Annotated in this window: 50 protein-coding genes (1 of these 50 running past the window's edge); 33 read left to right on the top strand and 17 right to left on the bottom strand. The window is 69.0% G+C overall.

Annotated elements, in window-relative coordinates:
• Positions 1–360 precede the first annotated feature (360 nt).
• On the bottom strand, positions 361–1131 hold the full coding sequence (locus NVU01S_RS22020) for a deoxyribonuclease IV (protein WP_043665767.1): 771 nt from the start codon (positions 1129–1131) through the stop codon (positions 361–363).
• 130 nt (positions 1132–1261) lie between these two features.
• Here NVU01S_RS22020 and NVU01S_RS45260 point away from each other — a divergent pair, with 130 nt between their 5' ends.
• The 3 genes from NVU01S_RS45260 to NVU01S_RS22035 are packed head-to-tail and all read left to right on the top strand — an operon-like array spanning position 1262 to position 6816.
• Positions 1262–3220: a serine/threonine-protein kinase gene (locus NVU01S_RS45260; RefSeq protein ID WP_052280273.1), complete on the top strand. Its 1959-nt coding sequence runs from the start codon at positions 1262–1264 to the stop codon at positions 3218–3220.
• Positions 3204–5027 carry a serine/threonine-protein kinase gene (locus tag NVU01S_RS22030; protein WP_043665769.1) on the top strand — a complete coding sequence of 608 codons (1824 nt, stop codon included), beginning with the start codon at positions 3204–3206 and terminating at the stop codon, positions 5025–5027. The genes NVU01S_RS45260 and NVU01S_RS22030 overlap by 17 nt, the downstream gene beginning before the upstream one ends.
• 58 nt (positions 5028–5085) lie before the next feature.
• A complete protein-coding gene (locus NVU01S_RS22035) occupies positions 5086–6816 on the top strand; it encodes a serine/threonine-protein kinase (protein ID WP_043665771.1) in 1731 nt (576 codons plus the stop codon).
• Positions 6817–6823: 7 nt separating this feature from the next.
• On the opposite strand, the gene NVU01S_RS22040 is transcribed toward NVU01S_RS22035, so the two are convergent.
• On the bottom strand, positions 6824–7657 hold the full coding sequence (locus NVU01S_RS22040; RefSeq protein ID WP_052280274.1) for a GNAT family N-acetyltransferase: 834 nt from the start codon (positions 7655–7657) through the stop codon (positions 6824–6826).
• 118 nt (positions 7658–7775) lie between these two features.
• Positions 7776–8096, bottom strand: coding sequence for a hypothetical protein (locus tag NVU01S_RS44950; RefSeq protein ID WP_244467136.1), 321 nt, complete (start codon positions 8094–8096; stop codon positions 7776–7778).
• Between the two features lie 290 nt (positions 8097–8386).
• Between NVU01S_RS44950 and NVU01S_RS22050 the strand changes: the two genes are divergently transcribed.
• The gene (locus tag NVU01S_RS22050) at positions 8387–8911 is read left to right on the top strand and encodes a hypothetical protein (RefSeq protein ID WP_052280275.1); all 525 of its coding nucleotides are present in this window, start codon (positions 8387–8389) and stop codon (positions 8909–8911) included.
• Between the two features lie 45 nt (positions 8912–8956).
• Here NVU01S_RS22050 and NVU01S_RS22055 read toward each other — a convergent pair whose 3' ends face one another.
• Both NVU01S_RS22055 and NVU01S_RS22060 read right to left on the bottom strand, forming a co-directional pair.
• Positions 8957–10081: an acyl-CoA dehydrogenase family protein gene (locus NVU01S_RS22055; protein WP_043665775.1), complete on the bottom strand. Its 1125-nt coding sequence runs from the start codon at positions 10079–10081 to the stop codon at positions 8957–8959.
• 9 nt (positions 10082–10090) lie between these two features.
• Positions 10091–11263 carry an acyl-CoA dehydrogenase family protein gene (locus NVU01S_RS22060; RefSeq protein ID WP_043665777.1) on the bottom strand — a complete coding sequence of 391 codons (1173 nt, stop codon included), beginning with the start codon at positions 11261–11263 and terminating at the stop codon, positions 10091–10093.
• Between the two features lie 241 nt (positions 11264–11504).
• Here NVU01S_RS22060 and NVU01S_RS43500 point away from each other — a divergent pair, with 241 nt between their 5' ends.
• Entirely contained in the window at positions 11505–12395 is an 891-nt protein-coding gene (locus NVU01S_RS43500) for a hypothetical protein (RefSeq protein WP_043665780.1), read from the top strand.
• A 10-nt stretch (positions 12396–12405) separates the two neighbouring features.
• On the opposite strand, the gene NVU01S_RS22070 is transcribed toward NVU01S_RS43500, so the two are convergent.
• Positions 12406–13548, bottom strand: coding sequence for an epoxide hydrolase family protein (locus NVU01S_RS22070; protein ID WP_043665782.1), 1143 nt, complete (start codon positions 13546–13548; stop codon positions 12406–12408).
• 63 nt (positions 13549–13611) lie between these two features.
• Between NVU01S_RS22070 and NVU01S_RS22075 the strand changes: the two genes are divergently transcribed.
• Entirely contained in the window at positions 13612–14580 is a 969-nt protein-coding gene (locus NVU01S_RS22075) for a helix-turn-helix transcriptional regulator (protein WP_043665785.1), read from the top strand.
• 64 nt (positions 14581–14644) lie between these two features.
• Here the strand turns inward: NVU01S_RS22075 and NVU01S_RS22080 are convergent, their stop codons facing one another.
• Positions 14645–15574, bottom strand: coding sequence for an SMP-30/gluconolactonase/LRE family protein (locus tag NVU01S_RS22080; protein WP_043665787.1), 930 nt, complete (start codon positions 15572–15574; stop codon positions 14645–14647).
• 115 nt (positions 15575–15689) lie between these two features.
• Here NVU01S_RS22080 and NVU01S_RS22085 point away from each other — a divergent pair, with 115 nt between their 5' ends.
• The 4 genes from NVU01S_RS22085 to NVU01S_RS22100 are packed head-to-tail and all read left to right on the top strand — an operon-like array spanning position 15690 to position 18980.
• Positions 15690–16415, top strand: coding sequence for an alpha/beta hydrolase (locus tag NVU01S_RS22085; protein WP_043666209.1), 726 nt, complete (start codon positions 15690–15692; stop codon positions 16413–16415).
• Positions 16416–16454: 39 nt separating this feature from the next.
• On the top strand, positions 16455–16892 hold the full coding sequence (locus NVU01S_RS22090) for a hypothetical protein (RefSeq protein ID WP_043665790.1): 438 nt from the start codon (positions 16455–16457) through the stop codon (positions 16890–16892).
• Positions 16885–18207 carry a PPE domain-containing protein gene (locus tag NVU01S_RS22095; protein ID WP_156161450.1) on the top strand — a complete coding sequence of 441 codons (1323 nt, stop codon included), beginning with the start codon at positions 16885–16887 and terminating at the stop codon, positions 18205–18207. The genes NVU01S_RS22090 and NVU01S_RS22095 overlap by 8 nt, the downstream gene beginning before the upstream one ends.
• A complete protein-coding gene (locus NVU01S_RS22100) occupies positions 18204–18980 on the top strand; it encodes an ESX secretion-associated protein EspG (protein ID WP_043665794.1) in 777 nt (258 codons plus the stop codon). Before NVU01S_RS22095 ends, NVU01S_RS22100 begins: the two co-directional genes overlap by 4 nt.
• 128 nt (positions 18981–19108) lie before the next feature.
• On the opposite strand, the gene NVU01S_RS22105 is transcribed toward NVU01S_RS22100, so the two are convergent.
• Both NVU01S_RS22105 and NVU01S_RS22110 read right to left on the bottom strand, forming a co-directional pair.
• On the bottom strand, positions 19109–19744 hold the full coding sequence (locus NVU01S_RS22105; protein ID WP_043665797.1) for a phosphoribosyltransferase: 636 nt from the start codon (positions 19742–19744) through the stop codon (positions 19109–19111).
• Between the two features lie 116 nt (positions 19745–19860).
• Positions 19861–20709, bottom strand: a complete 849-nt coding sequence (locus tag NVU01S_RS22110) for a carbon-nitrogen hydrolase family protein (RefSeq protein ID WP_082031887.1) — start codon at positions 20707–20709, stop codon at positions 19861–19863.
• Between the two features lie 62 nt (positions 20710–20771).
• On the opposite strand from NVU01S_RS22110, the gene NVU01S_RS22115 reads away from it, so the two are divergent.
• Positions 20772–22553 (top strand): DEAD/DEAH box helicase, encoded by a 1782-nt coding sequence (locus NVU01S_RS22115; protein ID WP_043665798.1) that lies wholly within the window; start codon positions 20772–20774, stop codon positions 22551–22553.
• Positions 22554–22741: 188 nt separating this feature from the next.
• The gene (locus NVU01S_RS22120) at positions 22742–26110 is read left to right on the top strand and encodes an AAA domain-containing protein (protein ID WP_244467138.1); all 3369 of its coding nucleotides are present in this window, start codon (positions 22742–22744) and stop codon (positions 26108–26110) included.
• Between the two features lie 13 nt (positions 26111–26123).
• Here NVU01S_RS22120 and NVU01S_RS22125 read toward each other — a convergent pair whose 3' ends face one another.
• Positions 26124–27302: an amino acid deaminase/aldolase gene (locus tag NVU01S_RS22125; protein ID WP_043666215.1), complete on the bottom strand. Its 1179-nt coding sequence runs from the start codon at positions 27300–27302 to the stop codon at positions 26124–26126.
• Between the two features lie 40 nt (positions 27303–27342).
• Positions 27343–27822, bottom strand: a complete 480-nt coding sequence (locus NVU01S_RS22130) for a hypothetical protein (protein WP_042256226.1) — start codon at positions 27820–27822, stop codon at positions 27343–27345.
• Between the two features lie 416 nt (positions 27823–28238).
• On the opposite strand from NVU01S_RS22130, the gene NVU01S_RS22135 reads away from it, so the two are divergent.
• Positions 28239–28985 (top strand): tyrosine-protein phosphatase, encoded by a 747-nt coding sequence (locus NVU01S_RS22135; protein ID WP_043665805.1) that lies wholly within the window; start codon positions 28239–28241, stop codon positions 28983–28985.
• Positions 28986–28992: 7 nt separating this feature from the next.
• Here the strand turns inward: NVU01S_RS22135 and NVU01S_RS22140 are convergent, their stop codons facing one another.
• Complete coding sequence (locus NVU01S_RS22140) at positions 28993–30258, bottom strand: class I adenylate-forming enzyme family protein (protein ID WP_043665808.1); 1266 nt, start codon at positions 30256–30258, stop codon at positions 28993–28995.
• 106 nt (positions 30259–30364) lie between these two features.
• The gene (locus NVU01S_RS22145) at positions 30365–31159 is read right to left on the bottom strand and encodes an enoyl-CoA hydratase/isomerase family protein (protein ID WP_042256223.1); all 795 of its coding nucleotides are present in this window, start codon (positions 31157–31159) and stop codon (positions 30365–30367) included.
• 38 nt (positions 31160–31197) lie between these two features.
• Between NVU01S_RS22145 and NVU01S_RS22150 the strand changes: the two genes are divergently transcribed.
• The 13 genes from NVU01S_RS22150 to NVU01S_RS22215 all read left to right on the top strand — a co-directional run bounded on the left by NVU01S_RS22150 (position 31198) and on the right by NVU01S_RS22215 (position 46450).
• A complete protein-coding gene (locus NVU01S_RS22150) occupies positions 31198–32220 on the top strand; it encodes a glutathione S-transferase family protein (RefSeq protein WP_043665811.1) in 1023 nt (340 codons plus the stop codon).
• 146 nt (positions 32221–32366) lie between these two features.
• Positions 32367–33098 (top strand): hypothetical protein, encoded by a 732-nt coding sequence (locus NVU01S_RS22155; RefSeq protein WP_043665814.1) that lies wholly within the window; start codon positions 32367–32369, stop codon positions 33096–33098.
• Positions 33095–34087 carry an ATP-binding cassette domain-containing protein gene (locus NVU01S_RS22160; RefSeq protein WP_043665817.1) on the top strand — a complete coding sequence of 331 codons (993 nt, stop codon included), beginning with the start codon at positions 33095–33097 and terminating at the stop codon, positions 34085–34087. Before NVU01S_RS22155 ends, NVU01S_RS22160 begins: the two co-directional genes overlap by 4 nt.
• The gene (locus NVU01S_RS22165) at positions 34084–34866 is read left to right on the top strand and encodes an ABC transporter permease (protein WP_043665820.1); all 783 of its coding nucleotides are present in this window, start codon (positions 34084–34086) and stop codon (positions 34864–34866) included. The genes NVU01S_RS22160 and NVU01S_RS22165 overlap by 4 nt, the downstream gene beginning before the upstream one ends.
• A gap of 51 nt (positions 34867–34917) precedes the next feature.
• Positions 34918–38601 carry an ABC transporter ATP-binding protein gene (locus NVU01S_RS22170; protein ID WP_052280277.1) on the top strand — a complete coding sequence of 1228 codons (3684 nt, stop codon included), beginning with the start codon at positions 34918–34920 and terminating at the stop codon, positions 38599–38601.
• Between the two features lie 228 nt (positions 38602–38829).
• Complete coding sequence (locus NVU01S_RS22175) at positions 38830–42543, top strand: multifunctional oxoglutarate decarboxylase/oxoglutarate dehydrogenase thiamine pyrophosphate-binding subunit/dihydrolipoyllysine-residue succinyltransferase subunit (RefSeq protein ID WP_043665823.1); 3714 nt, start codon at positions 38830–38832, stop codon at positions 42541–42543.
• Between the two features lie 104 nt (positions 42544–42647).
• A complete protein-coding gene (locus NVU01S_RS22180; protein WP_043665826.1) occupies positions 42648–42980 on the top strand; it encodes a WXG100 family type VII secretion target in 333 nt (110 codons plus the stop codon).
• On the top strand, positions 42977–43276 hold the full coding sequence (locus NVU01S_RS22185) for a WXG100 family type VII secretion target (RefSeq protein WP_043665829.1): 300 nt from the start codon (positions 42977–42979) through the stop codon (positions 43274–43276). Before NVU01S_RS22180 ends, NVU01S_RS22185 begins: the two co-directional genes overlap by 4 nt.
• Positions 43277–43279: 3 nt before the next feature.
• Positions 43280–44647: a hypothetical protein gene (locus NVU01S_RS44620; RefSeq protein ID WP_082031889.1), complete on the top strand. Its 1368-nt coding sequence runs from the start codon at positions 43280–43282 to the stop codon at positions 44645–44647.
• Positions 44644–45024: an SCO4402 family protein gene (locus NVU01S_RS43510; protein ID WP_156161451.1), complete on the top strand. Its 381-nt coding sequence runs from the start codon at positions 44644–44646 to the stop codon at positions 45022–45024. Before NVU01S_RS44620 ends, NVU01S_RS43510 begins: the two co-directional genes overlap by 4 nt.
• A 30-nt stretch (positions 45025–45054) precedes the next feature.
• Complete coding sequence (locus tag NVU01S_RS22205; protein WP_043666228.1) at positions 45055–45477, top strand: contact-dependent growth inhibition system immunity protein; 423 nt, start codon at positions 45055–45057, stop codon at positions 45475–45477.
• A gap of 83 nt (positions 45478–45560) precedes the next feature.
• A complete protein-coding gene (locus NVU01S_RS22210; RefSeq protein ID WP_043665832.1) occupies positions 45561–45896 on the top strand; it encodes a hypothetical protein in 336 nt (111 codons plus the stop codon).
• Positions 45897–45937: 41 nt separating this feature from the next.
• Entirely contained in the window at positions 45938–46450 is a 513-nt protein-coding gene (locus NVU01S_RS22215) for a hypothetical protein (protein WP_156161452.1), read from the top strand.
• A gap of 3 nt (positions 46451–46453) precedes the next feature.
• Here NVU01S_RS22215 and NVU01S_RS22220 read toward each other — a convergent pair whose 3' ends face one another.
• Both NVU01S_RS22220 and NVU01S_RS22225 read right to left on the bottom strand, forming a co-directional pair.
• Entirely contained in the window at positions 46454–47083 is a 630-nt protein-coding gene (locus NVU01S_RS22220) for a histidine phosphatase family protein (RefSeq protein WP_043665835.1), read from the bottom strand.
• Between the two features lie 112 nt (positions 47084–47195).
• Entirely contained in the window at positions 47196–47603 is a 408-nt protein-coding gene (locus tag NVU01S_RS22225) for a RidA family protein (protein ID WP_043665838.1), read from the bottom strand.
• A 97-nt stretch (positions 47604–47700) separates the two neighbouring features.
• On the opposite strand from NVU01S_RS22225, the gene NVU01S_RS22230 reads away from it, so the two are divergent.
• Complete coding sequence (locus tag NVU01S_RS22230) at positions 47701–48078, top strand: winged helix-turn-helix transcriptional regulator (protein ID WP_043665840.1); 378 nt, start codon at positions 47701–47703, stop codon at positions 48076–48078.
• A gap of 459 nt (positions 48079–48537) precedes the next feature.
• On the opposite strand, the gene NVU01S_RS22235 is transcribed toward NVU01S_RS22230, so the two are convergent.
• Positions 48538–49185, bottom strand: coding sequence for a TetR/AcrR family transcriptional regulator (locus NVU01S_RS22235; protein WP_043665843.1), 648 nt, complete (start codon positions 49183–49185; stop codon positions 48538–48540).
• A 68-nt stretch (positions 49186–49253) separates the two neighbouring features.
• Between NVU01S_RS22235 and NVU01S_RS22240 the strand changes: the two genes are divergently transcribed.
• From NVU01S_RS22240 to NVU01S_RS22265, 6 genes are all read left to right on the top strand, one after another.
• Complete coding sequence (locus NVU01S_RS22240) at positions 49254–50786, top strand: flavin-containing monooxygenase (protein ID WP_043665846.1); 1533 nt, start codon at positions 49254–49256, stop codon at positions 50784–50786.
• Positions 50783–51613: an SDR family NAD(P)-dependent oxidoreductase gene (locus tag NVU01S_RS22245; protein ID WP_042256815.1), complete on the top strand. Its 831-nt coding sequence runs from the start codon at positions 50783–50785 to the stop codon at positions 51611–51613. The genes NVU01S_RS22240 and NVU01S_RS22245 overlap by 4 nt, the downstream gene beginning before the upstream one ends.
• Before the next feature lie 14 nt (positions 51614–51627).
• A complete protein-coding gene (locus tag NVU01S_RS22250; protein WP_043665850.1) occupies positions 51628–52542 on the top strand; it encodes an alpha/beta hydrolase in 915 nt (304 codons plus the stop codon).
• Between the two features lie 118 nt (positions 52543–52660).
• Positions 52661–54454, top strand: coding sequence for an AMP-dependent synthetase/ligase (locus NVU01S_RS22255; protein WP_043665853.1), 1794 nt, complete (start codon positions 52661–52663; stop codon positions 54452–54454).
• Positions 54455–54541: 87 nt separating this feature from the next.
• The gene (locus NVU01S_RS22260) at positions 54542–55063 is read left to right on the top strand and encodes a hypothetical protein (protein ID WP_043665856.1); all 522 of its coding nucleotides are present in this window, start codon (positions 54542–54544) and stop codon (positions 55061–55063) included.
• A gap of 75 nt (positions 55064–55138) precedes the next feature.
• Positions 55139–56728, top strand: a complete 1590-nt coding sequence (locus tag NVU01S_RS22265; protein ID WP_043666231.1) for a sulfite oxidase — start codon at positions 55139–55141, stop codon at positions 56726–56728.
• A 51-nt stretch (positions 56729–56779) separates the two neighbouring features.
• Here NVU01S_RS22265 and NVU01S_RS22270 read toward each other — a convergent pair whose 3' ends face one another.
• Positions 56780–57671: the 3' portion of a DHA2 family efflux MFS transporter permease subunit gene (locus NVU01S_RS22270; protein ID WP_043665859.1), read on the bottom strand. 587 nt of this gene lie beyond the right edge of the window; the window shows 892 of its 1479 coding nt (coding positions 588–1479); its start codon lies beyond the right edge, outside the window; its stop codon occupies positions 56780–56782.

Consider the following 57671-nt stretch of genomic DNA (forward strand, 5'->3'; position numbering starts at 1 on the left):
ACAACCGAAGCCACGCGAGCACTCGCCTCCCCACGCCACGCCACCCCACGCCCAAGAGCAACACACCCGCCCCCGACTCCCGCACCTCTTCCACACCCCCGCACCCCCTACGCCACTCCACAGCGAGTGCGAGAACCCAAAACCGGTGCGAGAGATCGGAGCGAGTGCGCGAGCCGGGCACCCGCGCGACGCGGAACTCATGGAGCGCAAGGGGCACATCCGACGCACCACTTCTCGGCGGCGGACTCGGGCACCACGACGGCGCTTGCCACGAAACCTGTTGAGGCGCAAGTTTCAGCGCGCCCCGCGTGTCGGGCACACTCACCGGAGCCGCGAGTCGCGAGCAGCGGGAAGCTGGAACTACCCCACGTGTTCGCGCAGGTAGGCCAAATCTTCGGCTACGCCGTCGCCCGGGGTTTCCAGGATGACCGGGGCGTCCGCCGTTTTGCAGACTTCGGCGAGGAGTTGCGGGTCGATGGTGCCGTCGGCGAAGTTGGCGTGCCGGTCGGCGCCGGAATTGAATTCGTCGCGGGAGGAGTTGAGGTGCACCAGGTCGATGCGGCCGGTGATCGCCTTGATCCGTTCGACGATGCCGACGAGGTCTTCGCCCCCGGCCCAGGCGTGACAGGTGTCCAGGCAGAACCCGGCGCCGTAATCGCCTACGGCGTCCCACAATCGGGCGATCGAATCGAAATGCCGGGCCATGGCGTGATTGCCGCCCGCGGTGTTCTCGATCAGGATCGGCACGGCGAAGCCGCCTTTGTCCTGCTGGCGTTCGAACAGCTTGCGCCAGTTGTCGATACCGGTGTCGAGTTCGGCGTCGGAGCGCACATGCCCACCGTGCACGACGAGACCGAGGGCACCGAGCTCGGCGGCGGCTTTGGCCTGCTGGGCGACGGCGTTGCGCGACGGCATGCGCAGCCGGTTGTTCAGGCTCGCCACATTGATCTGATAGGACGAGTGCACCACCACGTCGATCGGGCTGGCCAGGATCTCTTCGGTGCGTGGATGGGGTGTGGGCTTATCCCAGCTCTGCGGATCGACGACGAACAGCTGGATGACATCGGCGCCGAGTTTCTCACCGAAGCCGATCGGGTCGCTGTCGAGCCGGACGTGTGCTCCAATGCGCATAGGGGCCAGCTTAACGACCACCCCCGACAGCAATCCGAGGATGCGCAGACCCGGTCTGTTGCATCACAGAGCCCCCGCGAGATACATCGGTAGTATCCGCGCGCTCGACCCGACCAGGGGGTGCACACCCGTGTTGCAGACTGGCGAAGTCTTCGCCGGCTATGTCATCAGACGCGTCCTCGGCCAAGGCGGTATGGGCACCGTCTACCTGGCACAGCATCCGCGGCTACCTCGGCTGACCGCCCTCAAACTGTTGAAACGCGAGCTGTACACCGAGCTGGAGATCCGGCGGCGGTTCGAGCGCGAAGCCGATCTCGCGGCCGGACTCGATCATCCGAACATCGTCACGGTCTTCGACCGCGGGGCGCAGGACCAGCAGCTGTGGATCTCCATGCAATACGTGCCGGGCGCGGACGCCTCCTGCGCCGACGTGAACGTGCTCGAGCCGGAACGCGCCGTGCAGATCGTCGGCGCCACCGCGAACGCCCTGGATTTCGCGCACGCGAATCGGGTGCTGCACCGCGACGTGAAACCGGCCAACATCCTGCTGACCAAGGCGCCGATCGGACAGCACGAACGGGTGCTGCTCACCGATTTCGGAATCGCGAGCGTGCGCGGCAGCGACACGACGCTGGGCTCGTCGGGTTCGATCACCGCGACGCTGGCGTTCGGTGCGCCGGAACAGCTGATGGGCCGGCCGCTCGACGACCGCGCCGATCAGTATTCGCTCGCGTGCACGCTGTTCTGGATGCTCACCGGCGCGCCGCCCTATCCCGGCACCAACCCGGCGGCGGTCGTGCACAGCCACCTGCACGCCCCGGTGCCCATGCTGAGTCGCATTCGCCCCGGCCTGCCGCCCGCCCTCGACCGGGTTCTCGCCCGCGCCCTCGCCAAAAGCCCCGCCGCCCGCTACCCCAGCTGCGCCGAGTTCGCCGCCGCGGCCGGGCACGCCCTCGCCGCCGCACCGCACCCACCGCCCTACCCGCACAACGCACCCCCGCCCGCCGCGACGCGCCCGCTGCCCTCGCACGCCGCAGCGTGGTCGACGCCCTCACACCCACCGCAGCACACCGCGCCCAGCCGGCAGCCGATGCACTCGGACCGGACCGCCGACGTCCCCTCGAACGGGACGACGACGCCCGCGACCGTCCCGCCGCACGCTCCGGATCGAAGCCCACGCTCCCTGCCGCACTCCGGTGTCTCGTCCCCGGGTCGGCCGGACGCGACAGCGATGCCTTCGCCACACGCCCACGCCGTGCCGCCTCCCGTGCCGCCGCGAAGCGCCCCCGCCGTGCCGAACCAGCCGCATGCCACATGGCACAGTCGACCGACGCCACCGCAACCGCCACACGCGCCGCCGTCTCAAGGCGCGCCGTCACAACCCGCCCCGCAACCGCAACCCACACCGCCTCCGCCGCCGCCGCCGCACCCCGCACCGCAAAACCCACAGTCACCGCTGCAACCCGCACCGCCACCGCGATCCGTCCCGCAAAACCCACAGTCACCGCCGCAACCCGCACTGCCACCGCGATCCGCCCCGCAAAACCCACAGTCACCGCCGCAACCCGCACTGCCACCGCGATCCGCCCCGCAAAACCCACAGTCACCGCCGCAGAGCCCACCGCCCAGCCCTCCGGCGACGACCCCGCCTGCGGAGACTTCCGGGGAACGATCCGATCGCACACCGAGCGAGCAGCCGCCGGGTGGGCCATCCGGGAACGGCGGATCGGCGGCGCGCGCGCCGCGGATACCGAGATCGGTTCCCCCGCAGCCGTTTCCGGCGCCGCGACGGCCGATGCGGCGCGGGACGATCGAGCTGCCCGACTTGCCGCGGCGGCCCGGTTCGGCGGGCCGCACCCAGGCTCCGCCACCGGAGTCACGGCCACCGCCGATAGCGATCAGCTATCGAATATCGCTGGTGCCGACCGGCTTTCGCCGCACAGCCGACGGTCCTGCGACAACTGCTATGGTTTCGATGTTTTCCGTGGTCCGGCCCGTGCCTGATCGCGCGTACTTATGCTGTACGCCTGTTCGCCGGTGGGTCCCGGCGCGCGGCGGGAAGTGGAGCAGACATGCTGGCCAGCGGTGACGTCTTCGCCGGCTATGTCATCGATCGGCAACTGGGTCGCGGTGGCATGGGTTCGGTCTACCTGGCGAAACACCCTCGGCTACCGCGGATGACCGCGTTGAAGTTGCTGAACCGGGAGATGTTCTTCGACAAGGAGGTGCGGGCGCGGTTCGAACGGGAGGCGGATCTGGTCGCCCAGCTCGATCACCCGAACATCGTCACGGTGTACGACCGCGGCCTCGAGGACGAGCAGCTGTGGATCTCGATGCAGTTCATCGACGGTATCGACGCCGCGTCGGTGCAACCGCAGGCCCTGCCGCCGCAGCGCGCCGTGCAGATCATCAAGGAAACCGCCGACGCGCTGGATTACGCGCACGGCATCGGCGTCCTGCACCGCGATGTGAAACCCGCGAACATCCTGCTGGCCCGCTCCGGCGGCGGCCGCGGCGAACGCGTCTATCTCACCGATTTCGGCATCGCCCGGTTCCGTGACGACACCGGCCACCTGACCCAGACCGGCACCTTCACCGCCACGCTGGCCTATGCCTCGCCCGAACAGCTCACCGGGGCGTCGCTGGATCACCGCTCCGATCAGTATTCGCTGGCGTGCTCGCTGTTCTGGCTGTTCACCGGGTCGGGCCCGTTCGCCGCGACCAATCCGGCGGCCGTCATCCAGGGGCATCTGCAAGGCACCGCACCCGCTTTGAGCACCCATCGGCAGGGGCTGCCGTATGCCCTGGACAGCGTGCTGGCCAAGGCGATGGCGAAGCGCCCGGACGACCGGTTCCCCACCTGCGCCGATTTCGCCGCCGCCGCCAAACAGGCACTCGACGCGCCCAGCGCGCCGTCCATGCCGCTGGCCGGCGGACCGCGCCCGTACACCGCCCCGCCGATCCCGGTGACCGGCCCGCGCCCGACGACCGCGCCGCCGATCCCGGTGACCGGCCGGCCCTACCAGCACGCGTCCGCCCCGCCGACCAGCGGCCCGAATCATCTTGCGGGCCAGGCCTTCCCCACACCGCCGCCGCACACGCTGGCGGACCGGCCACAGGGCACCGGGCCCAATCCGCAACCCACCGCGCCATATCAGGGCACGGGGCCCAATCCGCAACCGACCACGCCGTATCAGGGTCCGCCGCATCAGGGCCCGCAGCCGGGATACAACTTCGCCCCGCCGCCCGGACCGCCGATGGGGATCGCCGCGCGCCCGCCCGCGGGCCCACCGGGCAAGAAGTCCAACGCCGGTCTGATCATCGGTATCAGTGTGGGCGTGGTGGTGCTGATCCTGGTGGTCCTCGGCATTATCGGCGCGGTCACCGACGACGGTTCGACCGCGGGCACCACGACGACCAGTGCGACGAAGCCCGGCACCGTCGTCGACGCGACGGCGGAGTCGATCAGCGCCGAGTTCCCGCGCATGGTGCCCGCGTCCAAGACCGAAGAGGTCGGCTACAACGGCGCGAAATGCTGGGAGACCGACACCAGCTACACCCCGTCGCCGGGCGCGGGCGATCCGGACTTCGGCGCGTGGGCCTGGCAGTGGCGTTGCTACGGCGGCGGCACCAACTCCGATCCGCTCTACCGGATCTATGTCTACAAGTCCGCGGCCGACGCGCAGGCGGTGATCTCGAAGCTGCCCTCGAACACCAAGGCGATGGACTCCAACGGTGGACAGTCCTACACCAATTACAAATTCGACGAGAGCGGCCCCAAGATCGTCACGGCCTTCACCGGCGACCCTGATCGCGCGCAGTATCTGATGTTCACCGACGGCTCGGGAAGCATCGACGAGGTCTTGCGCTGGTGGCGCTCGGCACCGCTGAACTGAACCATGCTGCGCATCGGGCCTACCCGTCGCCCGACCACCCTGATCGGATCGCTACGCGATGCTAGAAACCTTCGCCGGGTACACCATCGAACGCCTGCTCGGCCGGGGCGGCATGGGATCGGTGTACCTGGCCCGCCATCCCCGCCTGCCGCGTTTGATCGCGATGAAGCTGTTGAACCCGGAGGTGTTCCACGACAAGGAGATCCGTACTCGTTTCGAGCGGGAGGCGGATCTGGTCGCCCGGCTGGACCACCCCAATATCGTGACCGTCTTCGATCGCGGCGTCGAGGACGAGCAGCTGTGGATCTCGATGCAGTACATCGACGGCACCGACGCCGCCGCCGTGGACGCCGCCATGTTGGCGCCGGAACGCGCGGTGCAGATCATCGCCGAGACGGCGAAGGCGCTCGACTTCGCGCACAGCCGCGGGGTGCTGCACCGAGATGTGAAGCCCGCCAACATCTTGCTGGAGGGCACCGGCGGCGCACCGGACCGGGTATTCCTCACCGATTTCGGCATCGCGCGGTTCCGCGACGACACCGGGCGGCTCACCCAGACCGGAACCTTCACCGCCACACTGGCTTACGCATCGCCGGAGCAGCTGTCCGGCGCGCTGCTCGATCATCGCTCGGACCAGTATTCACTGGCCTGCACGCTGTTTCGGCTGCTGACCGGCACCGTGCCGTTCGATGCCACCAATCCGGTCGCGGTGATCCAGGGGCACTTGCAGGCGCCACCGCCGCCGGTCAGCCGGTTCCGCCCCGGTCTGCCACCAGCGTTGGACGCGGTGCTGGCGCAGGCGATGGCCAAGCGCGCCGAGGATCGGTTCGGCTCGTGCACCGAATTCGCCACGGCCGCTCGGCACGCATTGCTCCAGGCCGCACCGAACCGCCCACAGCCACAACCGTTCTCGCATCCGCATCCGCAACCGCAGGCCCCGGCGCAGCACCAACAGCCGCACCCACAGCACCAGCCGCAGCCACATCCCCAGCACCAGCCGCAGCCACATCCACAGCACCAGCCGCAGCAGCAAGCGCAGGCGCACCCGCAGCCGCCTCACGCACAGCCCCATCAGCCGAGGGGCAACCACGCCGCAATCCCGCACCGTCGCTCGCGTTCGCTCGGGATGGGCCTGGGCCTGCTCTTGGCGCTCGGCTTGATCGCCACGATCACCGTGGTTGCGCTGCGCGACAACGGATCATCCAGCACCGCGGCCCCCACCACGGTCTCCCCGGTGAGCAGCCCGTCGACGCCCGAACCAGCTGCGCCCCCGGCCCGGCCGAGCACCGCCCCGCCCACCACTGCCGACAGAGCAGCGATCGGCGCATACGCCGCCACGCTCAGCGACGCCTTCCCCGGCATGCTCCCCAAGACCACCGCCACGCAACTGGTGCATTCCGGCACCGGCTACAACAAGGCGGGCTGCTTCGCCTCGGATCCCACCGCGGAGCCCGCGGACGACGAAGATCCGCCGCTGGGCAACTGGTTGGTGAAGTGGCGCTGCTTCGGCGGGCCGAACAAAGCCATCTTCTCCTTCTTTCTGTATGCCTCGCCGGCCGAGGCGCGCGCCGTGCTCGACGGTTTGCCCGCGAACGAGCGCAGCACGGGCGTCAATCACGGTCGCGAGTTCACCAATTACACGTTGCCGCACAGCAGCAGCCGCCGCCCGCGCATGGTCACGGATTTCACCGCGGATCCGCAGCGCGCCTCGATGCTGATGTACTGCGCCGGTTTCCTCGCCACCGACGCCGAGTTCATGGACTGGTGGACCCGCGCGCCGTTGACCTGAGCCTGCTTCAGTCGAAGCTGTGATGCACGAATTCGTGGGTGGGATGGAAGCCGATCGCCTGGTAGATCTTGCCCGCGGTGCGGTTGGCGACGTCGGCGAACAGGCATACGTCGAGTCCGTCCGCGCGCAGGTCTTGCGCGAGGCCCGCAGTGACGGCGCTCGCGTAGCCGCGACCGCGTAGCGCGGACGGCGTGTAGACCAGGCCGATCCGCGACCACTTGTACACCGGAATCTGGTGGGCGGCAAGGCTTACCGGTTGTCCGTCGTGCTCCCAGAACCAGAGCTGTCCCGCCCCGACGCGACGGCGGATGGTGTCGGATTCGGTAGGCAGCCAGGTCATCCCACCGTCGGCGTACATCGCCTCGGACCATTCCAGGCACAACTCGGTGTCGGATTCGGTGGCCCGGCGCAGCGCCCCCGGCACGTCGGGCACACGCAACACCCCGAGCCGATAGAGCCGGGCACGATAGGACTCGTGGAAGCCGACGTCGAAGCGGGCGCTCCAGCGCTCGGCGAACTCGGTCGCGTCGCCGACGAGTCCTTCCACGCCTGCGGCTTCCGGCTCGACCTCGGCCAGCGCGTCGGCCACCTCGCCCGCGCCCTTGTGCGGCAGTTCGCCCAGATAGACGTCGCGGTCCTGGACGCGCATGGCCACCCCGGCCACGGCGCCGTCGTCGGCGTGTAAGGAAAGAAATCTCGGTGTGCGCGTGCCGGACGCGAGACCGGCGATATGGCCGGCGACGCTCGACGTGACCACGGTGTGCCGCAGCGGATCACGGAGCAGGAACGATTCGGTGCGCGCGCGGAACTCGGCCGCGTCCGTGGTGATCTCGATCCGCATAGCTCACCACGGTAGGCGCCTAAAGCGTTGGGTGCCCGTATTTTTCGGTGACCAGCAGGTTACCGCTCGGCGACCGGCCGTCCGGTCGCCCGGCGGCGCGGCCGCGTCGGCACGGATGTCAGTCGTCTTCGGCGGCAACCGGTTCCGCGACCACCGGTTCGGAGTCGCCGCCACCGGCACGGAGTTTGAGCAGGACCAGCCCTGCGGTGCACGCGAGAATCAATCCGGCGACGGTGATTTCGACGTGTAGGCCGGCGATGCCGAGGACTGCCCCGACGAGTCCGCCGACGAAGATGAACCAGGCGACCGCCCGCGAAACAATCGTGGACAGCGAGCGCGCTGGCTTGTCCGACACGAGATGCTGCGGAGTAGCCGACACCGCATCCTTGGCGGCTGCGGACGACTCCCGCTGCGACGTTGTCGAGTAAGCTCCCATCATCTACTCCTCGATGACGCCGATCAGAGAACCAATGCCGCGTTCATCAACACAACGCTTCTCTCATCTGGGTACAGGCGTCTCACGCGTAACTTTGCTCACACGCTACGACCACAGCGGGCCACAGGACAGCGACACGTGCCCACGACACGCCGAAGTGACCATTTCGATATCTGAATGAGGACCGTTTACACGCGCCCCGCCGGCGCATCGTCAGCGACCACTTCGCCTGGCCGGGCCGTTCCCGCTCGAGTAAGGTGATGCCCACTCGAACCGCATCAGGAGTGTCACCGATGGAGCGCAGCAGGACCAAGATCGCAGGTCCGGCGATTGCCGTAGGAGCGGTTTCTCTCGGACTCGTCCTCATCGGCGCCTGCGGAGTCGGCAAGCAGGACACCTACGTCGCGCCGCCGCCGTTGCAGTCGGATCCCAACGTGGTCGCGGCCGCCGCGCAGCACGAAGGCCCGAGCGTGACCGCGCCGAAGATCTCGATCCCGCCCTCGCCGACCTGGCAGATCGCGCCGTATCAGGCCCCGCACGCGACGCCGTTCACCGGATTCGCCACCACGACCACCGGCGAACCCACCCCGGAGGATCCGAGCCACCCCGCCCGCGAAGGCGCGTCGAGCACCAGCTCGGCCGAGGAACCGTCCGAAACCCCCACCACCCGCCCGACCAGGCCGGCCACCACGACCAGCCCCCGGCCGACCACGACGACGGAAGAGCCGGAGCCGACGACCACCCGGCCGCGCCCGACCGGCAACCCGTCGTCCGAGCATTCGCACGACGAATCGACCGGCCTGCCCGACGGCGAGTGAGCCACGCCGTGCGGTGGTGCGTGGATCACGCACCACCGCACGGGTTCACAGCTCGGGCTGGGAGTACTCGCCGACCTTGTCGCTCAGCACCCGCAGGTGCTCCAGCGCGCCGCCGAGCGTGCGTTCGATCGCGGTCAGCCGGGCGACGTAGTGGCCCACCGGGTATTCGGCGGTGACGCCGATGCCACCGTGCATCTGGATCGCTTCCTGACCGATGTGCCGCGCCGAGCGGCTCACCTGCAGCCGCGCCCGCGACGCCACGTGCGGATCGCTCTGCCCGTCGGCGAGCGCGGCGGTGGCGTAGAGGCTGATGCTGCGGGCCAGCTCCAGCGAGACGTACATGTTCGCCGCGCGCTGGGTGAGCGTCTGGAACTTCGACAGCGTGACCCCGAACTGCTTGCGCTGCTTGAGGTAATCGGTGGTGAGCCGTAAAGCCTCTGCCATCGCGCCCACCGATTCCGCGCACAGGCTCGCCTGCGCCTGCACGGTCACGGTGCGGATCGCCGCGGCCGCGTCACCCGTGCCGAGCAGTTCGGCGGGCGTCTCGGCGAACTCGAGCTGCGCGGCCCGCTGGCCGTCCACCGTGCGGTAGGACTTGCGGGTCACCCCGGACGCACCGGCGTCGACCAGGAACAACCCGGTCTCGCCGCCGGGCAGCAGCGCGCTGACCACGAATTCGTCCGCGCTGTCACCGTGCGCGACCGGATTCTTGATACCGGTGAGCGTGTACGAATCCCCCTGTGCCGCAGCGGAGGTGGTGAGCTCGGTGGCGGGCCAGCGGACGCCGGGCTCGGCATGGGCGAAGGCGAGCAGCTTGTTGCCCGCCGCGACCTCCGGCAGTACCCGCTGCCGCTGTTCGGCGCTGCCCGCCAAGGTGATCAAGCCGCCCGGCACCAGCACGGCGTCCAGGATCGGCTCCGGTGCGAGCCTGCGGCCCACCTCCTCGAGCACCACCATGGTCTCCACCGGGCCGGCCCCGACGCCGCCGTCCTCCTCGCTGAAACTCAGTCCGAGCACGCCGAGTTCGGCCAGCTGACGCCATACCTCGCGACTCCAGCCGAGCTCGGTGTCGGTGACCTTGAGCCTGGTCTCCGGATCGTAGTTGCGGGCGAGCAGGTCGCGGACCGTGTCCCGCAGCATGCCCTGTTCATCGGTGAGATCGAAATCCATGGCGGCGCCTCACAATCCGAGGATCGTGGAGGCGATGATGGTGCGCTGCACCTCGCTGGAGCCTCCGTAGATGGTTGTCTTGCGGTAGTTCAGGTAGCCGGGGCCGCTGCGCTGCGCCCAACCGGGCGAAGCGATCTCGTCCGCGTCGACCGGCAGCGCGTCCGGGCCCGCGATGTCGAGCAGCAGTTCGGTGGCGGCCTGCTGCAACTCCGAGCCACGCAGTTTCAGCACCGACGAGGCCGGATTCGGCTTGCCCTCCGACGAATTCGAGACCACGCGCAGCTGGGTGAGCTCCAGGGCGAGCAGTTCGTTCTCCAGTTCGGCGACCCGGGCCGCGAACAGCGGATCTTCCAGCAGCGTGCCGCCGCCCGACTTGGTCTGCGCCGCATATTCTTTCGCGACGCCGATCTTCACCTTGGTGCGGCCGACCCCGGTGATGCCGGTGCGCTCGTTGCCGAGCAGGAACTTGGCGTAGGTCCAGCCCATGTTCTCCTCGCCGACCAGCTGATCGGCCGGCACCCGGACGTTCTCGAAGAACACCTCGTTCACCTCGTAGCCGCCGTCGATCAGCTTGATCGGGCGGATCGTGACCCCGGGCGACTTCACGTCGAAGAGCAGGAACGAGATGCCCGCCTGCTTCTTCGGGGCGTTCGGGTCGGTGCGCACCAGGCAGAAGATCCAGTCCGCGTACTGCGCGAGCGTGGTCCAGATCTTCTGGCCGTTCACGATGTAGGAGTCGCCGTCGCGCACCGCGGTGGTGCGCAGCGAGGCCAGGTCGGAGCCCGCGTCGGGTTCGGAGAAGCCTTGGCACCACCAGATGTCCAGGGCCGCGGTGGCGGGCAGGAAGCGCTGCTTGAGCTCCTGCGAACCGAAGTGCGCGATCACCGGGCCGACCATCTGCGCGTTGAAGGTCAGCGGGTCCGGCACCGAGGCGAGCTGCATCTCGTCCTGCCAGATATGCCGCTGCATCGGGGTCCAGTCCTTGCCACCCCATTCGACCGGCCAGTTCGGCACCGCGAGACCGTGCTCGTTGAGGATCTTGTGCGAGCGGACGATGTCGTCGCGGGACAGCTCGCGCCCGTACTTGAACCGTTCGCGGATTTCGGCGGGGATCTCGGTGCGGTAGAAGTTTCGCAGTTCGTCGCGGAAGGCGACCTCGTCTGGGGACAGGCTTATTTTCATACGCAGCTCCGTCTGTGTCTCGTACGTCCGAGTCCAAACTACCCCTCGGTAATACTCGACTGTCGAGTGGATCACAGCGCCGGGACACGCGCGGCCACCTCCGGCTTTGCCGCCAACCCGTTACGCCGGACGCCGCACGAGCAGGTGAACAGCGGTGCTACCCGGGCGATATTTCCGACGAACTGGTACGTTGCTGCACGTGGGTTGGGGACCCCTGAGCCTTGGGTATCGAGGAGTACGAGTGAACGGCAGGACCATCACACGCGCCGCCGCGGCCGTGACCACTCTCGGCATCGGCGCCGCGCTCACCCTCGGCGGCCCGGCCGCCGCCGAACCCGAACCGACGCCACTCGACGCCGGACTCACCCACCTCACCGAGACCGCGGGTCCCGATCCGGCCGTGCAGGCCGGGGTCGGCGCGCTCACCCAGTACACCAAGCTCGTCGACGTGGCCGCACTGCGCCACATCACCAGCGCGTTCACCCCGTTCGCCTATGCCGCACCGACTTTCGGTTGCGGCAGCCTCGGCCCGATCACCACGATCATCGCGGCCGCGAGCACCGACGGCGTCGGCAACAGCCAGGACCTCAATGTCGCGCCCGGCACGCTGCGCTTCAGCGCCACCCCCGCGCATTCGGGCATCCCGCTGGCCTCCGGGCTCGTCGTGGCCTGGGTGAACATCAACAACGGCGCCAGCGGCATCGATCCCCTCGACGACCTGACCGAGTACGGGCTGCCCTCGCTGTCCAAGACCGTGCGCAGCGGCCCCGGCACCGTCATCGCCTCGATGTGGGGCATCATCGACTACCCGGGCGCGCACTGCGTGATGACGCCGACCGTGGGCACGTTCATGGTGCCGGATCAGCCGGCGAGCCATCCGGCCAACCCGGCCGACACGAACGCACCCGGCGTGGTCGCCCCCGGCCCGAACGGCACCGTGATGGGCCCGGCGCCCGAGCCCGCACCGACCACCGCGCAGCAGCCCGCACCCGCGCCGCTGCCCGCCGCGCCGGCGCCGGAACCCGCGCCCGCCCCGGCCCCGGCCCCCGCACCCGTCGCGCCGACCACCCCGGCCCCGCCCGCGGGCACCTCGGTGCACGGGGAGTTCAGCAAGCCGGCCACGGGCAACTGATCCACCCGGCCTACCGCAGCTTCGCGAAGAAGGCGCGGATGTCGGCCGTGTGCATCTCCGGAAGTTCCATCGCCACAAAGTGATTGCCGGTGTTGCCGGTCGGCCAGTGCGCGATGTCGTTGTCCCGCTCGGCAAGTCGCCGCATCAACGCCGACCCGCCGCCGTACACGCCGGTCGGCACCGCCTTCTGCCCCTTGGGCCAAGCGAATCCGTCCTCGCCGAGGCCGTTGTACATGGGCCAGGACGACGTGGCCGCGGTGTTGGTGAACCAGTAGATACTGACGTTGGTCAGCAGGTGATCGCGCTCCATGACGTCCTCCGCGAGGTCGGCGAGCGGAGTGAACTCAGTGAACTTGTGCATCAGCCAGGACAGTAGACCGACCGGAGAATCGGTCCACGCGTGCGCGAAGGTCTGCGGCGCCGCGTGCAGCAGCTCGTGGTGATTCACCCCGGTCATCCACTGCTGCATCTGCTCCCACTCGGCACGTTCGTCGGGCGTCATGGTCGGCACGTCGGCCACGGTCGGGATGCCGATGCCGCCGTCGAGGTGCACGCCGATCACCCGGTCCGGCGCCGCGATGGCCAGTTCGGGCGCGACATACGCGCCGAGATCACCGCCCTGTGCGCCGAACCGGTGATAGCCGAGCCGGTCCATCAGCACGAGCCACATCTCGGCTACCCGCTGTGGCGTCATGCCGAGTTCCACCGGTGCATCCGAGAAGGCGAAGCCCGGCACCGACGGGACCACGACGTGGAACGCCTGCGCCGGATCGAGGCCGTGCTTGCGCGGATCGGCGAGCAGATCGATGGTCTTGCTGAACTCGACGAACGAATTCGGCCAGCCGTGCGTCAGGATCAGCGGCACCGCGTCCGGCTCGGGCGAGCGCACATGCACGAAATGCACGTCGAGACCATCGATCTCGGTGACGAACTGCGGGAATTCGTTCAGCGCCGCTTCCTGTGCGCGCCAGTCGAATTCGGTACGCCAGTATTCGGCGAGCTCCCGCAGGTACGCGACGGGCACGCCGCGCTGCCAGCCCGCGCCGGGCAGCTGGGCCGACCAGCGGGCCCGGCTCAGCCGGTCGCACAGGTCGTCGAGTTCGGCCTGCGGGATCTCGATGCGGAACGGGCGGATGGCGGTGTTTTCGGTCATGGGGGCAACAGTAAGAGCTATCTAGGACCATTCATGTCCTAGTTATCTGGAATTCTGGAATTCATGAACGACACCCCCGCCCGGCTGTTGCGTTTGCTGTCACTGCTGCAAACCCCGCGCGACTGGCCGGGCAGCGAACTCGCCGAACGCTTGGGCGTCACCGATCGCACGGTGCGCCGCGATATCGACCGGCTCCGTGAACTCGGCTATCCGGTCGAGGCGACGATGGGCGCGTCCGGTGGCTACCGCCTGGTCGCGGGATCGGCTTTGCCGCCCTTGCTGATCGAAGACGATGAAGCGGTCGCCATCGCGGTGGGCCTGCGGGCGGCGGCCGGTTACGCGGTCGCGGGCATCGAGGAGGCTTCGGTGCGCGCGCTGACCAAGTTGGAGCAGGTGTTGCCCGCGAAGCTACGTCGTCGCGTCCGAGTGCTCGGCACGGCGCTGGCCGCACCGGCCGACTCCGGCCCGGCCGTCGATCCCGAGGTGCTGACCGCGTTGGCGGCCGCCGTGACCAACCGGGAGCGCGTGCGTTTCACCTATCGCGATGCCGCGGGCCGGGAGACCCGCAGGCATGCCGAGCCGGCCGGGTTGGCGCCGGCCCGGCACCGCTGGTACCTCGTCGGCTACGACCTCGACCGGGACGACTGGCGGGTCTACCGGGTGGACCGCATCGAGCATCCGCTGCCCACCGCGGCCCGCTGCGTCCCGCGTGAGCTGCCCGCCGCCGATCCCGCCGCCTACGTCGCAGGCCGCCGAACCGATTGGGGCACACCGACTTATCGATTGTCGGTGACAATTCGCGCGCCGCTGCACCGGATCGCGGGGCGGCTCGGCGACGACCCCGGTGCACTGATCGCCCTGGACGAGCACAGCTGCCGCCTCGACGGCGTGCGCGACGATGCCCCGGAATGGTTGGCGCACCGCCTGATCGGACTCGACGTCGACTTCGAGGTGCACGAGTCACCCGAGCTGATCCGTGCACTGCACGCCGCCGCGCGGCGTATTCACCGCGCGGTCGGCGCACCCGACTGACCCTGCGAATCCTGCTCGCACACAAACACTTCGCACAGGTCGAGGGTTGGCCGTCCGGCGTGGATCAGCCCGGCAGCTGGATGCGCAGCACCGCGCCGCGCTCGGTGCCCGCGATCAGTTCGTCCGGCGCGCCGGGGATGGCGGTCACCGAGGTGAGGGGTTCGCCGCTGAGCACGGCGCAGGTGGCGCCGGTGCTGGGCACGACCCGGACCAACTGGCCACCGAGGGTGGTCACCAGCAGGTTGCCATCCCGATCGATCAGGAGATCGTCCACGAAATCCGGGATGGCGGGCAGCGGCGAGGACAGGTCGGCCACCACGGCCGCCTCGCCGGGGGCGTCGATCGGAACCCGCTGAATCCGGCCCAGCGGCCCGCCGTTCGACGTCACGTACAGCGTGCGGTCGTGCACGACGACGCCGTTGGCACTTGTCTTGGGCGCCTGCTCGGTCCACGCGGTGTCGATGCTGCCGTCCGGGCGGATGCGGATCACGCCGGACATCGACGCACCTACATACAGATAGCCGTCGGCGTCGAAGGCCGCGCCGTTCGGCATCGTGGTCAGACCCGAGACGAACACCTCCGGCTTCGGCGCGGCGGCCGTGGGATCGAAGCGGACGAGACCGCCGGGCCGGACCAGGCTGGTCGGGCTGTCGCCGTAGACGACGTAGAGCAGTCCGTCGGGTCCGCTGCGCACGGCGCCCGGGAATTCCACCGGGACGGTCGCGGTCAACGCGCCGGTGTGGTCATAACGCTGCACCACATTGCGGTACGGCCGGGACACCCACAGGTTGCCCGCCGTGTCGTACCCGACGTTCTCCGACCAATCGAGCATCGGCAGCCCGGCGGGCACCGCGGTCACGGCGGCCGCGGACGCGCACGCGGCGATCGGGGTCGCCGTGGCATCGGGTTCGGCGGCCGCGACCGGCATGCCACAGGCCAGCGCGACCAGCACCGCGGGCCACGACAGCGCACCTGAACGACGTAGTTTTCGCAACGAGCACCTCGGGTTCTGTCCGCACCGACACGACAATCGGCAGGCAGTCTAGCCCGCCCTCCGCCGATACCCCATGAACTCCGCTGAGCAGCACGATCTTTGGCAAGATCTGGATATGCCATATTTCGACGGCGCGCGTGGGCGGCTGCACTATCGGCGCTGGCCGGTCGATCGGAGCGTCGCCACGGTGCTGTTACTACCCGGCATGGGCCAGCACAGCGGTCATTACCACCGCTTCGCCCGCACCCTGACCGCCGCCGAGATCGACCTGTGGGCGCTCGACACCGCCGGGCACGGGCTCAGCGAGGGCGATCCGCACGCGCCGGGCACCTTGACGGAACTGGTCGCGGACGCGGTGCGGCTGTGCGATCTCGTCCGTGCGACGGCACCGGCCGCGCCACTGCTGCTACTGGGACATTCGCTCGGCGCGGTGACCGCGCTCGGCCTGCTCGGCGCGGCGGTGCCGGACGCGGCCGGCGAGCCGGCGGGCCGGACCGCACTCGAGCGCGACTTGCCGCTGCGACCCGCCGTGCCGTTGGACGCGCTGGCCGGTCTGGTGCTGTCCGGCACCCCGAAACGCGCACTCGGCGGCGGCCGCCCCGGCGCGCCGGGAACCCCACTGCCGCGCACACTTCCGATCCTCGCGGTGCACGGCGAGGAGGATCGGCGGGCGCCGATTGATGCCGTAAGGGTATGGACTGGACGCCACGAGTCGGTAGATTTACGGGCGTACGCCGACGCTGGGCACGATCTCCTGCACGAACCGGTGCACGCGCGGGTCGCTGCCGACATCGCGGACTGGATGCGGGGTGTTGTCGCGGGGTTGGCGCGACGCCCGTGAACCGAGCACGCTTCATGAGATGAGGAAGGGGGACGCGAGGTGCCATCGAACGAGAACGCCAACGGCGTCGCACGCCCGGAACTGTCGGGATACACCGCGCCGGGCGTCACCGCCGCCGCACTGCATCGCGCGGTCGACGAGGGGGAACTGTGGATCGACGGCGTGCTCGTCGCCGAGGGGGTGCACGAACGCTGCGCCCGCCGCTACGAGCAACTCGCCAACGAGATCGAAGATCAGATGCGGGTGCTCGGCGCGGCGTCGTCGTTGCCGGGGTTCGGCGGCTTCGCCTCCGGTGACGCGTTGCGCGGCGGCTTCGAGAACAAGGCGCACGGGGCGCTCACCCGGATGTGGGAATACGCCGAGGCCGCCAGAGAACTCGCGCTGACCTTCCGGGCGGCCGCGACCAAGTACCAGGGCGCCGACCACGCGCTCGCGGTGGCCGTCGACCGGATCGACGCGGGAGCAGCCCATGCGTAAATTGCCACGCACCCCGGATCATCCCGCCGTGCGGCGCACCGATCCCGCGTACGCGCCGACCGTCGAGATGTTCGACGCGATGACCCATCGCGAGATCCACGACAAGGTCGCGCTGCTCAAACCCGCGGTGCTCACCGGCGGGCAGCAGTCGTGGGGCCAGGCCGCCGCCGGATTGGCCGACGCGGTCGCCCAGGCGCACACCGAGATTCGCGCGGCCATCGCCGACGGCTGGCGCGGCAGCGGCGCACAGAACGCGGCCGACGCGGTGTACGCGTTCGAGCAGACCGGCCAGGACCTGGCCGACGTACTCGCGGTCGTCTCGCAGCGGCTGGGCCAGGCCGGCGACGCGGCCGAGGCGTTACGCAAGGCCGTCGTCGCCCCCACCGCGAGCGCACCCGATCTCGGTGCCGCGCTGCTGGATCCGACGCAGGCCACCACCAACGCCGCCGACCAGAAGGCGGCCGAGCACAGCCGCCAGGACACCGTGCGCGCGATGAACGACATCTACGCCGGAGTGCTGATCCCCACCGGCAACGACGTACCCGCCTTCCTCGACCAGCAGTCCAACGGCGCGGCGGACGCACCGGGCAGCTGGCCGTCGAGCAAGTTGACCGGGGCCGGCGTCAGCGTGGATACCCCGGCGGTGCAGCAGGTTCCGGCCGACCCGGCCGAGGCGCGCCTCAGCACCGGGGTAGCGACGGTGGCCCCCGCGTCGGCGGCACCGGAGACCGTCACCGACCCGGTCGAGGAGCGCGAAACGACCACCACGGCGGGTGCCGCCGCCGCACCGGCGAACCCGGACGCACCGGCTGCCGCGCCGACCCGGGGCGGCACCGTCCCCGCCGGGGTCGATGCCCCGCTGTCGACCGCACCGGCCGCGACCCGCGTGCCGGTCACGCCGGTCGTCGCGCCGAGCGCGGCGACCACGGTGACGGCATCGGCGCAGCCGGTCTCCGTTCCGTCCGTGCCGGGCAGCGCCGCAGCGACCCCCGCAGACGATCAACGCAAGCGCGAGGAACGCCGCAAGGACAGCAGCAGCGACGCCGTCACCGGTTTGGGTGCGGGCGCGATGGGCGGGCTGATGGGCGGCGCGCTCGCCATGGGCGACACCCCGCGGCCAGGTGCCAGCGTGGCCGCGAACGCCGCGTCCACGGCCCGCGCCGCGCGGTTCGACGACGAAGACGAATACGAGGACGACTTCCACTTCGACGACATGCCCACCTATCTCGAACCCTCCGACGAGGGCGGTGAACTGATCGGCTCGATCGATCCGACCACACCGCCCGTGCTCGGGGAGTGGACCGAACTGGAGTGAACTGGACGCTGACCCCGGACCAGTTCGCGCTGGCCTGGGCGCGCACCGACGGCGATCGGATGCCCTACCCGCTGGCCGTCCGGCTGTCCGCGCGCGACACCGCCGAGCGCGCGGCGCAGCTACCCGAGCTGAACCGCTGGTGCGATCAGACGCTCGACGCCGACCTCGAAGCCGCGCTGCGGGTGCTCGGCGCGCCGGAGCTGCGGATCGAAGTGTTCGGCGAACGCGACAGTGCCGCAGCCGATCCGGACGCACCCGAGCACCGGCCGGTGCGGGTACTCGGCGCGGCGGCGGGCAACGTCGCGGTGGTCGCCGCGCAGCGGCCCGGGCCGAACCCGGACCACGGCGGTGAGCTACGGCTGTTCGTCGGCACCGTGAAAAGCCTTACCGCCCGGGTCGTTTCGATGCTGCCGGAAAACGCCCCCGGCGGCACGCCCCGGCTGACCGCGCCGCTGGCCCGGGTCGGCGAGGACAGCCGAGACCTGGTCACCGTGCCGGTCGCCGGGCCGTCGGTGCCCACCCGCATCCGGCGCCTGCTGCGGCAACCCCGCGACGGCATCGGCCAGATCGTGGTGTCCGCCCGCCACGAGGACGGCGAACTGCGCCCCTTCGGCGTGCTCTGCTGGATCGACGTCCGCGACGACGGCCGCTACTCCGTCCGCACCGGCACCGACGTGGACATCGTCCCGGTAACCGCCCACGCCTTCATCGCCCAACTACGCCCCATGGTCGAAGCGGCAGCCCGCACCGCCACCTACGCCCAACGCTGGTAAACCCGGCCGACGCCCCGCACGTTTCGGTGCCCGCCGCGCACCTTTCGTCACCCCGCGCGCGTGTCAGCCGAACGACACGCGCGCGGCGCGCGAAAAAGTGCGCGGGGCGTGCGGGTGCTGTGGTGCGGTCACATGTCTGGGTGGGCCAGTAGGGCGGTGACTTCTGTGTCGTCCAGTTGGTGGAAGTCGTCGTAGGCGGTGCCTACGCCGCCCAGGGTGTGCGGGACCAGGGGGCAGAAGACCTGGTCGGCTTCGGCGGCCACCCGGCGTAGCGCCTCGGCGGAGGAGACCGGTACGGCGACGACGAGTTGGGCCGGGCGATGCAGGCGCGCGACGCGGCAGGCGACGACCACGGTCGCGCCGGTGGCCATGCCGTCGTCGACGATGATCACGCAGCGCCCTTCCAGGGGAAGCGGTTTCGCGTCACCGCGCCAGACGGTGCGGCGGCGGATCAGTTCCGCGCGTTCGAGGTCTTCGATCTCGGCGAACTCCTGCGGCGATATCTCGAGGTGCGCCAGCACGTCTCCGTTGAGCACCCGCACGCCGTCCTCGCCGATCGCGCCCATCGCCAGTTCCGGCTGCCACGGCACCCCGAGCTTGCGGACCAGCAGGATATCGAGATCGCCGCCGATGACATCGCGGACCGCGGCGGCCACCGGAACCCCGCCGCGGGGCAGACCGAGCAGCAGCGGGTCGGCCGCGCGCAGCTGCTCCAGACGAGTACCGAGCGCACGACCGGCCGATGTCCGATCCGCGTAGATCATCCACCAAAACGCTACGCCCACCCCGCCCCCGACCACCACCGTTCACCGAATCCCCGCGACCCGCTGCCTCCGAACCGACCGCCCGCAGCGCATCGCTCAGGGAAGACGCGCTCCGCTCAGCTGGGATCGGCGATGGTGAAGCGGCGCAGGTCGAGGCTGGGGTTGGTCTTGCGGATTTCGGCGAGGCGCGCAAGGTCGATGCTCGCGGTGCGCACGCCGGTCTCCTCGCCGAGTTCGGTGAGTACCGCGCCGGTGGGGTCGATGATCATCGAGGCGCCCGCGCCGCGCGGGGCGGCCTGGTCGGCGGCGGCCACGTAGACGGTGTTCTCGATGGCGCGGGCGCGCAGCAGCGTCGTCCACTGGTCCACCTTGGCGGGGCCCGGGATCCATTGCGCGGGCAGCAGCAGGACCTGTGCGCCCGCGGTGGCCACCCGGCGGATGCCTTCCGGGAAACGCAGATCGAAACAGGTCTGCATGCCGAATGTCACATCCGCCACAGTGAAGGTGGCCGGCGCGGTGATCGCGCCGGGCTCCACCACCTCCGATTCGAGGAAGCCGAAGGCGTCGTAGAGATGCACCTTCCGGTACTGCGTGACGAGCGTTCCATCGGGTCCGAGAACGACGAGTGTGTTGCGGATCCGGTCCCCGCCGGGCGCCACCTGCTCCACCGTTCCGGCGACCAGATGCACCTCGAATTCGCGGGCGATGGCACCGAGTCCGGTGACGAACGGGCCGGTCAGGGGTTCGGCGACGGCGATGACGCGCTCATCGAGGCGGCTGACGGCAAACATCGAGTATTCCGGCGCGACGACCACCCGCGCACCCCGATCGCGGGCGGTGCGCACGTGCTCGCGCAGCGCCGAGAGGTTGGCCGCCGGGTCGGTGCCGGGGGCGAACTGGACGACCGCAACGTCCAGCAGGTTCGGCCGTGTCGCTTGATTCGTATCGGCGCTGTCCAGTTGCATACGTCTCACCGTATTGGGCCGGTGGCCGAGCAGACCAGCACCAGGCAGTAAACTCCTGGTCAATGAGTACCAATCAGGTCGACAGCGTTCCTGGCGACAACGACAGGGACAACGACGGCCCGACTTTCGCCGATCTCGGCATCGATGACCGCATCCTCGCGGCCATCGCCGATGTGGGCTACGAGTCGCCGTCGCCGATTCAGGCTGCGACGATTCCGCCGCTGCTGTCGGGCGCCGATGTGGTCGGCCTGGCGCAGACCGGCACCGGTAAGACCGCGGCGTTCGCGATCCCGATCCTGATGGGTCTGGACACTTCCGGCAAACTTCCGCAGTCGCTGGTGCTGGCGCCGACCCGGGAGCTCGCGATCCAGGTGGCCGAGGCGTTCGGCCGCTACGCCACGCATATCCCCGGGCTGCACGTGCTGCCGATCTACGGCGGCCAGGCCTACGGGGTCCAGCTGTCCGGCCTGCGCCGTGGCGCGCACGTGGTGGTCGGCACGCCGGGCCGGGTGATCGATCACCTGGAGAAGGGCACGCTCGACCTGTCGCAGCTGAAGTACCTGGTGCTCGACGAGGCCGACGAGATGCTGAAGATGGGCTTCCAGGAGGACGTCGAACGCATCCTCAAGGACACGCCCGCGGGCAAGCAGGTCGCGCTGTTCTCCGCCACCATGCCCGCGGCGATCCGCAAGATCTCCAAGCAGTACCTCAACGATCCGGTCGAGATCACCGTCAAGTCGAAGACCTCGACCGCCACCAACATCACCCAGCGCTGGGTGCAGGTCTCGCATCAGCGCAAGCTGGACGCGCTCACCCGGATCCTCGAGGTCGAGTCGTTCGAGGCGATGATCATCTTCGTGCGCACCAAGCAGGCCACCGAGGAGCTCGCCGAAAAGCTGCGCGCCCGGGGCTTTTCCGCGGCCGCGATCAACGGTGACATCGCGCAGAACCAGCGCGAACGCACCATCGGTCATCTGAAGTCGGGCACGCTGGACATCCTCGTCGCCACCGACGTCGCCGCGCGCGGCCTCGACGTGGACCGCATCTCGCACGTGGTCAACTACGACATCCCGCACGACACCGAGTCCTACGTGCACCGCATCGGCCGCACCGGCCGGGCCGGACGCAGCGGCGAGGCCTTGCTGTTCGTCGCCCCGCGCGAGCGGCACCTGCTCAAGTCGATCGAGCGGGCCACCCGCCATCCGCTCGAAGAGATGCAGCTGCCCAGCGTCGACGACGTCAACGCCCAGCGCGTCGCCAAGTTCGGCGACGACATCACCGAGAGCCTGACCTCGGCGAACCTCGCGCTGTTCCGCAGGCTCATCGAGGATTACGAGCGCGAGCACGATATTCCGCTGGTCGATATCGCGGCGGCGCTGGCCGTGCTCTCCCGCGACGGCGACAACTTCCTGATGCAGCCCGAACCGCCGGAGCCGGTGCGCGAGCGCCGGGAACGCCCGCGCCGGTTCGAAGGGGACGACGACCGTTCCGGTTTCGGCACGCATCAGCGGCAGACCGGTGCCGAACTCGCGACCTATCGGATCAGCGTCGGCAAGCGGCACCGCGTGGTGCCCGGCGCGATCGTCGGCGCCATCGCCAACGAGGGTGGGCTGCGGCGCAGCGACTTCGGGCACATCAGCATCCGCCCGGACCACAGCCTGGTCGAGCTACCCGCGAACCTGCCGCCGGAAACGCTGGAAGCGTTGCGGCGCACCAGGATCAGCGGCGTGCTCATTCAGCTCACGCCCGATCAGGGCCCGCCGGGACAGCGCTCGTTCGCCCGGGGGCCGCGCCGGGAAGGCGGCAACGGCAAGCGCCCGGAGCGGCGTAAGCCACGCTCCTGAACCGGGGAGGGTAAGCCGAGGTCAGACCGGCTAGCTACAGTGTTGCCGTCCGGTGCGTAATGAAGCGCTAACGGCAGCGGGTGTCCCGCGATAACTCGACGTGTGATGAGCGACAATGGCGCGAGCCGCTCATCGGCGCCGACCGGGTGGGGGTGTCCCGCAGAGACACAGGAGGGCCGCGTTTGTTCGTGTTCGGTGATCGTGTCGTCTGCTCCGCCGTCGATCTCGTGCGCGCGGCGCGCTGTGAATTCGCGCTGCTGCGTGCCCTCGACACCGAACTCGGTACGGTCGCGGCCGATTCCGCGACCACCGACCCGGCGACCGCGCCGCCCCGACAACCCGATCCGGCCAGGGACCGCAGGCTCAGCGACTTTCGCGCCCGTTTCGGCAGCGCGATGGTGCAGATCCCGGTGCCGCAGCACGAATCCGGCAGTCCCGAAACGACCCTCACCGCCCTGCGCACCGCCGCCGAGGAAACCACCGCGGCCCTGCGCGCCGGCGCGCCGGTGATCGCCGGCGCCACTTTCTTCGACGGCAGCTTCGACTGCTCCTGCGATGTTCTGGTGCGCGCGGACCACCGGGTGCGCTACACCGTGCACGGCAGTGCGCCCGGGCGGCCCGAACGCGTCGGCGCCGCACTCGAACTCGCCGCCTGCGCCGACGCTGTCGACCACAGCGGCTCGCTGACCGGTCCGCTGCTGCGGTTGCACCTCGGCGCGGACCACACCGCGTACGCTGCGCACGATCTGGTGCCGGTGTACCGGGCGCGCAGGCGGCGCGTGGCGCACATCCTGGACGAGAAACTCAGCGAGCTGCTACCCGTGCAGTGGGGCGATCCGCGTTATCTCGCGTGCGGGCGCTGCGCGGTCTGCACCGCGGCCGCGGTGGCCGCGCGCGATCTATTGCTGGTCGCGGGCATGGCGAGCACCACGCGAGCCAGGCTGCGGGAAGCGGGCGTGCACACCATCGACCGGCTGGCCGGCACCGAAGGCAGCGTCCGTGGCGTACCGCCGCGCACCTTCACCGCACTGCGCAGGCAGGCCGAAATCCAGCTGCGCCGGGAGGATTCCGGCGCGCCGACGCACAGCCTGCTCGACCCGATCGCGCTCGGCGCGCTACCGCCGCCCTCCCCCGGCGACCTGTCACTCACGGTCGAGGGCGGTGTGCGTACCGCCTTGTCGGTGGAGGTCGGCGGGCCCGGCACCGTCCACCTGAGTTTCCGCGGGCCGTTCGGTACCGAAGGCGTACCGGGCAGCGAAGCGGCCGGGCAGCGCGGGGCGCTGGAAGAGGTGCTGGACTACCTCACCCAGCGCCGGCGGATGTATCCGGACATGCACGTCTACCACTACACCTCGGCGGTGCGCACCGCGCTGCTGCGCTGCAGCGGCAGCTCCGGTGTCGGGGAAGAGATCGTGGACGAGCTGCTGTGCGACGGCGTGCTGGTCGATCTGTACCCGATCGTGCGCAACGCGCTGATCGTCGGGGAACGTTCCTACCGGCTGAGCAAGCTGGCCCGACTGCTGCCCGGCGCCGCGCATTCGCCCGCCGCGCAACGGGATTGCCTGACCGTGCTGCGCTTGCGGGACTGGCTGCTCGACCGCGCGGCCGAACAGCGGATCGACCCGCAGGCGGTGACGCTGGAGCGGGCGGTGTCCTGGTGCCAGGTGCCGGGCCCCGACGAGACCGAGCCCATGCCGCCGTCGCGGCCCTCCTCGTTCGAGGCGGCGCTCGCCGAATACGCCGCGGCACAGGACGAACCGCGGCACGTGGCCGCGATGATGGCGGCGGCGCTCGGCTATCACCGCCGCGAACGCCAGCCGCTGTGGTGGGCCCATGTCGACCGGCTTAGCCATCCCGTCGACGAATGGGCCGACGCCCCGGGGGTTTTGATCGCCGAATGGGGCACCGTCGACACCAAGTGGCATCGCAGCCCGGACCGTCCGACCATGCGGCGCTACCTGACGCTGACCGGACGGATCGGCTCGCGCTGGCACGGTGGCGGCCCCGGGCCCGCTACCGTGCTGACACCGGGGACCACCGTCTACACCTTCTACGACCGGCCCGCCGCCGCCGGCATGGTCACCGCGGTCGGGCGCCGGGCCACCGCCGTCGCCACCGTGCTCGGCTGTTCGGTGGACGCCGAATTCGACGACACCGTGCGGCTGGAGGAACTGCTACCGGACGGCTGCGAACCGTACGACGAGCTACCGACCGCGATCGCGCCCGGCCTACCGGCCTGGGACGAACATGCCGAGATCGCCGTGGAATACGCGGCACAGGAATTGCTCGTCGCGCTGCCGGACATCCCGGAGGGCGCCGTCTTCGATCTACTCGCCCGCAGGCCGCCCCGGCTGCGCGCGGGCGCCTCGCTGCCCGAGGTGCACGGCGACCACGCCGCCGCGATCACCACCGCGATGCGCGCGCTGGATCACTCCTACCTGGCGGTGCAGGGCCCGTCCGGCACCGGTAAGACCGCCACCGCGGCCCGGGTGCTCGAGCGCCTGGTCACCAAGGAGAAATGGCGGATCGGCGTTGTCGGGCAGTCGCATTCGACGGTGGAGAACCTGCTCGACGCGGTCGTGCGGGTCGGCGTCCTGCCGGAGCTGGTCGCCAAGAAGGACGTCGAGTCGGTGGGCCCGGAGTGGGCGGTCATCGACGCGAGCCGCTACGCACGGTTCCTGGACAACGCCATCAGCGGTTGCGTACTCGGCGGCACCACCACCGATTTCGCCAACGAGGACATGGTGCCGCGGGAAAGTCTCGACCTGCTGGTGATCGCGGACGCGGGCCGGTTCCCGCTGGCCGACGCGGTCGCGGTGGGGGTCGGCGCGCGAAACCTGTTGCTGCTCGGCGATCCCGTGCCGCCCGTCCCGCACAGCGCGCATCCGGAGCCGGTCGGCGAATCGGTGCTCGGCTGGCTCGCCGAGGGGCGGCACACGCTGCCCGCGGCGCGCGGCTACTTCCTCGATCGCACCTGGCGGATGCATCCGAACGTCTGCGACCCGATCTCCCGGCTGTACTACGACGGCCGCCTGCGGGCCAACGAAACCGTGACCCGGGCAAGGGAACTCGACGGCGAACCGGCCGGGGTCAGCACCGTACTGGTGCCGCACCACGGCAATGCCACCGAATCCGCGGAGGAGGCCCGCGAAGTGGTCCGGCGGGTGCGCGCGCTGCTCACCATGAACTGGAGCAGCGGCACGACGACCCGGCGGCTGCACCCGCACGATATCTTCGTCGTCACGCCGTATGCCGCCCAGGTGGGGCGCATCCGAACGTTGCTCGCCCGGGCCAAGATCGAGGATGTGCTGGTCGGCACGCCGGACCGGTTCCGCGGCCGGGAAGCCGCGGTGGTCCTGCTGTCGATGACCACGTCCAGCCCCGCCGACGCGCCCTACGGCATGCCGTTCCTGTTGTCCCGGGCCCTGATTCACGCCGCCCTGTGCCGCGCCATGTGGAAGGCGATCATCATCCGCTCGCCGCTGCTCACCGAGTATCTGCCCGCCTGCCCCGACGAGCTGCCCGATCTGGCGGGGTTCCTGCGTTTGTCGCGATGAGCGCCGCGGCGCCTCAGCCGAAGCAGGTGCCTTCGCCGCGGTAGGTCGGCACGGTGGTGCGGGTGCCGTCGCCGTCGACGAGATGGATCCGGTCGAAGCGTTCGCAGAGTTCGCCCGCCTTCGCGTGCCGGAACCACACCCGGTCACCGATCCGGAGTTCCGCGGCGCCGGCGAGCGGGGTCTGCACCTCGCCGGTACCTTCGGCGCCGAGCAGCTTCAATCCCTTGGGCCACACCGGCTTCGGCGCCCGCGACGGTCCGGTGGGGCCGGAGGCGATATAGCCGCCCGCGAAAACCGTGGCGATCGACGGAGTCGGCCGGCGCAGCACCGAGGTGGCGAAGAACAGCGCCGGGTGCGGCGTGAACGAACGGTAGTGGTCGAACAGCGTCGGCACGTAGAGCCCCGAGCCCGCGGTCACCTCGGTGACCTCCGGGTCCGCGATGCTGACCTCGAGGGAACCCGTACCGCCGCTGTTCACGATCTCCAGCTTGCCGGTCACCGAACGCACCGCGTCGAGTACTCGGCCACGGCGCTTGGTGATTTCGGCCGCCGACGCCCGTTTCATCAGGCGCACCGCGACATTCGTGTCGGGCAGGCCCGCGATCTGCGCCTCGTAGGTCATCACGCCGACCACGTCGAAGCCGCGCCGCAGCGCTTCGGCCGCCAGCGCGGCGGCCTGTTCGGGGGTGCGAATCGGTGAGCGCCGTACACCCATGTGCACCGGGCCGAGCCGCAGTGAGGCGTCGACATCGATGCAGACGCGCGGGCGCACCCGGTCGGTACCGAGCGCGGCCCGGATGAGTGCCAGCTGGGCGACATCGTCGATCATCAGCGTGATCGAGTCGCGGAGGGTGTCGTCGGCGGCGAGTTCGGCCAGCGCGGCGCGATCGACGGTCGGATAGCCGAGCAGCACGTCGCGCGCACCGCGACCGACCAGCCAGATGGCCTCGGGCAGCGAGTAGGACATGATGCCCGCGAACCCGCCGGCGGCGGTGAGGTCGGCGCCGAGTACCTCTTCGAGTACGGCGCGGCAGCGGACGGATTTGCTGGCGACCCGGATCGGGACGCCGCGGGCGCGCTGCACCAGGGCGGCGGCGTTCGCGCGCAGCGTACTCAGATCGAGCGCGGCCAGCGGGGGATCGAGCTCGGCGGTGGCCGCGTGCAGACGCGCGAAGGGTGTCGGGGCGCTCACGAAACCCACTCAACCACCAAACTGGTCAGGCGTCCAGTATCTAGACTTCGGCGGCCCTGGTGGCCAGACTGCTCACGAGATCGTCGAGCACTACCAGCATTGTTTCGTCATTGCAGTCGGCGAGCCAGCGCAACACGGTGCCCTGCAGTACCGAAACGGCATAGGCGGCGATGGCCTCCACCGGTTCCAGCCACTGCGCGCCCGAACGGTCGGCACACAGCTGCAGGAAAGCAGCCACTTCGGTGTCCATCTCGCGGTACACCGCCGTCGCGGCCGGGTCGGCGAGGCAATCGGTCTGCGTATCCCAGCGCTCCCGCAGCGTCTGCACCGTCGCTTCGTAAGCGCGGACCTGCTTGCACGGTGCGGCCTTCACCAGCGGCCAATATGCGCTCACACCGGCGTGCAACAGCACCCGCAGCGCCCGTACACCGGAATGGTCCAGTGAGGCGGCCGCCTTTTCGACGGCCTCGCAGATGGTCGGCCGTAGCCGTACCTCCGCTATGTCTCCACGTACGCTCAACGACGACTCCCTCGGCGAAAAGAACTCGCGCACCCTCGTCGGCGCGACTCGCTGAACATGGCGGGCACTTCGCTGGAAATCCCAGGCTGCCCGGTCCAACGTTCATCAATGGTAGAGGGTTTTCGGGGTTTAAGAACAGGTTCAGTGGGGAATTCCAGACTGAAAGAATGTTTTGTTACCCAAACGGAATCGTAGGGGTACCCCCCTGCCCTGCGCCGAAAACCTTCTCTCGGGGTCACTCCCAGCCCTGCCCGGCCGGAAAGCAGACCGTTGTCTACTGTACTGGCGGGTACACGTGAGACCCGGCAGCTGTGGCCGATCACACAGGTGAACGGCACAAAACGGTCACCATCCCGTGCGAAACCCGATCCGGGAACGACACCCACCCGACCCCGGCGGGCCGATAGCCTGGATCGGTGACTCTCTCGCCGCCTGCCGACCAGTACTTCATCTCCGGCACCTTCAACTTCCGCGACCTGGGCGGACTGCGCACCATCGACGGCGCCAAGGTGCGCCCCGGCGTGCTGCTGCGCTCGGCCCAACTCACCGGACTCGACGAGGTCGGCCTGGCCACCCTGCGCGACCTGCGCGTCAGCGACGTGCACGACCTGCGCGGCGAGCGCGAGATCGACCACATCGGCCACGACCGGGTACCCGAGGACGTCCGGGTGACGGTCACACCGTTCGACTCGCGGATGGCCGAGGCGCCCCCACATCACGCCACCCCCGATTCGGCCTTCCGGCACATGCTCGAGGTCTATCGGATGTTCCCGGCGCTGCCCGAGGCGCACGCCGCGATCACCGCCATCGCCGAGTCGATCGTGCGTGGTGACGGCGCCGTGCTCGTGCACTGCGCCGCAGGCAAGGACCGCACCGGCTGGGCCGTGGCCACGCTGCTGCGCGCGGTCGGCGTGACCGAGGCCGACGTGCAGGCCGACTACCGGCTGAGCAACGGCGCCATCCCCGCGCTGCGCGCCATGATGACCACGAAACTGCTTGCCGGGGAGGAACTCTCGGTGGACTTGCTGGGCGTTCGCGACGAATACCTGAATATCGCGACCAACTCGATGCATGAGCTGCACGGCGACGTGGACACCTACCTGACGACCGCGGGGATCACACCGGAACTGCGCACCCGGCTGCGCGACCGAATGCTGGAGTGAGGCGGGTTCATTCGTCCTGGGCCGCGCCGCGGCGCACCAGACCGTCCGCATCGATGGTGACCTGATCGCCGGTGTGGAACCAGGTTCCGGTGAAGCGGGCCGCGGTGGTCGTCGGGTCGTTCCAGTAGCGCGGCGTGACGTTCGGACCGCGGCAGAGCAGCTCCCCGTGCCCCGCCTCGGCTCGCGGGCCGTACAGCGCCAATTCCGTACCGCCGAACGGGAATCCGAGCACCGAGTCGGTATCGGCCGCGGCCAGTGAGTCGTCCAGGGCGAGGCCGATGCCGCTGGTCTCGGTCGCGCCCCACACCGACCACTGCCGCGCGGCCGGGAACATGGCGCGTAATTCGGCGGCCAGATCGGCGGGAGTCGCGGGCGTGGCCGCGCGCTCGGCGCGATGGCCCGCCTTGCTGATCCGGGCGATGCCACCGGTGTCCAAGCCGTCGGCCCGCAGCGCGGCCAACTCCGGCAGCAGCCCCGCGAAGATCCGCGGCGTCGCCGACACCATGTCGATCCGTTCGGCCACAATGGCTTCCGCGAGCCCGCGGCAGTCCCTGGCCAGCACGACGGTGCCGCCCACCGCGAACGTGGGCAAGAGCTGGTCGACGCATCCGCTGGCGTGCGCCAGCGGCAGCAACACCAGATTGCGCAGGCCGTCGGTCGGCAGATCGAGGGCCGACACCACCGAACGTATTGCCGAGAGCAGGTTTTCGTTGGTCAGCTCCACGCCCTTGGGCGCGGTGGCCGGACACAGCGGGGTCCCGCTGGTGTAGCTGAGCAAGGCCAGATCACCCAGCGCCGCACCGTCATCGATGAAGGCGGCCCCGTCGGGCAGGTCCGCGCCGCGGGCGATATCGCGGCCGAGCACGAAATCCGCACTGCTGTCGGCGATCACCTGTTCGGCCACCGCATCGGGCAGGCCGTCGTGCACCAGCACCGGCACCGCACCGCTCAGCAGCGCGCCGAGGAAGGCCTGCACCCAGCGCACGCCCGCGGGCATGTGCACCGCGACCCGGTCGCCGTAGCCGATGCCGTGCTCTTGCAGCCCGCCCGCGATCCGCGAGGCCGAGTGCCACAGTTCGCGGTAGGTCATCCGCGGGCCACCGATCTCGACCACGGCCTCGCGGGTGGAGAAGGCGTGCACCTGTAGATCGAGCAACTCGGTGAGCGCGGGGGTCAGATTGCCGTAGCGCAACACGCCGTCGGCGCCGCGCGCCAACGGCGTATCGCGCGCATGCGGACGGGACAGGGGGTATTCGACGAGCAACTGCGACATCCGTCCTCCGCACGCCTCGAGTCAGCAGGCATTGCGACTATATGACGCGCGTCACAATTTCGCGGCGATAGGCGATGAACGTGTCCTGCTTGTCACCCCCTACCCGTCACCGCCCGGTGTAGGTCGCCTTGCCCGGCCCGACCTCGAGGAAGCTGCGCACCGCGCCTTTCAGGTCGGCGGTGTCGAACAGCGCGCCCGACACCTCGGGGGTCACCGAATCCGCATGCGCCACACCGCCGGAACGCCACGCCTCGATGATCTTCTTGGTCGCGGCGTGCGCGACGGTCGGGCCCTGGGCCAGCCGGTGCGTCAATTCTTTTGCCGCCGTGTCGACGTCGTCGTGCACCGCGTTCACCACGCCCCACTCGGCCATGGTCGCCGCGTCGTACAGGTCGCCGGTCATCACGAATTCCCGTGCGCGCCCGGAGCCCGCCCGCTCGGCCAGCCGCTGCGGGCCGCCCATCGAGGGGGTCAGTCCGACAACGGTTTCCACCAGCCCGAACTTCGCCTTCGGCGCGGCCAGGATGATGTCGCAGGCCAGCGCGATCTCGAAGGCGGCGGTCAGGGTCAACCCGTGCGCGGCGAACACCACCGGGCACGGCAGCGCCTCGAGCGGATGGATGATCTGCGCGAACAGGGTCCGCCACAGTTCCGCGCCCTGCTCGATCGACAACCCGTCGAAGACGTGCACATCGACACCGCCGGACACCACCTTGCCCTCGGCGCGCAGCAGCACCGCGCGCGGCGGGTTCGCCGCGAGGTCGGCGATGTCCGCGATCAGGGCGTCGAGCATGGCCTGATCGAAGAGGTTCAGCGGCGGATGAGCCAGCGTCAGCGTGGCCACCTCCGCGCCGCCGTCGGTGCTCTGCCGTTCCAGGCGCGTGGCCTTCGTGTCTGTCATGCCCTGAGCCTAAGACCAGAATCTGCCAGACTGTTCGGGTGACCAAGTCGGTGGAAAACGGTTCCTACGTCGAACCAGGCGAGTTCAAGCGGGATACGAACTACATCACCACCCGGATCACGGCCGACGGCCGCGACGGCTACCCGGTCGAGCCGGGCCGCTACCGGCTGGTGGCGGCGCGGGCCTGCCCCTGGGCGAACCGGACGCTGATCGTACGCAGGCTGCTCGGTCTCGAGGACGCGCTGTCGCTCGGGCTGTGCGGCCCGACGCACGACAAGCTCAGCTGGACCTTCGATCTCGATCCCGGTGGAGTGGATCCGGTGCTCGGCATCCCCCGGCTGCGCGACGCCTACCTGGCCCGGTTCCCCGACTATCCGCGCGGCATCACCGTGCCCGCCGTGGTGGACGTGCCGACCGGACAGGTGGTCACCAACGACTACGCGCAGATCACCCTGGACTTTTCCACCGAGTGGACCGCGTTGCACCGCGACGGCGCGCCCCAGCTGTATCCCGAAGCGCTGCGCGCGGAGATAGACGAGGTGAATCTCGCGGTGTTCCGCGACGTCAACAACGGGGTGTACCGCTGCGGCTTCGCGGGCGCGCAGGACGCCTACGAGACCGCCTACGACCGGCTCTTCGCCCGCCTGGACTGGCTCACCGAACGGCTTGCGGCGCAACGCTATCTGGTCGGCGACACGATCACCGAGGCCGACGTGCGGCTGTTCACCACGCTGGTCCGGTTCGACCCGGTCTATCACGGGCACTTCAAATGCAATCGGTCCAAGCTGAGCGAGCTGCCGGTGCTGTGGGCCTACGCGCGCGACCTCTACCAGACCCCCGGATTCGGCGACACCATCGATTTCGCGCAGATCAAGGAGCACTACTACGTGGTGCACCGCGATATCAACCCGACCGGCATCGTGCCGAAGGGACCGGACCTGGCGAACTGGCTGACCCCGCACGGCCGGGAAGCGTTGGGCGGACGGCCTTTCGGCGACGGCACCCCGCCGCCCCCGCCCGCGTCGGCCGAACAGGTGCCGGCGGGACACCAGCCGAACTGACCCGGGCGAATCGGATCGGCTGGAACCGATCCGGCTGGGTACATCGTTGTCATGACGAGCTGAGGACTGTGGCCGCGGCGTCCGGCGGGCCGATCCGCCGGTGCCCTACAGTTCAACCAGCAGACTGGAAGAGGAGGGTGCCGCCGATGTTCAAAGGCGCGTTCGAGAAGACGGTGGTTCAGCTGCTCGATACGGGGTCTCGCCTGCAGGCCCCCGCGGTCGCCAAGTATGTCGATCGGATCCGGCGCGCCCATCCCGACGAAACCCCGGCGCAGGTCATCGCGCGGCTGGAGAACCAGTACCTGCTCGCGGTGACCGGCAGCGGCGGCGCCGTCGGCGCGACGGCCGCGGTCCCCGGCGTGGGCACGGTCGCGGCGGTCGCCGCGGTGAGCGCCGAGACCACGTTCTTCATGGAGGTCTCCGCCCTCTTCACGCTCGCGGTGGCGGCGGTGCACGGCATCTCGCCCGACGACAAGGAACAGCGCAGAGCCCTGGTGCTCGCCGTCGTCCTGGGCGAGGGCGGCATGGAGATCGTGCAGAAGACCGTCGGCACCTCGGCGAAGAACTGGGGCACGGTGTTCGCGAACCGGATCCCCGGCCTCTCCTCCATGAACGACTCGCTGCTCAAGCGTTTCATCATCCGCTTCATCACCCGGCGCGCCGCGCTGATGGCGGGCAAGGTGGTGCCCGCGGGCATCGGCGCGGTGATCGGCGGGGTCGGCAACCGCGCGATGGGCAAATCCACGATCCAGAACGCGCGCAAGGCCTTCGGGCCCGCGCCGGTGGTCTGGCCCGCCGACCGGCACCTGGTCATCGACGCCGACCCGCTCACCGCGATCGACCCGGTCAAGCCGCAACCGCCGACGACGCCGCGGTGAGCGCCGTGCGCCCACTCGCGTTCTCCGTCCGCGCGCTGACCAAGCGGTACGGGCTGGTCGCCGCGGTCGAGAACGTGAGCTTCACCGTCCCGTCGGGCAGCACCGCCGCGCTGGTCGGCCCGCGCGGGGCGGGCAAGTCGACCCTCGTCCGCATCCTGCTCGGGCTGTTGGAGCCGACCTCGGGGACCGCGGCGATCGGTGGGCCCGGCACGCACCGGTCCCCCGACAGCGCGAGTTCCGCGCAGGTCGTCGGCGGCGTGCTGGCACCGCGCGGGATACATCCCGGCCGGACCGCCCGCGATCACCTCTGGGTGTACGCGGCGGCCGTCGGCGTGCCGGACGCGCGGGTCTACGAGGTGCTCGACCTGGTCGGCCTCGGCACGGAAGCCGGGACCAAAGGCGCGGCACTGTCGGCCGGGCAGCAGACCCGGCTGGCCTTGGCGACCGCCCTGCTCGCCGACCCGCCACTGCTGGTCCTGGACGAACCGATGGAAGGCCTCGACGCCGCGGAACGCGGCTGGTTGCAAGACTTTCTGCGCCGGCACGCCCATCGTGGCGGCAGTGCCGTGGTGACCAGCGAAAGCCTGGCCGCGGTGCTGCCGGGGGCGGACGAGGTGATCGTGCTGAACGCGGGCGCGGTGGTCTACGAGGGCAGCCCGGCCCGGCTGCGGCGCGGGCATCCCGACCGGCTCGTGGTCGCCGCGTCCACTCCGATCGCGCTGGCCACCACGCTGGCCGCCCGTGGCTTCACCGACGCCGTGATCCGGCCCGACGGCAGGCTCGCCGTCGCGGAGGCCACCGAAACCGAGATCCGGGACGCGGCCGCGGCGGCGCAGGTGCGGCTGGACAGTGTCGTTCCCGACCTGATCCATCCCGACCGGGTACTCGCCTCGTTGACCAGACCGCCGACCCCGGCGCCCGCGCACTACCCGGGCCTGTCCGGTACCGCGGCCCCCACCCCGCCGATGCCCTACGGGATTCCACGATGATCATCACCCTGCCGCCCGACCTCGTCCCGTCCGTCAACTCCGAGGTCCGCAAGGTCGTCACGGCCGGGCCGAACCGGATCCTCGCGGCCCTGCCCCTGGCGCTCACGCTGATCGCGACCGTGGCCACGGCCCTGCTGGCGGGCAAACCGGATCCCAAGGGCGAACCCGTCACCGGCGCCGCGACCAACGGGCTGTACATCGGCCTCGCCGCGGTCACACTCGCCGCCGTGGTGTTCGGCGTGCTCGGCAGCGGCGCGGAATTCCGGCACCACTCGATGCCGGTGACCGCGCTGTTCAGCGCGGACCGCGACCGGCTCGCCATCGCGAAACTGGTCGTCACCGGCGTATGCGCGGCGCTCACCGCGCTGGCCGTGGAATTGGTCGCGCTCGCGGCGCTGTTCGGCTTCGGGCGGGGCAAATTCCAGGCCGGTCTCGACTTGTTCGCGGTACTCGGCGGCGGGCTGCTCGCCGCGATCTGCTGGTCGCTGATCGGTGCCGGGCTCGGGTTGCTGCTGCGTTCGACGTCCACGGCGCTGCTCGCGGTGTTCGGCTGGCTGATCATCGTCGAACCGTTGGTCTGGGTGGTCGCGCACAGCCTCGGCATCGACGGATTCGTCACGCTGCTGCCGGGTTCGGCCACCATCAGCACGATCGCCATCGGCTCCTTCGCCGACAACCCCTTCCTCGCTCCCGGACCGGTCGGGGTGGTGGTCCTGCTGCTGTGGACCGCAGGCCTCGCCGGGGCGGGCTGGTGGGCGCTGCGCACGCGCGACCTCTGACCCCCGCCGGGAACAAGGACGTGTCGGTAGGCGTCGTTACCGTGGATGGTTATGGGCGGGGTTGTCGAAGCGAAACAACACACCGGGTCCGCTGAGCGCGCGCCCGGTGGTCCCGGCTGGATTCGCCGGCTGTGGGCCGAGAGCCGGACCCACCCGGGCACCCTCGCCGGTCTCGCGGTCACGATGCTGGCCGGCGCCGCGGTGGAGATCACCGCCCCGCTGCTGACCAAGCGCGCCGTCGACGCCGCCGGTCACGGCGCCACTGCCGTCATCGGCGTCGTCGCGCTGCTGCTGCTCCTGGTCGCCGCCGCACGATTCGCCGCCGGGTTCGGCCGCCGCCTGCTGGCCGGGAAACTCTCGCTGGACGTGCAACATTCGCTGCGGGTCGACCTGCTCGCCTCGCTGCAACGGCTGGACGGCACCGGCCAGGACGCGATCCGCACCGGTCAGGTGGTGTCGCGCTCGATCACCGACCTGCAGCTAGTGCAGGGCTTGCTCGCGATGGCGCCGCTGTCGGGCATGGCGGTACTGCAATTCCTGCTGGCCGCCGTGGTGATGGTGTGGTTGTCGCCGCCGCTGGCGGCGGTGGCGCTGCTCGTGGTGCCCGCGATCGGGCTGGTCGCGTACCGGGTGCGGCCGCGGCTCTACGCGGCGACCTGGTCCGCGCAGCAGCGCGCCGCCGACGTGGCCCAGCACGTCGAGGAGACCGTCACCGGTGTCCGGGTGGTCAAAGGGTTCGGGCAGGAAGCCCGCATGGTCGACGTGCTCGAACGGCACAGCCGCACCCTGTACGCCGAGCGGATGCGCGCGGCGCGGATCGATTCCCGGTTCGCCCCTACCGTGGCGGCCATTCCGCAGCTCGGCATGGTCGGCGTGATCGTGCTCGGCGGCTACCTCGCGCTGCACGGCTCGTTCGGGATCGGCACCTTCGTCGCGTTCGCCGCCTACGTCGCCACCATGACGGCGACCGCCCGGATCATGTCCGGCGCCCTGGTGCTCGCACAGCTCACCCGCGCCGCCGCCGAACGCGTCTACCAGGTGATCGACACCGCGCCGGTGGTCACCGATCCCCCCGCGCCCGCGCCGCTGCCCGACGGTCCGCTCGGCATCGAGATCGACTCGCTCACTTTCGGTTTCGATCCCGAACGGCCGGTGCTGCGGGAACTCGACCTGACCGTGCGACCCGGCGAGACCGTGGCGATCATCGGCCCCGCCGGTTCCGGAAAGACCACGCTGTCACTGCTGTTGCCGCGCTTCTACGCGCCGGACGCGGGCAGTATCCGGCTCTTCGGCGAATCCGCCACGGACGCTGCGGCTTCCACCGCGGGTGGGATCGATATCGCCGAGGTGAGCGCGTCCGAGCTGCGCGGCGCGATCGGCGTCGTGTTCGACGATCCGTTCCTGTTCTCCGACACCATCGCCGCCAACATCGCGCTCGGCCGTCCGGACGCCACCGACACCGAGATCCGGGCCGCCGCGAAATCCGCTGCGGCCGATGACTTCATCACCGAACTCCCGGACGGCTACGACACCGTCGTCGGCGAACGCGGCCTCACCCTGTCCGGCGGGCAGCGCCAGCGCATCGCACTGGCCCGGGCGCTGCTGGCCCGCCCGCGCATCCTCGTCCTGGACGACGCGACCTCCGCGGTGGACGCGATCACCGAAGCCGCGATCTTCGACACCCTGCCCGATCAGGACGGCCGCACCACCCTGATCCTGGCGCACCGGGAATCCACCCTGACTCATGCGGATCGGGTCATCCGGCTGCCCGGACCCGCCGGGTACCAACCGATCACGCACGAGGCAGGCGCGCGGGCCGGCGCCGCCACGGCCGCGACGACCTTCGCCGCCGCGGCCGCGGACCTCAGCGAAACCCCGGAGCTGCGGCGCACTATCGCGCTGCTGCCGCCCGCCGCCGAGCAGCCGGAACTCGACGCACAGCGGCTGCGGCAACCGGATCCGCGCTTCCGGCTGGCCCGGCTGCTGCGCCCCGTCCGCTGGCTGATCGCCGCCACCCTCGCGCTGCTGGCCTTGGACGCGCTGATCGGCGTGGGCTTCCCGCCGATCGTGCGGCACGCCATCGACGCGGGCGTCGGCAAGGCCGACACGAGTGCGCTCGGCGTCGCCGCGGTGCTCGGCGTGCTGCTCGTCGCGGCAGGATGGACGATCGGGGCGGCCTCGACGCTGATCACCGCGCGCACCGGCGAACGCATGCTCTACGGGCTGCGCATCCGCAGCTACGCGCATCTGCAACGCCTCGGGCTCGACTACTACGAGCGTGAACTCTCCGGCCGCATCATGACGCGGATGACGACCGACCTGGACTCGCTGTCGACGTTCCTGCAGACCGGTTTGGCCACCACCCTGGTGGGCGGGCTGACCTTCGCCGGGATCGCGGTCGCGCTGCTGGTGATCGATGTGTCGCTGGGCGCGGTGGTGCTGCTCGTCACGCTGCCGCCGCTGGTACTGGCCACCGTGCTGTTCCGCCGGTACGCGTCCACGGCCTACACCGTGTCCCGGGAGAACGTCTCGACCGTCAACGCCGACTTCCAGGAGAACGTCGCGGGATTGCGTGCGGTGCAGGCCAATCGGCACGAGCCCGCCGCGGCCCGCCGCTACGCCGAGTACTCCGATCGCTACCGGCACAGCCGGATGCGGGCCCAACGTCTGATCGCCCTGTACTTCCCGTACGTCACGGCGTGGTCGGATGTCGCGCTCGCCGTGGTGATCTTCGTCGGGGCGCGCGAGGTGGCGAACGGAACCACCACGGCGGGCACCCTGATCGCCTTCGTGCTGTATCTGGAACTGCTCTTCGCGCCGGTGCTCGCGCTCTCGCAGGTGTTCGACGGCTATCAGCAGGCCCGGGTCGGCCTGCGCCGGATCGGCGAGTTGCTGCGCACGCCGTCGTCGCTGACCGCCGATCCGCCGGACTCGGTACCGATCGAGCGCCTGCGCGGCGAAGTCGCCGTCACCGATGTGGGATTCCACTACCCGGGTAGCGAGATCCGGGCCCTCGACGGGGTGTCGCTGGACATCCCGGTCGGTTCGACACTCGCGCTCGTCGGCCCCACCGGCGCGGGCAAGTCGACCATCGTCAAACTGCTCGCCCGCCTCTACGACATCCCCGCCGACGGGACCGGCGCGATCGCCGTCGACGCGGTGGACATCCGCGACTACCGGCTCGCCGACTATCGCGGCCGCCTCGGCATCGTGCCGCAGGAGGCGCACCTCTTCAGCGGTGACGTGGCGAGCAACATCGCGTTCGGCCGGCCCGACGCGACCGAGACCGAAATCGCCGAAGCGGCGGCCGCGGTCGGTGCCGCCGCCATGATCGCCGCGCTCCCCCTCGGCATGCGCCAGCCGGTCGGCGAACGCGGCCGCGGTCTGTCCGCGGGCCAGCGGCAGCTGATCGCGCTGGCCCGGGCCGAACTGGTGCGACCGGACCTGCTGCTGCTCGACGAGGCGACCGCGACCCTGGATCCGGACACCGAGGCGGCGGTGCTGGCCGCGAGCCGATCGCTGACCCGGGGCCGGACCACGGTGCTCGTCGCGCACCGGCTCGGCACGGCCGCGCGCGCCGATCGGATCGCCGTCGTCGAGCACGGGCGGATCGCCGAAATCGGCACCCACGCCGAGCTCCTGACCGCCGCCGGACCATATTCCCGACTGTGGTCGGCGGCACGTGCGAGCGAGGGAATATTCTCGGTGGACGACAAGTCGTCCTCTATGAGGTGAGGTTTGCCGGGTGGTCAGTCGCTCCGTCGGTTTGCTGCTGGGCCTATCCTCAGATAGGGCGCATCGGCGCGCATCGCTGATGCTGACCATTTCGAGCGACCTGCAAGCAGTCGCTACGGATGCCGGGCACGTCACAAACGTCGCAGCGCGAAGAACGAAATGAGGCGAACACCTGCTGTGAGCAGCTCAACTTCCCAGTTCGGACAGAACCAGTGGCTAGTCGATGAGATGTATCAAAAGTTCAAGCAAGATCCATCTTCGGTCGATGAGAGTTGGCACGAGTTCCTCGCCGATTACACGCCCGAAGCCACTGGTGATTCCGGTAACAGCCAGGCCGCTCCGGCCGCGGCCGCACCCGCGCAGGCGCCGACCCCGGCTCCGGCTCCCGCGTCGGTGAACTCGGCCCCGAAGGCCGCCGCGCCCGCACCGGCCAAGCCCGCACCCGCGGCCGCCCCGGCCCCGGCCCCGGCCCCGGCCAAGACGACCGCCCGCGCGCCGCAGACCACCCCGGCGCCGACCTCCAACGCGGCCCCCACCTCCGGTGGCCCGAAGACCGATACCGCGGCCGACGAGGCCAAGGTGCTGCGCGGCGCCGCGGCGGCAGTGGCCAAGAACATGGCCGCCTCGCTCAGCATCCCCACCGCGACCAGCGTGCGCGCCATCCCGGCGAAGCTGATGATCGACAATCGTCTGGTCATCAACAACCACCTGGCCCGCACCCGCGGCGGCAAGATCTCGTTCACCCACCTGCTCGGCTACGCGATCGTCCAGGCGGTCAAGTCGTTCCCGAACATGAACCGGCACTTCGCCGAGATCGACGGCAAGCCGAACGCGGTCACCCCCGCGCACACCAACCTCGGCCTCGCCATCGACCTGCCCGGCAAGGACGGCAGCCGATCGCTGGTCGTCGCGGCCATCAAGGGCACCGAGGCGATGAGCTTCGGCCAGTTCCACACCGCCTACGAGGACATCGTGCGCCGCGCGCGCGACGCCAAGCTGACCGCCGACGACTTCAGCGGCGTCACCATCTCGCTGACCAACCCCGGCACCATCGGCACCGTGCACTCGGTGCCCCGCCTCATGCCGGGCCAGGGCGCCATCATCGGCGCGGGCGCGATGGAGTACCCGGCCGAGTTCCAGGGCATGAGCGACGAGCGGATCGCCGATATCGGCGTCGGCAAGCTGATGACCCTCACCTCGACCTACGACCACCGCATCATCCAGGGCGCGGAGTCCGGCGACTTCCTGCGCACCATCCATCAGCTGCTGATCTCCGACGAGTTCTACGACGAGATCTTCCACGGCCTCGGCGTGCCGTACGAGCCGGTGCGCTGGCGCAAGGACATCCGGGAACGCGGCGTCGACAAGAGCACCCGCGTGCTCGAGATGATCGCCGCCTACCGCAACCGCGGCCACCTGATGGCCGACACCGACCCGCTGCGCCTGGTCAAGGACAAGTTCCGCAGCCACCCCGACCTCGACGTCACCCAGCACGGGCTGACCCTGTGGGACCTGGACCGCACCTTCAACGTCGGCGGCTTCCACGGTCAGGAGCAGATGAAGCTGCGCGAGGTCCTCTCGGTCCTGCGCGACGCCTACTGCCGCCACGTCGGTGTGGAGTACACCCACATCCTGGAGACCGAGCAGCTGCAGTGGATCCAGGAGCGGGTCGAGCAGAAGCACGTCAAACCGACTGTCGCCCAGCAGAAGTACATCCTGAACCGGCTGAACGCGGCGGAGGCCTTCGAGACCTTCCTGCAGACCAAGTACGTCGGCCAGAAGCGCTTCTCGCTGGAAGGCGCCGAAGCCGTCATCCCGATGATGGACGCCACCATCGACCAGTGCGCCGAGCACGGGCTCGACGAGGTCGTCATCGGCATGCCGCACCGCGGCCGCCTCAACGTGCTCGCCAACATCGTCGGCAAGCCGTACTCGAAGATCTTCACCGAGTTCGAGGGCAACATGAACCCGGCCGGCGCGCACGGCTCCGGCGACGTGAAGTACCACCTCGGCGCGCACGGCACCTACCTGCAGATGTTCGGCGACAACGAGATCGAGGTCTCGCTCACCGCCAACCCGTCGCACCTGGAAGCGGTCGACCCGGTGCTCGAGGGTCTGGTCCGCGCCAAGCAGGACCTGCTCGACAAGGGCGACGGCGCGGAGGGCTACTCCGTGATGCCGCTGATGCTGCACGGTGACGCCGCGTTCGCGGGTCAGGGTGTGGTGGCCGAAACGCTGAACCTGTCCGGGCTGCGCGGCTACCGCGTCGGCGGCACCATCCACATCGTGGTGAACAACCAGATCGGGTTCACCACCGCGCCGGAGAACAGCCGCTCCACCGAGTACTCCACCGATATCGCGAAGTTCATCGGCGCGCCGATCTTCCACGTGAACGGTGACGACCCGGAAGCCTGTGACTGGGTGGCCCGCCTCGCGGTCGACTTCCGGCAGAAGTTCCGCAAGGACGTCGTCATCGACATGGTCTGCTACCGGCGTCGCGGCCACAACGAGGGCGACGACCCGTCGATGACCCAGCCGTCCATGTACGACGTCATCGACACCAAGCGCTCGGTGCGCAAGGCCTACACCGAGAGCCTGATCGGCCGTGGCGACATCTCGCTGAAAGAGGCCGAGGACGCGCTGCGCGACTACCAGGGTCAGCTGGAGCGGGTGTTCAACGAGGTCCGCGAGCTGGAGAAGTACACCCCGGAGCCGAGCGAGTCCGTCGAGGACGACCAGAAGGTCCCGACCACCGTGCAGACGGCCGTCGACAAGACCATCCTGCAGCGCATCGGCGACGCGTTCCTCAACGTGCCCGAGGGCTTCAACGTGCACCCGCGCGTCAAGCCGGTGCTGGAGAAGCGCCGCGAGATGGCCTACGAGGGCAAGGTCGACTGGGCCTTCGCCGAGCTGATGGCGTTCGGCACGCTGATCGACGAGGGCCGCGCGGTGCGCCTCACCGGTCAGGACTCCCGGCGCGGCACGTTCACCCAGCGGCACGCGGTGATCATCGACCGCAAGACCGCCGGGGAGTACACGCCGCTGCACAACATCGGCAGCAAGGACCCGGGCTGGTTCGCGGTGCACGACTCGGCGCTGAGCGAATACGCCGCGGTCGGCTTCGAATACGGCTACTCGCTGGGCAACCCGAACGCACTCGTGCTGTGGGAGGCGCAGTTCGGTGACTTCGTCAACGGCGCGCAGTCGATCATCGACGAGTTCATCTCCTCCGGTGAAGCCAAGTGGGGCCAGCTCTCCGACGTCGTGCTGCTGCTGCCGCACGGCCACGAGGGCCAGGGTCCGGACCACACCTCCGGCCGGATCGAGCGGTTCCTGCAGCTGTGCGCCGAAGGGTCGATGACGGTCGCCGTGCCGTCGACCCCGGCGAACTACTTCCACCTGCTGCGCCGCCACGCGCTGGACGGCATCCGCCGCCCGATGATCGTCTTCACCCCGAAGTCGATGCTGCGCAACAAGGCCGTCGTGTCGGATCTGAAGGACTTCACCGAGAGCAAGTTCCGCTCGGTGTTCGACGAGCCCGCCTACGAGCAGGGCGTCGGCGACCGCAGCAAGGTGAAGCGGATCCTGATGACCAGCGGCAAGCTGTACTACGAGCTGGCCGCCGAGAAGGCGAAGCAGAAGCGCGAAGACGTCGCGATCGTGCGGATCGAGCAGCTCTACCCGCTGCCCACCTACCGCCTCAACGAGTCGCTGGAGCGCTACACCAACGCCACCGACATCGTGTGGGTCCAGGAGGAACCGGCCAACCAGGGCGCCTGGCCCTTCTTCGGCCTGAACCTGCCGGAGGTCCTGCCCGAGCGGCTCGGCAAGCTGCGCCGCATCTCCCGTCGTGCCATGTCGGCCCCGTCCTCGGGTTCGAGCAAGGTGCACGCCGTCGAGCAGGCGGAGATCATCGCCGAGGCCTTCGAGCCGACCAGCTAGTTTTTCGCTGACCCGACACCGGGCCGGATCGCTTCCACACCGAAGCGACCCGGCCCGTTGTCGTTCTCATCGACACTGCTCAGCACCGTACGTAGACTCGCCGCATGAGCGACGGGGGTACGCCGAGCGGGCAGGTATCGGTGGTGCCCGACCGAGTCCGCGAGGTCGGCACCTACGTCTACGAATTGGCCGAAGCGCTGCGTTCGGCCCTCGACTCCGCCGCCAAGGACGTCGACGCACTGACCGACGGCGGCTGGACCGGTGACGCGGCCACCGAATTCGCCACCGGCTGGACCGACGTCCGCGACGGCGGCGTGCAGATCATGTCTGCACTGACCGGCATGGCGGAGAAACTCGGCGTCACCGCCGACACCTACCAGCACCGCGACGACAGCAACGCCGCCGCGCTGCACACCTCCAGCCTGGATCTGCCATGAGCTCGGAATTCTCGGTAGACCTCGAACACCTGGACCAGATCGTCTCCCGCCTCGCCGGCCTCGCCGGATTCGTCGCCGACCACCTCGACGAAATCGACGATCGCGTAGCCGCTCTCCACGGCACCGGCTGGGAAAGTGTTGCGGCCCAGGCCTACACCGACGCCCACCACCAATGGTCCACGGGCGCACGCGAATTCGTCGAAGGCGTACGCGAGATGAGCGATGCGGCCAAACAAGCCCACGCCCGCTACACCCGCGCCATCGAACTCAACAGCAAGATGCTGGGCGGAGCCTGACGCATGCGCATCGACTGGCAGGTCTACTACGACGCCGCCAAGCGGTGCCACGACCTCGCCGCCGAGCTACGCCGCGCCGACAAACCCGTGCACGACGCGGTCAAAGGCGAATGCGCCGGGATGGCCGGTGATGCGCCCGGTTGCAAAGAGTGGGGCGAGAAGTACGACAGCACCGCGCGCGACACGATGCAGTCGTGCACGAACCTCGCCGACGCCCTCACCAACTTCGGCTACGTGCTCTACGCCGCCGGTTACAACTACGGCATCAGCAACAAGAGCAACCCTGAGCCGGAGCGACCGGACGTTCGCGAGATGACCGAATACCGGGTGAGTATCCCGACTTCGGTGCGCAACAACGGAATCGGCATCGAACATCACGGCGGCGTCCAGGAACTCTTCGACGCGCTGATCGCGAAAATCCTGTCGACGTTCGGGAAACTGCCCAACGGCGATATCGCGAAACTCGAGAAGGCCTCGTCCATCTGGACGACGTTCGCCAACCACGAGACCGTCACCGGTGCCGCCGCCCGTATCACCACCATCATCGGCCTGTTCGACACCATCGAAGACAAGACCAACCTGCCCCCGCTGCTCGCCCACCTCGAAACCTTGCGCGGCGGCGCAGGCCAGGTCGCGGCCGCCGCCCAAAACCTCGCAGCCCCCGTCGCCGACTATCACGCCGGAACCGTCGAGGTGCGCGGCAACATCGAATCCTCGATCACCCAAGCCGAATGGGCCATCGGCCTCACCGTGGTCGCCGCCGCGGCCGCCGCCTGGTTCACCTTCGGTGGCAGCGCCGCCGCCGGCGCCGGCGGTGTCGGCGCCATAGTCACCAACACCATCAACACCATCCGCACCGTCTACCAGGGCAGCAACCTCCTCAAAGCCGTAGGCCTGGCCACCGCCGCCGCCGGCGCTGTCGGCGTAATCACATCCTTCGACAAAGTCCCCGACCTGACCACCACCCTCACCTCCCTCGCCACCATCATCGCCATGCGGGTGCTGATCGATGACGATGGAGATCCGACCTCCGACACGACGCCCCCGACCACGACGTCCGCCTTTCCACCGCAGCAAGCGGTCGACAAGATTCCGACCGAGTGGGGCGAAGGTCAGCCTAATAGGAAGAAGGACGGCGAACGGTGGCACGACCCGGAGAACCCGAACGGCGCAGGCGTCCGGATCGATAAGGGGGATCCGAACAGCCCGAATCCGTCTCAACGAGTAGACCATGTAGTCGTACGTTCGGACGGTAAGGTCCTAGGGCCGGATGGTCAACCGATACCGCCAGGCTCATCGATCAAAGACCACCCAGAAGCACACATACCGCTCGAAAAGTGGCTCAAATGGAAGAGTTGGGATCACCCGTGACAGAAGTACGCTACCCAGACGCGCGGAGAGCCGTAATCGACGCGGTAGCAGCGCTTTCGGATCTCGAGTACCAGAAGAGAGTCTGGCTGGACAGGGTATATCCGCATGCGAATTTCTATGACGATCTCGATACAAACGTCCATATTCTCTACGACGACTATCGAGTATTGCCGGATCCGGAATCGGCGCTGGGCGATGTGCTGTTGCCCGGTGACGAACTAGAACGTCTTCGTACCCTCGGCCGAGTACTGGATCCTGTGATCGAAGAACTCGGCGACAGCCCCGACACGCGGTACTTGGCTCATCAGCAGTGGTCGGCGGTCACTCGCGCCGCAGGAGCGGTTCTGTCAGCGATGGTGCTTTCCGGCGGGCTGTGAGCACGCATGACCGTTAGGGAACAGGCAAACATGGATAGCGCCGACTTTGCGATCGAGCAGCTCCAAGGTGTTGTCTGGCCGCAACCTCCCGAGGACGCCACGCGTCTCATGCGGTCGGTGTACGAGCTTCGGCGGAGACCGATCCGTGAATTGACCCCGGAGGACTTGAGAGTTCTGCTAGGGCAGAGTGAAGGCGTCGCCGCTTTGCTGCCCCACGCACTGCGCATCCTAGGCGAGAATCCTTTGGCAGAGGGAGATTACTACCCCGGAGACCTACTCGTGGCCACTCTCGGCGTTCCTGCATCGTTCTGGCGGGATAACCCCGAGCACGTCGCTCAGACACACCAGGTGATCCAAAAGGTCGAAGCGATGGGCAATCTCAGCGAACTCCACGCCCCCCACGACTGGATCTGGGAAGCAATCGAAAAGTTTCGTACCGATGCAGCGCGATAGAACGTTGCGCATCAGCAGTCGCCGGCTGTGACGCTGTCCAGTGTTGCGCGAGCGAGCCGGTGGCGACTATCGATGGGAACTAGGTGACGACGATCAGCTTTTCGCGCAACGAAGGAGATGTCTTCAGTGTGCGCAAGGCGATCTACCGGATGATCCTCACGCGCGCCAAGCAGAGTCTGGACGATCCAGACGACCTGCACGAACTCGAACTCAGCGAGTACTGCGAGGGGATCTCACTGTTTTCGATGCCACCCGCTCAACGTGCACGCCTCGGACGCGCACTACTGGCCGGTGTGGTCGCCCTTCGAACGGACATCGCTGCGGGGCGACCGACGGAAGAGCCGACCCGCATCGGGATCGAGGAAAGACTCAGCGAACTGGTCGAATTCATGAAACTGCACCTTGACACGGCTTGGTAGGGCGAGCAGAGAGATGCCGAAGGGACGCTGACGTGGTGAGGGTGGTCGACTACAGGGAGCGGTTGTTCACCAATTTTCGCGAATTCGAGTTCGGGGCCGGCGGCAGTCATTGCTTCCAATGGATTGATTCGAAAGAGTTCGCGTTGGCGGCAGCGGAAGCGGACGACCGGGCAGTCTTGTCCGACCTCATCGCGAGCGTCGAGTATCGGGACGACTATATCGGTGGCGGGATCGATCCGAGTGGCATCCGCCACGGACCGTACTGGCTCGATCGGATCTCGAGCGAGGCATACGCGGCGATCGATGAATCCGCGGTCATCGAGTTGCTGGAGCGGTGGTTGCGCGGCTGCGGGTCCATCCCGGATCAGCTTCGAGTGGAGATTCAGCGTGAGGTTGTCGGACCGGTGCGTACTGCAACGAGTCGGTACGTGCTCGAGGATCTCGGGGTGTCGGCGATCAACGACTATGGCGATCTGCATCGGGAGTTCCACGAGATCGTGCTGATCGATCGGCCCGGGCGGCGGGTTCTGCTTGTCGTGATGTCCGATGACTGAGGGTTATCGGGGGAGGTGGGTGGTGGAGCCCAGGGTGCGGATTTGGCGGTTGTGGAAGAAGGGGTCTTCGTGGAGTTCGGTGATGCTGCCGGGGGTGGCTTGGAAGCGGGCGTAGGCGAGAGAGTCGAGGGGGAGGTTTGCCCAGGCGGCGAGGAGGAAAGTTATGGCGCCGCCGTGGGTGACGATGATTTGGTGCGCGGAGTCGCGGTGCAGGATCGAATGCATTGCGGCGTAGACGCGTTCGCCGAAGGTGTGCATGGTTTCGGCTCCGGTGATGCCCTCATTGTGGCGTAGGCGGTCGCCGGTGGCGGGCGGCGGGATGAAGCGTTCACGGAGCCAGGATTGGGGTTTGCCTTCGGCTTCGCCGTAGGACTTCTCGCGCAGTCGCTGGTCGAGTATGGGTGGCACGGCGAAGGATTCGCTGATTGCGTCGGCGACCTGGGTGCAGCGCCTCAGGTCGGAGGAGAACACGTCCGGGGCAACGTTTTCGGGGATCTGCTCGCGTAACGCTCGCGCGATCGACTGTGCCGCTTGGATTCCCGCTTCGGTGAGCGGGGAATCGAACCAGCCGCCGACCACACCGTCGAGGTGATGCCGGGACTCGGGGTGCTGCACGACGTAGACGGTCCGCATCGGGTCAAAGGTACCCGGAAACATCTGGTCAGCTGATCACCAGGTAATGGTGGCGGCATCAGCCGAGAGGCCACCGCCAGGATTACCTGGTGATCAAGTGACCAGCTTGGAATCACGCGAGGACCGCGACGGCCTCCACCTCGACGAGGTGTTCGGGGATGTCGAGGGCGGTGACGCCGATCAGCGTGCCGGGAGGGGCGGGGGTGACGCCGAGTTTCGCGGCCGCGCGGGCGACGCCGTCGAGGAACTGGGGCATCTTCGCCGGCGTCCAGTCCACAACGTAGACAGTCAGTTTGGCCACATCGGCGAAGCCGGCGCCGACTCCGGCGAGCGCGGTGGCGACGTTGAGATAGCACTGTTCGACCTGGGCGGCGAGGTCGCCCGCGCCGACTGTCGCGCCGTCGGCGTCCCAGGCCACCTGACCGGCGAGGAAGATCAGCTTCGATCCGGTCGCGATCGACACGTGATGGTAGGCGTCGACGGCGGGGAGGCCGCGGGGGTTCACCAGGGTGATGGTCATGCTCGATACCTCTCATGGTCTCTTGTGGTTACTCGGAAACCATAGGAGAGTGTGGGCTGACGTGGAAGAACGCACTTTTCGGTGACTGGAGAACCTTATGGTGACCAAGCAGTACAGCGGCCCGGACGCGGCGGATCTGCGGCGCGCGGATTCGCTGGCCCGCGAGATCTTCTCCGATGTGGCGAACAAGTGGGCGCTGCTGATCATCGAGGCGGTCGGCGACGGCACGCGCCGTTTCACCGAGTTGCGCAACGAGGTCGAGGGCATCAGCCACAAGATGCTCACCCAGAATCTGCGCATGCTCGAGCGCAACGGACTGCTCGCGCGCCGCGTCTATCCGACGGTGCCGCCGCGGGTCGAATACACCCTCACCCAGCCAGGCCAGGACCTCCGCGAAACGGTGCACCGCATGTGCGACTGGACCCAGAAACACCTGTCCCACATCGAATCCGCCCGCCAAGCCTTCGACACCTGAACACGTGGGGCCCGAGCGCCCGCGCACATCCGACGGCCGAGCAAACCCCACCTCCCAGCAAGCCGTCACCCCGAGCACGCCCCCATCCGAGCACGCCCTCGTCTCTCGAGTAGGCCTCCTGAGCGCCCGCCCCTTCCCGAGAACGCCTCGCGCATCCGACGGCTGAACAACACCACCCCCGAGCACGCCCCCTCCCGAGCACGCCCATCTCCCGACAGGGCCTCTGAGCGCGCCCACCGCTTCCTGAGAACGCCCTCGCGTCCGGTGGCTGCGCAAGCTCCGCGTAACCGCGAACGCCACCGCCTGCTGGGCGCACCCCGGAGCCCTCTCTCCTGAACAGGCCCTTCCTGGGCGCCGCCGCCCGAGTGCGCCCTCGCACATACAAAGCCCGAGCAGGCCCACGCAACGGAGAACCCCTTCGCCAACTGAGGGACGCCCAGCCCGAAACTTCCCCGCCCCTCAGCGCGTGGGGTCGACCTGACTGTCACGCAACGCCGCGGACAACTCTGGGGAAAGCGCTAGGGCGGGTAGGGAGTCGACGATCAACTCGACGAGCTGTTCTCGGGAGACGGGTTTGTCGCTCATCCAGGTGAGGATTGTTTCTTCTACGAACGCGATCCAGCCGCGGACGGCCAGGGCCAGGCGGGGGCGGTCGGGGTCGTCGAGTGGGATCGGGATTTCGGTGAGCACGATTTCGGCGATGGCAGAACGGGATTCGTTGACGTAGGTCATCACGCCGGGGTTGTAGCTGGAGGGCCCGCGCAGGATGGCGTGGTAGGCGGCGCGGTTGTCTTCGACGTAGTCGACGTAGCGTTCGACGGAGTCGCGCAGCATGCCGAACAGGCCGAGGCTGCGGTCGGGTGCGGTGGCGGTGAGGAATTCGGCGCTGACCTGCCGGGCGATGGCCTCGTGGAATTCGTTCTTCGAGGTGAAGTAGTGGAACAGCAGGCCGCGGGAGATGCCGGCCTGCTTGGCGATGTCGTCGACGGAGATGTCTTCGAGCGCTCGTTCGGCGAGCATTTCGGCGCCCAGGGTGATCAGTTGTAGTCGGCGCTCGTCCGGGCTGAGCCGGACGCGCTTGGTCTCTCCTGAACTACTGGAACTCACATCGACATCCTACTGAACGTGATTCAATACTGTTGACTGCTGCTCAATAAGCATCTACGCTCGGGTACATGAGTCGCAAGGTTACAGACAAAGCTGTCGGCGACCGGTCCGTCCGCCGGGTCAAAACGATCATCATCGGCAGTGGGTTCTCCGGACTCGGTCTAGCGATCCGGCTGAGTCAGCAGGGCAGCAACGACTACCTGGTGCTGGAGCGCGGCCACGATGTCGGCGGCACCTGGCGGGACAACACCTACCCGGGCGCGGCCTGCGACGTCCCCTCACACCTGTACTCGTACTCGTTCGCGCTGAACCCGGATTGGTCGCGCTCTTTCTCCCGGCAGGGCGAAATCCAGCAGTACATCCGGGGTGTCGCGGAAAAGTACAACGTGCTGGACAAGCACATCTTCGACTGCGACGTGACCAGCGCGCGCTGGAACAACGACGACGCGCAGTGGGAGATCGAATCGTCCCGGGGCAGCTTCGTGGCCGACACCGTGGTCTCGGCGATCGGCGCGCTGTGTGAACCCGCGCTGCCGGATATCAAGGGCATCAACGACTTCCAGGGCGAGGTCTGTCACTCCGCGCGATGGAACCACGAACTCGACCTGACCGGCAAGCGGGTCGCGATCATCGGCACCGGCGCCTCGTCGATCCAGATCGTCCCGGAGATCGCGCCGAAGGTCGCGCACCTGGACGTCTACCAGCGCACGGCCCCGTGGCTGCTCCCCCGCATGGACCGCCCGTACACCAAGGCCGAGCGGCTGGCCTTCAAACACGTGCCCGGCTTCCAGCGCCTGTCCCGGGCCGCGATCTACGCCGCCCGCGAGACCCAGGTCGTCGGCCTGGCGAAGTTCCCCGCGCTGATGCAGGCGTTCGAGCTGATCGCCAGGGCCAAGCTGCAATACGAGGTGCGCGATCCGCAGCTGCGCGCCAAGGTCACCCCGAACTTCCGGATCGGCTGCAAGCGCATGCTGATCTCGAACAACTACTACCCCGCACTGAGCAGGGACAACGTGGATGTGGTGACCGATGGCATCGCCGAGGTCCGCGCCCACTCGATCGTCACCAAGGACGGCACCGAGCGCGAGATCGACGTCCTCATCGTGGCGACCGGCTTCCACGTCACCGATTCGCCCGCGTTCAACACCATCGTCGGCCGGGACGGGCGCACGCTCAGCGAGGTGTACGACGAGGTGGGCCAGCAGGGCTACAAAGGCGCGGCCACCGCGAACTTCCCGAACATGTTCACCCTGCTCGGCCCCAATGTCGGCCTCGGCCACACCTCGATGGTGTTCATGATCGAGTCGCAGCTCAACTACGTCGCCGACGCGCTGGCCACGATCGACCGGCTGAAGTTGCGCACGGTCGAGGTCCGCCGCGACGCGCAGCAGGAATACAACGTCGATCTGCAGAAGAAGCTCAGCCGGAGCGTCTGGCTCAACGGCGGCTGCGCCAGCTGGTATCTGGACAAGCACGGCAACAACACCACGCTGTGGCCCGATTTCACCTTCGAATTCCGTAGGCTGACCCGCAATTTCGACCTGTCCGCCTATGAAACGACCTCCGCCCGAGCCGACCTGAAAGTGGGAGCAGCACAGTGAGCAATGATGCTTACTTCAAAGGCAAAGTCTGTGTGATCACCGGTGCCGGTTCCGGCATCGGGCGCGCACTCGCCGAGAATCTCGCCAAGCGCGGCGCCAAGCTCGCGCTCTCCGATATCGACACCGACGGTCTCGCCGAGACCGTGGCCCGCTGCGAAAAGCTCGGCGCCGAGGTGAAATCCGATCGGATCAACGTCGCCGAGCGCGAAGCCGTCCTGCTCTACGCCGACGCCGTGAAGGCGCATTTCGGTGTGGTGCACCAGGTTTACAACAACGCGGGCATCGCCTACCACGGTGACGTGGTCAAGACCGAGTTCAAGGACTTCGATCGGGTCATGGACGTCGATTTCTGGGGCGTCGTGAACGGCACCAAAGCGTTCCTGCCGTTCCTGATCGAGTCCGGTGACGGCCATGTCGTGAACGTGTCCAGCCTGTTCGGTCTGATCGCGGTGCCGGGCCAAAGTGCCTACAACTCAGCGAAATTCGCGGTGCGCGGCTTCACCGAGGCACTGCGCCAAGAGATGCTGGTCGGCCGGCAGCCGGTCAAGGTCACCTGTGTGCATCCCGGCGGCATCAAGACCGCGGTCGCGCGCAACGCCGGCTACGCCGAGGGCATCGACGGCAAGCAGGCCGCCTCGATGTTCGATTCGAAGATGGCCATCCACACCCCGGAGATGGCCGCGCAGACCATCACCGAGGGCGTGCGCAAAGGCCACGGCCGGGTGCTGATCGGCTTCGAGGCCAAGCTGCTCGACTTGTTCGTGCGCGTCACCGCGTCCGGCTATCAACGCCTCGCGACCGTCGTAAACCGCCAGATCCTACCCTGATTCGAGAATCACCCATGCGGGATGTCAACCTTCCGCTGCCCGTCGCACGGACGCTGCTGTGGCCCATTTTTCGTGTCTCGATGAATGTCCGGACGCCGTGGCCACTGCAGCGTCTGCTGCTGGATGCGGGCGCGAAAGCCCAACTGGTGCCCGCGGGCACCACCGTGCACCGGCTGCGCCTGGGCGGTCGGCCGGCCGAAAAGCTCACGGCCACCGCGAATCCCACGGGCGCGGTGCTCTATCTGCACGGCGGCGGCTACACCATCGGCTCGCCGACCACGCATCGTTCCCTCGCCGCCCGGCTCGCTCATGAAACCGGTTGTGCGGTCTACGTTCTCGACTACCGGCTGGCCCCCGAGCATCCGTTCCCGGCCGCACTCGACGACGCCGAGGCCGCGTTCCTGGAGCTCGTGCAGAGCGCGGGCTACCGCCCGGATCAGATCGCGCTGTCCGGCGATTCGGCCGGTGGCGGCCTGTCGATGGCGACCGCGCAGCGTTTGATCGCGCGCCACGGGCACACCCCGGCCGCGCTGGGGCTGATCGCGCCGTGGACCGACCCCAATCAGATCCCCGAGCGCGCCGCCGACCTGGTGATCAACCGCCCGTGGTCACGCGCCTGCGCGGCCGCCTACCTCGGCGACGGCGATGCGAGTGATCCCGGTTACGCCCCGCTCACCGGTGAATTGACCGGACTGCCGCCGACCTACGTGCAGGTCGACGTCAGTGAGCTGCTGCACCCGCAATGCGTGGACCTGGTGGCCGCCTTGCGGACCGCGGGCGTGTCGGTCCGGTACACCGAAACCCGGAATCTGTGGCATGTCGCCCAGCTGCAGGCGGGGCTGGTCGCACCGGCCGCCGCGGTGCTGAGCGAGCTGGCCGGATTCCTGCGCGAAGCGATTCAACCTGCCGCACTGCGGGATTTAGGATAGCCACGAAGCGGATCCGCGCCGGGCAGTCACGCACGGGTCCGTTTCTGGTGGTCGACCTCACGGCCCTGACCCAGGTGTCGTAGATTACTGACGAGTAAACCCACGTGGAAGGGCACTGATGCGAGAGTTCGAAGTCCCGGCTTCCTACACCATCCCGGAAGACGCGAACAATTCCGACAACGTCTTCCGTCATGCCGAGCAGTCACCCGACGCGGTGCTGTTCAACAAGCCGGACGGCAACGGCGGCTGGCTGGATGTGCGGGCCGCGGAGTTCGCGACGGAGGTCACCGGTGTCGCCAAGGGCCTGATCGCCTCGGGTATCGAACTCGGCGACCGGGTCGCCATCATGGCGCCCACCCGCTACGAGTGGGCGCTGCTGGACTTCGCCATCTGGGCCGTCGGCGGCTGCACCGTCGCGATCTACGACAGCTCGGCGGCCGAGCAGGCCAAGTGGATCCTGCAGGACTCGGCCACCAAGCTGCTGATCGTCGACAGCGACAAGCACCGCGCCACCATCGACGAGATCGAGGCGGGTTCGCTGCCCGATCTGAAGGAGACCCTGCAGATCGACAAGGGCGCGGTCGAAGAGCTCACCGGCCGCGGCACCGACCTGGACGACCAGGTGGTGCACGACCGGCGCAAGCAGGTCAACGCGAACTCGCCCGCCACCCTGATCTACACCTCCGGCACCACCGGGCGGCCCAAGGGCGTCATGCTCTCGCACGCCAACCTGTACGCCGAGTCCCGCTCCGACCGGATCGCGCTCGCCAAGTTCATCCAGCCGGGCAAGAAGACGCTGATGTTCCTGCCGCTGGCGCACGTGTTCGCGCGCGCCGTCGCGCTGGTCGCGTTCGACGCCAAGGTGATCGTCGCGCACACCTCCGACTGGTCCACCCTGGTCGACCAGTTCGGCAGCTACAAGCCGCACTTCATCCTCTCGGTGCCGCGGGTGTTCGAGAAGGTGTTCAACGGCGCCAAGCAGAAGGCGCACGACGGCGGCAAGGGCAAGATCTTCGACGCGGCCGCCGAGACCGCCATCGCCTACAGCGAGGCGCTCGACAACGGCGGCGCCGGGCTGGTGCTCAAGCTCAAGCACGCGCTGTTCGACAAGCTCGTCTACAGCAAGTTGCGGGTCGCGCTCGGCGGCCAGTGCGACGCGGCGGTTTCCGGCGGCGGCCCGCTCGGCGCGCGCCTGGGCCACTTCTTCCGCGGCGTCGGCGTCACCATCTACGAGGGCTACGGGCTCACCGAGACCACCGCGGCCGTCACCGTGAACACGCCCGAGAAGATCCGGGTCGGCACGGTGGGCAGGCCGATCGAGGGCCACAGCGCCAAGATCGCCGAGGACGGCGAGCTGCTGCTGCGCGGCTCGGTCGTGTTCGACGGGTACTGGGGCAACGCCGAGGCCACCGAGGACGCCTTTGCGGACGGCTGGTTCAGGACCGGCGACCTCGGCGCCATCGACGCGGACGGTTTCATCACGATCACCGGCCGCAAGAAGGAACTCATCGTCACCGCGGGCGGCAAGAACGTCTCCCCCGCGCTGCTCGAGGATTCGCTGCGGGCGCACCCGCTGATCAGCCAGGTGATGGTGGTCGGTGACGGCCAGCCGTTCATCGGCGCGCTGATCACCCTCGATCCCGAGGCGCTGCCGGGCTGGCAGAAGAACCACAACGTGCCCGCGGACACCCCGATCGAAAAGCTCATCGAGAACCAGGAACTGGTCGCCGAGATCGACGCCGCGGTGGCCGAGACCAACAAGAAGGTCTCCCACGCCGAGCAGATCAAGAAGATCCGCATCCTGCCGGTGGACTGGACCCAGGAGACGGGCGAGCTGACCCCGAAGATGTCGCTCAAGCGAGCTGTCGTGATGAAGCAGTACGCGGACGACGTCGCGAAGATCTACAGCTAGTCCAGCACGCACAGCGGGGTCGGTGAGCAAGTTTCACCGGCCCCGCTCTGCTGTGTCACGACCGCCGCGACATGCCCGTTTCCAGAGATGTTCGGGGACTCGACGGTCACCGAAAATGGCGGCGGCAGGCGCGATTACGTGCGCGCCGCAGCTCGTGCCGCCTATTACACCGGCTTCTACACGGCCAGGCAGGGCGGTGCGCTGTACGCCGATCCGACAAAGGTGCCGACGACCACCGACGTGCCGCAGGACGCCCAGCTGGCTTCCTTCTTGACCAAGAAGCTCGGCGGCGGTGACGGCAAGACCCACGATGACCAGAACCTCACGCCGGAGTTGCTGACCGCCAAGCACACCGCCCTCGCGGCCGCGGCGGCGGCCAGGTTCCTCGCGGGCGACGGCACCGCGGGGCAGGGTCCTGCCGCGGGCGCGCCGGACGCCACCGATCCGGATTCCGACGATATGGACGCCGACGCCAGGCCTGATGCCGCGGCGCTGGCCGAACTCGCCCGCACCGGTCCGGCCGGGGACACCGTGCGGAATCGGATCGCCGCGAACAAGGCCGAGGCGGCGGCGGTCGACGCCGCCCGGGTGCTCGGCTGGCTCGCCTGAGCGATCCGGGTAGCGCTCGGCCGCCGTCAGCGAATGGTCATATTCTGTGGCCTGCCCGGCAGTACGCTCGAAATCATGGCCGATCTGCGACTGCGAGTGCTGGCTGGGATCGTCTCGGCGGGCGCGGCGCTAGGTGTCGCGGAACTGCTCGCGGCCTTTTTCGAGGCGCAGAGCGCGCCGCTCGCCGCGCTCGGCGGGACCGTCGTCGATCACACGCCCGACGGTGTGCGGGAGTGGGCGATCGACACCTTCGGCACCAACGACAAGACGGTGCTGTACCTCTGCATGGGTGTGGTCGCGGTGCTGGTCGCCGGGCTCGCGGGCGCACTCGAACGGACCGCGCGCCCAGCGGGTTCGGCGCTGCTGGCGGTCTTCGGTGTGCTGGCCGCGATCGCCGCCGTCGCGCGCACCAGCGCGTCCGGCGCGTTGCCGACCATCGTCGGGGTCGCGGTCGGCATCTACGCGCTGCGCCTGCTGACGGAACGGATCGAGACCGCCGCCTCCGCCCAGCAGGTGAGTGAAACGCCCAGCGCCGCAAGCAGACCCATCACCTCACCAGCGAACACACCGGTCGAGCCGCCGGAGGCGGCAGCGGCCCCGGAGCGGCGCCGAGTGCTGCAAGGCCTGGCGCTCGTCGGTGGCTTGGCCGTGCTCACCGGGGTCGGCGGGCGGCTGCTCGGCACGGGCCGCCGCGACGTGTCCGACGAGCGCGCGGCGGTCGAGTTACCGCAGCCGAGCGCGCCGGAGGCGCCGGTCGCCCCCGGCGTAGACCTGCGGGTGCCCGGACTGACCCCGTATCTCACCTCGAACAGCGACTTCTATCGCATCGACACCGCGTTGATCGTGCCGCAGGTGTCCAAGGACGACTGGTCGCTGCGCATCCACGGGATGGTGGATCGCGAAATCCGGCTCACCTGGGCCGATTTGGCGAATCGGCCCGCGGTGGAGCGCTTGGTGACGCTGGCGTGCGTGTCGAACCCGGTCGGCGGCGACCTGATCGGCAACGCGCGCTGGCTCGGCTACCGGCTGGACGAACTGCTGGCCGAGGCGGGTCCGCACCCCGACGCGGACATGGTGCTCTCGCACAGCACCGACGGCTGGACCGCGGGCACCCCGCTGTCCGTGCTCACCGACGGTCGCGACGCGTTGCTCGCGGTCGGCATGAACGGCGAACCGCTGCCCGTCGTGCACGGTTATCCCGCGCGGCTGGTGGTGCCCGGCCTCTACGGTTATGTCTCCGCCACCAAATGGGTCACCGAACTCGAGGTCACCCGTTTCGACCGCGCCACCGCGTACTGGACCCGCCGCGGGTGGTCGGCCCTCGGCCCGATCAAAACCGGCACCCGCATCGACACGCCGCGCCCGCGCAGCCGAATCAAGCAGGGCCGCATCGCCGTTGCCGGTGTCGCCTGGGCCCAGCATCGCGGCATCCGCGGCGTCGAAGTCCAAATCGACAACGGCCCTTGGCAACCCGCGCGTCTCGCCGAGGAGCAATCCGTCGACACCTGGCGCCAGTGGGTCTACGACTGGGACGCCACCCCCGGCACCCATACCCTGCGCGCCCGCGCCACCGACGCCACCGGCGAGACCCAGACCGCCGAGCGCCGCGACGTCGTCCCCGACGGCGCCACCGGCAACCCCACCGTCACGCTCCAGGTGAACTGATCCGGACAGCACGCTGCCCCGCAAGCAGATTCGCTTGCGGGGCAACGGGTTTCAGGCGAGCGATGCGGCCTCGCGGGGTTCGGCCGTCGGCTTGGGCGCGGCGCTGCGCCCGTGGCGGACGAAGAGCGCGGAAGCCACGAAGCCGATCAGCAGGATGCCGGCGGGGAGCAGGATGGATTGGCTCAGCGCGGTGCTGAAGCCGTCCTTGACGAACTCCGGGATGGGCCCCTGCCCCGCCCCGCCTTCGCCGACCTGGCCGCCGCCGAGCCCCTGGGCGGACATGCGGGCGGCGATGAGCGCGCTGATCGCCGCGCTGCCGAGCACCGATCCGACCTGCCGGGTGGTGTTGTAGACACCGGCGCCCGCACCGGCCAGCTGGACCGGCAGGTTGTGCGTGGCGGTCGAGGCCAGCGGCGCCCAGATGCAGGAGTTCGCGAAACCGGCGAACACCGCCGACACCACGATCCAGGCCAGCGACGAGTCCGGCTTCATCAGCGCGGCGAACCAGAACACCGACACCGAGTAGAGCGCGAACCCGAAGGCGGGCACGATCCGCGGGTGCAACCGGTCGGCGAATTTGCCGACGAACGGCGCACAGACGCCGGTGACGATCGCCATCGGCGCGAACACCAGCGCCGACTCGGTGGGCGATAGTTCGCGCACCGCCTGCAGATAGAAGTACCCGGGCACCATGAACGCGGTGACGGTCGCGCCCATCGCCGCGATGGCGATATTGGACAGCGAGAAGTTGCGATCGCGGAACAGGCTCAGCGGCAGCAACGGCTCACCGCGGCTGCGCGACTGGTTCACCAGGAACACCGCGAGCACCGCGAGACCGGCGGCGATCATCAGCCAGATGCGCAGCGACCAGTCGTAGGTGTTGCCCTCCTGGATGCCGAACACCAGCAGGAACAGGCCGACACCGCTGAGCAGCACACCGGGG

Source organism: Nocardia vulneris (assembly GCF_001613425.1).
Lineage (GTDB): Bacteria > Actinomycetota > Actinomycetes > Mycobacteriales > Mycobacteriaceae > Nocardia > Nocardia vulneris.

Excerpts from the sequence above, each read along its gene's own strand:
- NVU01S_RS22175 (WP_043665823.1), top strand. The coding sequence starts at position 38,830 with ATGTATCAAAAGTTCAAGCAAGATCCATCTTCGGTCGATGAGAGTTGG.
- NVU01S_RS22255 (WP_043665853.1), top strand. The coding sequence starts at position 52,661 with ATGCGAGAGTTCGAAGTCCCGGCTTCCTACACCATCCCGGAAGACGCG.
- NVU01S_RS44620 (WP_082031889.1), top strand. The coding sequence starts at position 43,280 with ATGCGCATCGACTGGCAGGTCTACTACGACGCCGCCAAGCGGTGCCAC.
- NVU01S_RS22230 (WP_043665840.1), top strand. The coding sequence starts at position 47,701 with ATGGTGACCAAGCAGTACAGCGGCCCGGACGCGGCGGATCTGCGGCGC.
- NVU01S_RS22145 (WP_042256223.1), bottom strand. The coding sequence starts at position 31,159 with ATGACAGACACGAAGGCCACGCGCCTGGAACGGCAGAGCACCGACGGC.
- NVU01S_RS22155 (WP_043665814.1), top strand. The coding sequence starts at position 32,367 with ATGTTCAAAGGCGCGTTCGAGAAGACGGTGGTTCAGCTGCTCGATACG.
- NVU01S_RS22060 (WP_043665777.1), bottom strand. The coding sequence starts at position 11,263 with ATGAAAATAAGCCTGTCCCCAGACGAGGTCGCCTTCCGCGACGAACTG.
- NVU01S_RS22105 (WP_043665797.1), bottom strand. The coding sequence starts at position 19,744 with ATGATCTACGCGGATCGGACATCGGCCGGTCGTGCGCTCGGTACTCGT.
- NVU01S_RS22035 (WP_043665771.1), top strand. The coding sequence starts at position 5,086 with ATGCTAGAAACCTTCGCCGGGTACACCATCGAACGCCTGCTCGGCCGG.
- NVU01S_RS22240 (WP_043665846.1), top strand. The coding sequence starts at position 49,254 with ATGAGTCGCAAGGTTACAGACAAAGCTGTCGGCGACCGGTCCGTCCGC.
- NVU01S_RS22050 (WP_052280275.1), top strand. The coding sequence starts at position 8,387 with ATGGAGCGCAGCAGGACCAAGATCGCAGGTCCGGCGATTGCCGTAGGA.
- NVU01S_RS22265 (WP_043666231.1), top strand. The coding sequence starts at position 55,139 with ATGGCCGATCTGCGACTGCGAGTGCTGGCTGGGATCGTCTCGGCGGGC.
- NVU01S_RS22040 (WP_052280274.1), bottom strand. The coding sequence starts at position 7,657 with ATGCGGATCGAGATCACCACGGACGCGGCCGAGTTCCGCGCGCGCACC.
- NVU01S_RS22260 (WP_043665856.1), top strand. The coding sequence starts at position 54,542 with ATGTTCGGGGACTCGACGGTCACCGAAAATGGCGGCGGCAGGCGCGAT.
- NVU01S_RS22115 (WP_043665798.1), top strand. The coding sequence starts at position 20,772 with ATGAGTACCAATCAGGTCGACAGCGTTCCTGGCGACAACGACAGGGAC.
- NVU01S_RS22225 (WP_043665838.1), bottom strand. The coding sequence starts at position 47,603 with ATGACCATCACCCTGGTGAACCCCCGCGGCCTCCCCGCCGTCGACGCC.
- NVU01S_RS22180 (WP_043665826.1), top strand. The coding sequence starts at position 42,648 with ATGAGCGACGGGGGTACGCCGAGCGGGCAGGTATCGGTGGTGCCCGAC.
- NVU01S_RS22020 (WP_043665767.1), bottom strand. The coding sequence starts at position 1,131 with ATGCGCATTGGAGCACACGTCCGGCTCGACAGCGACCCGATCGGCTTC.
- NVU01S_RS22110 (WP_082031887.1), bottom strand. The coding sequence starts at position 20,709 with ATGCAACTGGACAGCGCCGATACGAATCAAGCGACACGGCCGAACCTG.
- NVU01S_RS44950 (WP_244467136.1), bottom strand. The coding sequence starts at position 8,096 with ATGATGGGAGCTTACTCGACAACGTCGCAGCGGGAGTCGTCCGCAGCC.
- NVU01S_RS22095 (WP_156161450.1), top strand. The coding sequence starts at position 16,885 with ATGCGTAAATTGCCACGCACCCCGGATCATCCCGCCGTGCGGCGCACC.
- NVU01S_RS22070 (WP_043665782.1), bottom strand. The coding sequence starts at position 13,548 with ATGACCGAAAACACCGCCATCCGCCCGTTCCGCATCGAGATCCCGCAG.
- NVU01S_RS22140 (WP_043665808.1), bottom strand. The coding sequence starts at position 30,258 with ATGTCGCAGTTGCTCGTCGAATACCCCCTGTCCCGTCCGCATGCGCGC.
- NVU01S_RS22250 (WP_043665850.1), top strand. The coding sequence starts at position 51,628 with ATGCGGGATGTCAACCTTCCGCTGCCCGTCGCACGGACGCTGCTGTGG.
- NVU01S_RS22170 (WP_052280277.1), top strand. The coding sequence starts at position 34,918 with ATGGGCGGGGTTGTCGAAGCGAAACAACACACCGGGTCCGCTGAGCGC.
- NVU01S_RS22220 (WP_043665835.1), bottom strand. The coding sequence starts at position 47,083 with ATGCGGACCGTCTACGTCGTGCAGCACCCCGAGTCCCGGCATCACCTC.
- NVU01S_RS22185 (WP_043665829.1), top strand. The coding sequence starts at position 42,977 with ATGAGCTCGGAATTCTCGGTAGACCTCGAACACCTGGACCAGATCGTC.
- NVU01S_RS22205 (WP_043666228.1), top strand. The coding sequence starts at position 45,055 with ATGGATAGCGCCGACTTTGCGATCGAGCAGCTCCAAGGTGTTGTCTGG.
- NVU01S_RS22075 (WP_043665785.1), top strand. The coding sequence starts at position 13,612 with ATGAACGACACCCCCGCCCGGCTGTTGCGTTTGCTGTCACTGCTGCAA.
- NVU01S_RS22085 (WP_043666209.1), top strand. The coding sequence starts at position 15,690 with ATGCCATATTTCGACGGCGCGCGTGGGCGGCTGCACTATCGGCGCTGG.
- NVU01S_RS22055 (WP_043665775.1), bottom strand. The coding sequence starts at position 10,081 with ATGGATTTCGATCTCACCGATGAACAGGGCATGCTGCGGGACACGGTC.
- NVU01S_RS22165 (WP_043665820.1), top strand. The coding sequence starts at position 34,084 with ATGATCATCACCCTGCCGCCCGACCTCGTCCCGTCCGTCAACTCCGAG.
- NVU01S_RS22030 (WP_043665769.1), top strand. The coding sequence starts at position 3,204 with ATGCTGGCCAGCGGTGACGTCTTCGCCGGCTATGTCATCGATCGGCAA.